This is a genomic window from Paenibacillus sp. TSA_86.1 (genome assembly GCF_052691815.1).
The window spans coordinates 1-57,671 of the sequence record NZ_JBQZGE010000007.1; the positions used below are offsets into that span (position 1 = coordinate 1).

46 protein-coding genes (1 of these 46 running past the window's edge) are annotated in these 57,671 nt (G+C 48.5%); 29 read left to right on the forward strand and 17 right to left on the reverse strand.

Annotated features, from left to right (window positions below; all coding sequences use genetic code 11):
* Positions 1–255: 255 nt before the first annotated feature.
* Together ACUTVW_RS15360 and ACUTVW_RS15365 are read right to left on the reverse strand one after the other, a co-directional pair.
* Entirely contained in the window at positions 256–1,116 is an 861-nt protein-coding gene (locus ACUTVW_RS15360) for a hypothetical protein (protein WP_445646617.1), read from the reverse strand.
* A gap of 138 nt (positions 1,117–1,254) precedes the next feature.
* On the reverse strand, positions 1,255–2,172 hold the full coding sequence (locus tag ACUTVW_RS15365) for a LysR family transcriptional regulator (protein WP_445646618.1): 918 nt from the start codon (positions 2,170–2,172) through the stop codon (positions 1,255–1,257).
* Between the two features lie 252 nt (positions 2,173–2,424).
* Between ACUTVW_RS15365 and ACUTVW_RS15370 the strand changes: the two genes are divergently transcribed.
* The 6 genes from ACUTVW_RS15370 to ACUTVW_RS15395 all read left to right on the forward strand — a co-directional run bounded on the left by ACUTVW_RS15370 (position 2,425) and on the right by ACUTVW_RS15395 (position 10,598).
* On the forward strand, positions 2,425–3,483 hold the full coding sequence (locus ACUTVW_RS15370; protein ID WP_445646619.1) for an ABC transporter ATP-binding protein: 1,059 nt from the start codon (positions 2,425–2,427) through the stop codon (positions 3,481–3,483).
* 144 nt (positions 3,484–3,627) lie between these two features.
* Positions 3,628–4,704, forward strand: coding sequence for an ABC transporter substrate-binding protein (locus ACUTVW_RS15375; protein ID WP_445646620.1), 1,077 nt, complete (start codon positions 3,628–3,630; stop codon positions 4,702–4,704).
* A 92-nt stretch (positions 4,705–4,796) separates the two neighbouring features.
* Positions 4,797–6,467, forward strand: coding sequence for an ABC transporter permease (locus ACUTVW_RS15380; protein ID WP_445646788.1), 1,671 nt, complete (start codon positions 4,797–4,799; stop codon positions 6,465–6,467).
* Positions 6,464–8,110: an MBL fold metallo-hydrolase gene (locus tag ACUTVW_RS15385; protein ID WP_445646621.1), complete on the forward strand. Its 1,647-nt coding sequence runs from the start codon at positions 6,464–6,466 to the stop codon at positions 8,108–8,110. The genes ACUTVW_RS15380 and ACUTVW_RS15385 overlap by 4 nt, the downstream gene beginning before the upstream one ends.
* A 294-nt stretch (positions 8,111–8,404) precedes the next feature.
* Entirely contained in the window at positions 8,405–9,649 is a 1,245-nt protein-coding gene (locus ACUTVW_RS15390) for an anhydro-N-acetylmuramic acid kinase (RefSeq protein ID WP_445646622.1), read from the forward strand.
* Between the two features lie 109 nt (positions 9,650–9,758).
* Positions 9,759–10,598: a MurR/RpiR family transcriptional regulator gene (locus tag ACUTVW_RS15395; protein WP_445646789.1), complete on the forward strand. Its 840-nt coding sequence runs from the start codon at positions 9,759–9,761 to the stop codon at positions 10,596–10,598.
* A gap of 311 nt (positions 10,599–10,909) precedes the next feature.
* Here the strand turns inward: ACUTVW_RS15395 and murQ are convergent, their stop codons facing one another.
* Both murQ and ACUTVW_RS15405 read right to left on the reverse strand, forming a co-directional pair.
* Positions 10,910–11,815 carry an N-acetylmuramic acid 6-phosphate etherase gene (murQ, locus tag ACUTVW_RS15400; protein ID WP_445646623.1) on the reverse strand — a complete coding sequence of 302 codons (906 nt, stop codon included), beginning with the start codon at positions 11,813–11,815 and terminating at the stop codon, positions 10,910–10,912.
* A gap of 36 nt (positions 11,816–11,851) precedes the next feature.
* Complete coding sequence (locus ACUTVW_RS15405) at positions 11,852–12,808, reverse strand: N-acetylglucosamine kinase (protein WP_445646624.1); 957 nt, start codon at positions 12,806–12,808, stop codon at positions 11,852–11,854.
* A gap of 451 nt (positions 12,809–13,259) precedes the next feature.
* Between ACUTVW_RS15405 and ACUTVW_RS15410 the strand changes: the two genes are divergently transcribed.
* From ACUTVW_RS15410 to nagZ, 7 genes are all read left to right on the forward strand, one after another.
* Positions 13,260–14,612 carry an ABC transporter substrate-binding protein gene (locus ACUTVW_RS15410; protein ID WP_445646625.1) on the forward strand — a complete coding sequence of 451 codons (1,353 nt, stop codon included), beginning with the start codon at positions 13,260–13,262 and terminating at the stop codon, positions 14,610–14,612.
* Positions 14,613–14,679: 67 nt separating this feature from the next.
* The gene (locus ACUTVW_RS15415) at positions 14,680–15,600 is read left to right on the forward strand and encodes a carbohydrate ABC transporter permease (RefSeq protein ID WP_445646626.1); all 921 of its coding nucleotides are present in this window, start codon (positions 14,680–14,682) and stop codon (positions 15,598–15,600) included.
* 67 nt (positions 15,601–15,667) lie between these two features.
* The gene (locus ACUTVW_RS15420; protein WP_445646627.1) at positions 15,668–16,501 is read left to right on the forward strand and encodes a carbohydrate ABC transporter permease; all 834 of its coding nucleotides are present in this window, start codon (positions 15,668–15,670) and stop codon (positions 16,499–16,501) included.
* A 99-nt stretch (positions 16,502–16,600) separates the two neighbouring features.
* On the forward strand, positions 16,601–17,710 hold the full coding sequence (locus tag ACUTVW_RS15425; RefSeq protein ID WP_445646628.1) for an ABC transporter ATP-binding protein: 1,110 nt from the start codon (positions 16,601–16,603) through the stop codon (positions 17,708–17,710).
* Between the two features lie 78 nt (positions 17,711–17,788).
* On the forward strand, positions 17,789–18,505 hold the full coding sequence (locus ACUTVW_RS15430; RefSeq protein WP_445646629.1) for a hypothetical protein: 717 nt from the start codon (positions 17,789–17,791) through the stop codon (positions 18,503–18,505).
* Positions 18,502–19,671 carry an exo-beta-N-acetylmuramidase NamZ family protein gene (locus ACUTVW_RS15435; protein ID WP_445646630.1) on the forward strand — a complete coding sequence of 390 codons (1,170 nt, stop codon included), beginning with the start codon at positions 18,502–18,504 and terminating at the stop codon, positions 19,669–19,671. The genes ACUTVW_RS15430 and ACUTVW_RS15435 overlap by 4 nt, the downstream gene beginning before the upstream one ends.
* A 231-nt stretch (positions 19,672–19,902) precedes the next feature.
* Positions 19,903–21,600: a beta-N-acetylhexosaminidase gene (gene nagZ / locus ACUTVW_RS15440; RefSeq protein WP_445646631.1), complete on the forward strand. Its 1,698-nt coding sequence runs from the start codon at positions 19,903–19,905 to the stop codon at positions 21,598–21,600.
* Positions 21,601–22,335: 735 nt separating this feature from the next.
* Here nagZ and ACUTVW_RS15445 read toward each other — a convergent pair.
* Positions 22,336–23,691, reverse strand: a complete 1,356-nt coding sequence (locus ACUTVW_RS15445; protein ID WP_445646632.1) for a serine hydrolase — start codon at positions 23,689–23,691, stop codon at positions 22,336–22,338.
* Between the two features lie 298 nt (positions 23,692–23,989).
* Between ACUTVW_RS15445 and ACUTVW_RS15450 the strand changes: the two genes are divergently transcribed.
* Complete coding sequence (locus ACUTVW_RS15450; protein WP_445646633.1) at positions 23,990–26,005, forward strand: methyl-accepting chemotaxis protein; 2,016 nt, start codon at positions 23,990–23,992, stop codon at positions 26,003–26,005.
* A gap of 274 nt (positions 26,006–26,279) precedes the next feature.
* On the forward strand, positions 26,280–27,539 hold the full coding sequence (locus ACUTVW_RS15455) for a DUF2087 domain-containing protein (RefSeq protein WP_445646634.1): 1,260 nt from the start codon (positions 26,280–26,282) through the stop codon (positions 27,537–27,539).
* Positions 27,540–27,811: 272 nt separating this feature from the next.
* Here ACUTVW_RS15455 and ACUTVW_RS15460 read toward each other — a convergent pair whose 3' ends face one another.
* On the reverse strand, positions 27,812–29,812 hold the full coding sequence (locus ACUTVW_RS15460; protein ID WP_445646635.1) for a methyl-accepting chemotaxis protein: 2,001 nt from the start codon (positions 29,810–29,812) through the stop codon (positions 27,812–27,814).
* Positions 29,813–30,053: 241 nt separating this feature from the next.
* Between ACUTVW_RS15460 and ACUTVW_RS15465 the strand changes: the two genes are divergently transcribed.
* From ACUTVW_RS15465 to ACUTVW_RS15495, 7 genes are all read left to right on the forward strand, one after another.
* Positions 30,054–30,728, forward strand: coding sequence for an AzlC family ABC transporter permease (locus ACUTVW_RS15465; RefSeq protein ID WP_445646790.1), 675 nt, complete (start codon positions 30,054–30,056; stop codon positions 30,726–30,728).
* Positions 30,719–31,048, forward strand: coding sequence for an AzlD domain-containing protein (locus ACUTVW_RS15470; RefSeq protein ID WP_445646636.1), 330 nt, complete (start codon positions 30,719–30,721; stop codon positions 31,046–31,048). The genes ACUTVW_RS15465 and ACUTVW_RS15470 overlap by 10 nt, the downstream gene beginning before the upstream one ends.
* 145 nt (positions 31,049–31,193) lie before the next feature.
* Positions 31,194–31,850, forward strand: a complete 657-nt coding sequence (locus tag ACUTVW_RS15475) for an SGNH/GDSL hydrolase family protein (protein WP_445646791.1) — start codon at positions 31,194–31,196, stop codon at positions 31,848–31,850.
* Positions 31,851–32,049: 199 nt separating this feature from the next.
* Positions 32,050–34,230, forward strand: a complete 2,181-nt coding sequence (locus ACUTVW_RS15480; RefSeq protein WP_445646637.1) for a heparinase II/III domain-containing protein — start codon at positions 32,050–32,052, stop codon at positions 34,228–34,230.
* Entirely contained in the window at positions 34,223–36,247 is a 2,025-nt protein-coding gene (locus ACUTVW_RS15485; protein WP_445646638.1) for a glycosyl hydrolase, read from the forward strand. Before ACUTVW_RS15480 ends, ACUTVW_RS15485 begins: the two co-directional genes overlap by 8 nt.
* 79 nt (positions 36,248–36,326) lie before the next feature.
* Positions 36,327–37,463: a glycoside hydrolase family 88 protein gene (locus ACUTVW_RS15490; RefSeq protein ID WP_445646639.1), complete on the forward strand. Its 1,137-nt coding sequence runs from the start codon at positions 36,327–36,329 to the stop codon at positions 37,461–37,463.
* Between the two features lie 21 nt (positions 37,464–37,484).
* Positions 37,485–37,670, forward strand: a complete 186-nt coding sequence (locus ACUTVW_RS15495; RefSeq protein WP_445646640.1) for an NUDIX domain-containing protein — start codon at positions 37,485–37,487, stop codon at positions 37,668–37,670.
* 425 nt (positions 37,671–38,095) lie between these two features.
* On the opposite strand, the gene ACUTVW_RS15500 is transcribed toward ACUTVW_RS15495, so the two are convergent.
* A complete protein-coding gene (locus ACUTVW_RS15500; RefSeq protein WP_445646641.1) occupies positions 38,096–38,701 on the reverse strand; it encodes a hypothetical protein in 606 nt (201 codons plus the stop codon).
* Between the two features lie 220 nt (positions 38,702–38,921).
* On the opposite strand from ACUTVW_RS15500, the gene ACUTVW_RS15505 reads away from it, so the two are divergent.
* Positions 38,922–41,294, forward strand: coding sequence for an Ig-like domain-containing protein (locus tag ACUTVW_RS15505; RefSeq protein WP_445646642.1), 2,373 nt, complete (start codon positions 38,922–38,924; stop codon positions 41,292–41,294).
* 188 nt (positions 41,295–41,482) lie between these two features.
* Here ACUTVW_RS15505 and ACUTVW_RS15510 read toward each other — a convergent pair whose 3' ends face one another.
* The 7 genes from ACUTVW_RS15510 to ACUTVW_RS15540 form a co-directional block, all read right to left on the reverse strand.
* Entirely contained in the window at positions 41,483–42,028 is a 546-nt protein-coding gene (locus ACUTVW_RS15510) for a chromate transporter (protein WP_445646643.1), read from the reverse strand.
* Position 42,029: 1 nt separating this feature from the next.
* Positions 42,030–42,617, reverse strand: coding sequence for a chromate transporter (locus tag ACUTVW_RS15515; RefSeq protein WP_445646644.1), 588 nt, complete (start codon positions 42,615–42,617; stop codon positions 42,030–42,032).
* Positions 42,618–42,629: 12 nt separating this feature from the next.
* A complete protein-coding gene (locus ACUTVW_RS15520; RefSeq protein ID WP_445646645.1) occupies positions 42,630–43,124 on the reverse strand; it encodes an Lrp/AsnC family transcriptional regulator in 495 nt (164 codons plus the stop codon).
* Between the two features lie 212 nt (positions 43,125–43,336).
* Positions 43,337–44,452 carry a PAS domain-containing sensor histidine kinase gene (locus ACUTVW_RS15525; RefSeq protein ID WP_434748366.1) on the reverse strand — a complete coding sequence of 372 codons (1,116 nt, stop codon included), beginning with the start codon at positions 44,450–44,452 and terminating at the stop codon, positions 43,337–43,339.
* On the reverse strand, positions 44,445–45,095 hold the full coding sequence (locus ACUTVW_RS15530; protein ID WP_434748365.1) for a response regulator: 651 nt from the start codon (positions 45,093–45,095) through the stop codon (positions 44,445–44,447). Before ACUTVW_RS15530 ends, ACUTVW_RS15525 begins: the two co-directional genes overlap by 8 nt.
* Positions 45,096–45,276: 181 nt before the next feature.
* Positions 45,277–45,702: a GAF domain-containing protein gene (locus ACUTVW_RS15535; protein WP_445646646.1), complete on the reverse strand. Its 426-nt coding sequence runs from the start codon at positions 45,700–45,702 to the stop codon at positions 45,277–45,279.
* A gap of 397 nt (positions 45,703–46,099) precedes the next feature.
* Positions 46,100–46,933 (reverse strand): hypothetical protein, encoded by an 834-nt coding sequence (locus tag ACUTVW_RS15540; protein ID WP_445646647.1) that lies wholly within the window; start codon positions 46,931–46,933, stop codon positions 46,100–46,102.
* 283 nt (positions 46,934–47,216) lie between these two features.
* Between ACUTVW_RS15540 and ACUTVW_RS15545 the strand changes: the two genes are divergently transcribed.
* Positions 47,217–47,996 carry a Crp/Fnr family transcriptional regulator gene (locus ACUTVW_RS15545; protein ID WP_445646648.1) on the forward strand — a complete coding sequence of 260 codons (780 nt, stop codon included), beginning with the start codon at positions 47,217–47,219 and terminating at the stop codon, positions 47,994–47,996.
* Between the two features lie 1,100 nt (positions 47,997–49,096).
* Here ACUTVW_RS15545 and ACUTVW_RS15550 read toward each other — a convergent pair.
* Positions 49,097–49,624 carry a GNAT family N-acetyltransferase gene (locus tag ACUTVW_RS15550; RefSeq protein WP_445646649.1) on the reverse strand — a complete coding sequence of 176 codons (528 nt, stop codon included), beginning with the start codon at positions 49,622–49,624 and terminating at the stop codon, positions 49,097–49,099.
* 294 nt (positions 49,625–49,918) lie between these two features.
* Entirely contained in the window at positions 49,919–50,074 is a 156-nt protein-coding gene (locus ACUTVW_RS15555) for a hypothetical protein (protein WP_434748360.1), read from the reverse strand.
* A 404-nt stretch (positions 50,075–50,478) separates the two neighbouring features.
* Between ACUTVW_RS15555 and ACUTVW_RS15560 the strand changes: the two genes are divergently transcribed.
* From ACUTVW_RS15560 to ACUTVW_RS15570, 3 genes are all read left to right on the forward strand, one after another.
* Positions 50,479–52,050 (forward strand): DUF6359 domain-containing protein, encoded by a 1,572-nt coding sequence (locus ACUTVW_RS15560; protein ID WP_445646650.1) that lies wholly within the window; start codon positions 50,479–50,481, stop codon positions 52,048–52,050.
* Positions 52,051–52,281: 231 nt separating this feature from the next.
* Positions 52,282–52,917: a sporulation-specific diadenylate cyclase CdaS gene (gene cdaS / locus ACUTVW_RS15565; RefSeq protein WP_445646651.1), complete on the forward strand. Its 636-nt coding sequence runs from the start codon at positions 52,282–52,284 to the stop codon at positions 52,915–52,917.
* Positions 52,918–53,158: 241 nt separating this feature from the next.
* The gene (locus ACUTVW_RS15570; protein ID WP_445646652.1) at positions 53,159–54,265 is read left to right on the forward strand and encodes a Glu/Leu/Phe/Val family dehydrogenase; all 1,107 of its coding nucleotides are present in this window, start codon (positions 53,159–53,161) and stop codon (positions 54,263–54,265) included.
* Positions 54,266–54,549: 284 nt separating this feature from the next.
* On the opposite strand, the gene ACUTVW_RS15575 is transcribed toward ACUTVW_RS15570, so the two are convergent.
* Positions 54,550–55,767 carry an MFS transporter gene (locus ACUTVW_RS15575; protein ID WP_445646653.1) on the reverse strand — a complete coding sequence of 406 codons (1,218 nt, stop codon included), beginning with the start codon at positions 55,765–55,767 and terminating at the stop codon, positions 54,550–54,552.
* 419 nt (positions 55,768–56,186) lie between these two features.
* On the opposite strand from ACUTVW_RS15575, the gene ACUTVW_RS15580 reads away from it, so the two are divergent.
* Entirely contained in the window at positions 56,187–56,768 is a 582-nt protein-coding gene (locus ACUTVW_RS15580) for a TetR/AcrR family transcriptional regulator (RefSeq protein ID WP_445646654.1), read from the forward strand.
* A gap of 512 nt (positions 56,769–57,280) precedes the next feature.
* On the forward strand, positions 57,281–57,671 hold the beginning of the coding sequence (locus ACUTVW_RS15585; RefSeq protein WP_445646655.1) for a helix-turn-helix domain-containing protein. The gene runs 995 nt beyond the window's last position; 391 of the gene's 1,386 nt are visible here — the first part of the coding sequence; the start codon lies at positions 57,281–57,283; its stop codon lies beyond the right edge, outside the window.

Here is a 57,671-nt window from a genome sequence, read left to right on the forward strand (position 1 = left end):
ATGATTTAGTAAAAGTAAAAAAGCCCGCAATGTGCAGGGCTTTTTTTTGTTTTGTATTTGACCTAAGTGTTAGATCAGTTTGTGTGAAAGGCTACAGCAGTGCTGAGGCTGAAGGAACAACGTGTTTGAAAACGTGTTGATTAACCTCATAAACCGTTAAGGTTAGACAAAAAAAGCTCCTTTTCTGTTTTGGCAGATAGGAGCTTTTTTATATTTAATCGACTATTTGAATACGATTTATAAATGCAACCTGTATTAATATCTTTCCAAGATCGTCTGAGTCTTCAGACCATCAACAGGGATTAGCCAATTTTTATTTTGAAGCAGTTGCAGCAGCTGGCTACGTAGACCGGAAACCGCTGCTGAATCATCTGTTTTGAACGAAACCTCGACGAGATTCTCCGTACCTGTGCCTGCCGCGTTGCGGATTGGCCATACTTCCAGGGTAAGCTCCTGACCGTTCCACGTGCCTTCATAACGTTGGAAGGAGATTGGGCCATAGGCACGGGCCTGTGTAAGCTGTTGTTTGCCCCAGTGGGAGGCAGACCAGTTTTTTAATTTACCGGGCAGCTTGTCCAATAGCAGGTTCAAAGCGTTTTTCTCCGAAGGGAGTTGGGTACCTGTCGCTGTGGTATCTACTTTTTTCGTATTGGAGAAACTCAGAGTCTGTTTGCCATATCCCCAATCGATTTCGGCCTCGTAGTTATCGTCTGATTTATCGAAGCCTTCCTGGTTGGCAAGGGTCAACGCTGCATCAATATCTCCGTTAATGACAGGATAACGCTTTTTGTAGGTTAACTCATAGTTGTTTTTGTCATCCTTTTTGCGAAAACGAACATTCCAACCCTGAGCATCTAATCCGAGAGCGTTGGTATCAAAGTACTCCACGTTGATGTTTCGTGGTGTGGCATTCAGGCCAAGACTCTGGATAACCTCACTGCGTGGTGTTCCATTAATGTTTAATACAAGCTCCGGCTTCGCCAAGAACTTCACTTCATATGCGGGAACGGCGTTGGCAGCAGCGGAAGCCTGCGGCGTGTCCAGAAATGTCAGTCCACTTCCCAGGGTGACGATGCTTAACATCAACGAGGCAGTTACCTTTTTCCACTTTTTCAAAACCAATCACTCTCCTAATCTGGATTAACGTACAGACCCCACTTTACCGTCCGAGAATGTGAGCTTGATTAACGGAGAGCACCAATTGCGTTAACCCTGCATAGATTTCATGAATGGCCAGCGATAGTTTATATAGGTTCAAGCGATAGGCTGATGCATCACAGGCGGCGTGACCATGAGCTCTCGCAGCACTTCGATGAACCGATTGACCTGAACAGAAGGGTGACGATCCCTGTTGTGCACGGTGTAGATATGACGTGGTGCCTGCTCTCCCGGAATGGGAAGCACATGAATCATATCTTGCCGCTCTTCCCACTGTACGGCCATTCGCGACATGAACGAGATATGACCGCCGAGTAGAACGAGCTGTTTGATGGCTTCCAGAGAATCCATCTCTACGGTACTTCGTAGCCGGGTATCATGCTGTGCAAGCCATTGGTTGGTCAGCCTCCGCGTACTGGACTCATCCCCGTGTAAAGCAAAAGGCACCTGCGCGATATCTTCAGGCTGCAACGATTCTTTCTGGGCCAGCACATGATGGGGGGAGCAGATGAGCACAAGATCGTCCTCACACAGCGTTTCGGCGTGCAAAACCGGGCCAACAAATGGCTCGGAAGAGATAATGCCCAGATCAAGTTGATGCCTGATTACCATCTCCCGGATGACAGGAGCGGGTTTGACGGACAACACAATTTGAATGCCAGGGAACTCTTGAGAAAACGTATGAAGCATGGCCGGTAGCAGGTATGTAGCTGGAACATAACTTGCTCCAATATGAAGCTTGCCTCGGTACAGGCTGTCGTATTCCTTGACTACACGGCGAGCCTCTTGGGTCAAGGCGTTGATTTTGATGCAATAATGAAGCAAAGCTTGTCCAGCTTCGGTCAGAAATGTTTTTCCACTACGCGATTCGAATAGACGTACGCCCATCTCTTCCTCCAGTGACTTCATATGAAAGGTAACGGTAGGCTGCTTGATGCCAAGTACCTCGGCCACACTTGTCATATGATGATGCTTGTCGATCAGCTCGACAATTTGCAATTTGATTAGGTTCAACCTCGCCACACTCCTTCGTTTCCAAAACTACCCGGTCAATCAAGATGACCTCATCCTTTGGATGTAGGATCATATCATGCCTATCTATAGATTTAATCTATGAACATCAACAGAATTCATCTAAAAAGTTAATTCTCATTTTACAAACATAACAAACAACTCACGAAGGCGGGCGTTAGACTGAGAACAGTACAAGAGAGTAGTCCAAGAGATACGTAAAAAGTTTAGTAAAGAGGACAGGCAGGGGTGCTTATGAAACTGGAGTTAACAGGAATTCAAAAATCATTTCATCAAACGCCTGCACTTTTGCCCACCGATCTGACGCTTGAACACGGAAAATTCACCACTTTGCTTGGCCCTTCGGGCTGTGGCAAAACGACTTTGCTCCGCATGATTGCCGGGCTGGAACAGCCGGATGCGGGGGAGATTCGTGCAGATGGGGAGTACTTCTACTCTACAGCAAAGCGGATCGATACACCGACACACAAGCGCAATCTGGGCATGGTGTTTCAGGATTTTGCATTATGGCCGCATATGACGGTATATGAAAATGTTGCATTTGGTCTGAAAGCCGGGAAACAGAAGTCTGATCTGCGGCAAAAGGTGAACGAAGCACTCGGCATGGTTCGCCTGCAAGGCATGGAGGATCGTTATCCTCATCAGCTGTCGGGTGGACAGCAGCAGCGGGTTGCTTTTGCCAGAGCGGTAGCTGTGAAGCCGGGTGTCATTCTGTTTGATGAGCCACTCAGTGCACTGGATGCGGTGCTCCGGGAAGAGATGCGCATTGAGATGATGTCACTGGTGCGCGATATAGGACTGACTGCCCTGTATGTGACGCATGATCAGATTGAGGCCATGTCGATGTCGGATGAGATCGTGGTAATGCAGAAGGGGCGGATTTTGCAAAAAGGTACCCCGGAAACGATCTACTCCGCGCCAAGTGACCCATATGTCGCCTCGTTTATCGGAAAGTCGAACTGGCTTACGCCGAATGAATCCATGGTTCGTCCGGAACATGTGACCTGGAACAAAACAAGCCACGATGATCTGGGATACCCCGGAATCATCCTCAGCGTTAGTTATGTGGGAGAACGTTACGAGGTGCGTGTGCAGATGGAAGGGCTTAGTGTGTGGACGGCGTATGCGAACCACAGAGTATGCGTCGGAGAGAAAGTACAGCTCTATGTATCGCCGGAAAAAATCTGCCGGATGTTTGATCATCAGCGGGAAAGTAATTCTGTGCCGGATACACACCATGTGAATCCGAAGCCGGGTGAGAAAAAACAGAGGGAAATCATCGCCGCCAACTAGAGGGTATCGCCAAAGCGAACTAAAGTGCTAGATGGTACCGTTCATGTGCAGATATAAGTGATAAGAAAGTGGAACAGAAGAAATAGAAAATAGAACAAACATTAGCAGCTTTTCTAATACGAATCTAAGGGAGATGGCATAAACATGTTCGGTATGACAACACGTAAAAAGAGTGCAACGCTTTTATTAACAGCAGTGATGAGTCTGAGTTTATTTGGATGTAGCACGGGGAACACAACAACCGGAAACGCAGCACAGCCCGCAGGGGAAGGAAATGCAGCAGCTGCAGCGGAAGCGCCGAACAAAGCAGCAGGCGGTAAATTAGTATTATACAGCGCAGGACCGCAGAAGCTGGCAGACAATATCGTAAATGGATTTACAGCCAAGACAGGCATTGAAGTGGAGATGTTCCAAGGCACGACAGGCAAAATTCTGGCTCGTATGGAGGCAGAGAAAGCGAATCCGGTTGCAGACGTGGTTATTCTGGCATCCTTGCCCTCAGCACAAGCGTTGAAAGCAGATGGACTCACCCTGCCTTACCCGGAAGCGGCTAATGCGGACAAGCTGAACAAGGATTGGTCGGATGCAGAAGGGAACTATTTTAGCAGCAGTGCATCGGCACTGGGGATCGTGTATAACAGCAAACTGGTGACTACACCGCCGAAAAGCTGGGCTGACCTGGCAACACCGGCATGGAAAGATGCCGTGAACATTCCTGATCCAACCTTGTCCGGCTCCGCACTTGATTTCATCACGGGTTACCTGAGTGCCAATGGTGAAAAGGGATGGGATCTGCTGAACGCCTATAAAGCGAATGGTGTAGCGATGTCAGGAGCGAATCAGGAAGCACTTGATCCAGTCATTACGGGCGCAAAAAGCATTGTGGCAGCAGGTGTGGACTACATGGCCTATTCCGCCAAAGCCAAAGGGGAACCATTGGATATCGTTTACCCTGAAGAAGGTACAGTGATTAGCCCGAGACCGGCAGCCATTCTGAAATCCAGTCCTAATGTGGAAAATGCCAAAGCCTTTATTGATTACCTGTTGTCGGATGAGGCACAGAAGCTGGTTACAAAAGCATACCTGATTCCGGGTCGCGAAGATATTGAAGCAACGAACCGTGCCAATGTAAAGGATATCCCACAATTGAAAGTGGATTGGACATGGATGAGCGAACATGGCTCTGAAACCGCAGCCCGTTTCTCCGAAACTTTTAAATAAGTGAACACAAGTATAGAAACGGTGGACAACAGGAGATTCTGCTGTCTTGACGTGGAAAGTCATGTGAGGTGAGCGTAGTGAAACCTGTTGTAATGGATAGCAACCGGATATTTCGGAGAGTGGGCGTGGTATTGGCCTTCTTTCTGCTAACGATTAGCATTGGGATGCCGCTTATGCTGATCTTCTGGCAAAGTCTGTACCCGAACGGGCAGTGGGACTGGATGGCTCCGATTCGTACAATTACCGGGCATCATCTATCTGGCGTGTTGCTGAATTCCGTATGGCTGGGCATCTGCGTGGTGGCGGTAACAACGCTGCTCGCACTGCCACTCGCCTGGATGATGTCCAAAACCCGGATGGGCGAGCATCGCTGGGTGGATGTCATACTAATGATTCCGTTCATGACCCCACCGTATATCGGCTCGATGGGATGGATTCTGTTTATGCAAAAAGGGGGATACCTTCAGCAATGGGTGCCCTCCTCTGCGAACTGGACAGAGCTGTTCTTCAGCTTCTGGGGTATGGTGATGATCATGAGTCTGCACCTGTTCCCATTCCTGTATTTGCTGTTACGGGATGCGTTGATTCGCATCGGCGGTAATTTGGAAGAAGCGGGAGCCGTGCACGGTGCGCGTGCAGGATATCGGTTTAGGCGCATTATTTTACCTTTGCTGCTCTCGTCTTACGGGATGGGGATTATGCTTGTTTTTGTCAAAACGATTGCGGAATTCGGCACACCAGCGACCTTTGGACGCAAGATTGGTTATTATGTCATGACCTCTGAAATTCACAAATACATCTCCAGTTGGCCCATTGATTTCGGGAAGGCGACTTCGCTGGCGTCCGTGCTACTATCCGTCTGTCTGGTGATGTGGTATATGCAGTCGGCGATCAGCCGGAAATTCACGTATCGTCTCGTTGGTGGCAAAGGGCAGCGCTCGAAGCGCTACTCCCTGCGAGGCTGGGCTGGATGGTTGTGCGGTGCATATCTGGCCATGCTGCTGATTCTGTCGATTGGTATTCCCTACTTCTCGATCATTGCAGCTTCCACGATGAAGCTGCGAGGAGCAGGGCTGGCTCTGGACAATCTGACATTGGAGCACTATCGGGAGCTTTTATCCTGGGGTTCGGTGAGCATGAAAGCCATCGGGAACAGTCTGGGATTGTCGCTGGCGGCTTCTACGGTGGCAGTCATCATAGGCACCGGGTTTGCGCTGGCAATTGGCAAGTCGTCTTCGTTCATGCAACGGGTTATCGACCTATTTAGTCTATTGCCCAACACTGTGCCAGGCATTGTTATGGTGGTCGGTCTGATTCTGTTCTGGAACTCCCCGTGGATGCCCGTGACGTTGTACAACACGTACGGTATGGTGGTACTCACCTATGTTGTGCTGTTCCTGCCGTACACGGTGCAATATGTAAAATCAAGCTTTACCCAGATCGACGGCACGTTGTTCCAGGCGGGTCAGGTGTTTGGCGGCAAGCCGTTTTACATTTTGCGGCGCATCCTTGTTCCGTTGATTCTGCCGGGCATGCTGGCCGGCTGGATGATGACGTTTACGATTGCGACGAGGGAATTGGTCGGCTCGCTCCTTATTCTTCCGCCGTCGATGCAGACGTCGGCGACGTATATTTTTGCCCAGTTTGAACAGGGTCAGGTATCGCTTGGTATGGCAATGGCTGTGGTAACCGTCGGCATGACGGTGCTGATGCTGCTGGGGATTGAGATGCTGAATTCAAAGAGAAAGTGGAATGCTTCATGATCAAACTGAACGTATGGGGCGGTGCGGGCGAGCACGGACGTTCCGCCTATTTGCTTAGCGGGAACCATAACCGACTGCTGCTGGATTGTGGTGTGAAAAAAGAGGGCAACGGCGAATATCCGCTCATCGAACCGGAGGTTGTGCCACAACTGAATGCGGTGCTGCTATCTCATGCACATGAGGATCATTCGGTTGCAATCCCGTTGCTCTATAAGCTGGGGTATACGGGTGAAGTATGGACAACACACGAGACGAAAGAGCAGTTAACAACGTATTTTCAATCATGGCGCGATAATATGGAACGTTTAGGTCAACCCCTGCCATATGATGAAGTCGATGAGCAGCGCGTTCGCTACCGATTTTTGGAGGATGAGGCCGAGCGTGAATGCTGGTTCGAATTGCTGCCCGGTGTATCGATCATTTGGGGGCGCAGTGGACATTTGGCTGGATCAGTCTGGTTTGGGCTGGAGATGGAAGGCAAGCGTATACTGTACTCTGGCGATTACACCTCGGAGTCCATGCTGCTACAGGCAGACGATGTGGCTGAAGGATTCAGGCAAGCCGATCTAATGCGTCAGAGATGGGGTGAGTTAACGTCTGTTGCATCTGTTATTGGCGGAACCAGAACTGGGAATGGAACGCAAGGTCAAGGGATGCCTTTACCTAACAAGGTGTCCATTGCGGGGAGCGCACAAGTCGTTGGGCTTGCACTACTCCAAGCAGGAATGCAGTTGATGGAGCAGGGTGAGGACAGGGACAGTAGTGAGCGTGGAGAAACGAAACAGGAACATGAAAGTAAGAGTAGCTACAAGCATAAAAAAATAGAATGGGAACGGGATAAGCTTAGGGATACACATAGGGGAAGACATAAGGATAAGGATACCCACGTTAGACTGGATCTAGCCATTGTTGACGCTGCTTATGGAACAGATCGCGACACACAGGCAGACAAAATATTGCAGCTGGAAAGTGCTATTAGGAAGGCACTTCGTCATGGTGGCAAGGTGCTCTTACCGATGCCTGCGGTTGGTAGAGGACAGGAATTGATTTTGTGGGCACAGCAACGTTTTTCAGATGTACCGCTGATTGTGGAACAGAAGCTTGTGGATGGTATGAAGCAATTGCATCGTGCATCTTTCTGGCTTAGAAAGCGGCAAGGGGAGATCACCGGAGATATGCCTGCGGCCAGGATTGCAAGATTCCTGAATGGAGAAGGATGGAATAGGGTCAGTACGGTGGAAGGGCGGACAAGGCTGCTCGAAGAACACGAAGCTTCGCTCTGGTTCATTCCGGATGGCATGATGCAGTCTTCATTAGCACGCTGGTATTACAAGATGTGGGCGCTTGAAGCTGAGAATTTAGTTTTGCTTACTGGACATACGGCTGCAGGTACATTTGCACATCAATTGCTCGAAAACCCGGAGAAGTACGGCGTATGCAAGGTGAAAAAGGTTCGTTTCAAGGTTCATCAAGGCTGGGCTGATGTGGAGCAGATGTTGAACGGGGTCCACGCCCGGCACAACGTGCTCGTGCATACGGATTTGGCAGAGACGGAACGGCTGAGACAAGGTTTGCTCGGTGGACACGTTCGACCTGGGACAGATATTGATCTGCTGGCCCCAGGGGGTGCGTTATTCTTTTGAAGAATGGATTTGAAGCTATTGGTTTAAGAAAAATGATCAAGGCGCTTAATGCGTCTTTTTTGCTTTTCTGTCATAACATCGTGAAGCTATTCTCAGCTCTAACGCCTTTGATGATGTGAGGCTGAGAGATGCAGGGCATTACCAGGGTTCGTTTGAGATAATGAGATGCTCAAGAAGTGTAATTAAATTTCATAACATAATTGACTGGTGAAATTTTATACCATATACTGATTGAAATATGTACAGGATTGGTTGGGCTCGTAAGTACCCGGTTTAGAGGAGGTTGGCAAACGTATGGATACACACAGGTATACTGGCAGTTACCCCATGTGGGAAAAGTATCGTTCCAAGCGGGAGCATCTTGTGATTGGATTGATGTCCGGAACCTCGCTGGATGGAACGGATGCAGCACTAGTGCATATACAGACAGATGAGCACGGGACGATACAACGGCTGGAACTGGTTGATTTCATCTGTACTCCGTATACAAACGAGCTTAGAGAGGTTCTGATTCGGCTGTGCTCCCCGGATACGGCACGAGTAGATGAGCTGACAACAGCACATTTTGGTGTATCGGAATGGTACGCACATAGTGTACAGGAACTGCTAGGTTCAGCTGGTGTCTCAACCGGGCAGGTGGATGTGATCAGTATGCATGGGCAGACCATCTGGCATGCCCCTATACCTTCTGCTTTTCCAAGCCCGTCTGGCAAAGGCAATCTGAATGTAAGCTCCACACTGCAGATTGGTGAATGTGCTGTAGTGAGTGAGCGAACCGGACTGCCGGTTATCGGCAATCTACGTGCCCGGGATATGGCGGCAGGCGGGGAAGGAGCACCACTGACCCCCTATGCGGATGCGTTGATGCTCCGCAGTGCTGCAGAGGGGCGTCTGGTACAGAATATCGGGGGCATCGGCAATGTGACGGTTCTTCCGGCAGGAACATCAGAGGTAGAGGTTTCAGCTTTTGACACAGGCCCGGGGAATATGGTGATGGATGCGCTGGTTCGATATGCTACGGAAGGACGACAACACTATGATCCCAATGGAAGCATGGCAGCCAAGGGAACCGTGCATCCGGAACTGGCAGAGTTTTGCCTCAAGGACGAATATTTCCGCCGACAACCTCCTAAGAGCACAGGGCGTGAAGTCTATGGTGCAGATTATACGAAGCGACTGATGGAATATGGAGTAGCGCGTTCCTTATCGCTGGAAGATATGCTGGCTACAGCAACCTGGTTTACAGCAGAAACGATTGTACGTGCCGTGGAGGATTTTGTACTGCCCAAGATGTCGATCTCGGCAATGCTTACCTGTGGCGGTGGTACTTCTAATGACACACTAATGAAGATGATTCGCCAAAGACTGCCTGAATCCATACGCTTGGAGCGTACAGCAGATTATGGTATTCCAGATGATGCCAGAGAAGCGATGGGATTTGCACTGCTTGGGCACGAGGCCTTGATGGGCAGGACGAATACCCTTCCTGGTGTTACAGGGGCGAAGCGTGCGGTAGTCTCGGGACATCTGACCCTTTAGTGGCTATCCTATGGCCATATCCGTTATTTTCTAATTAGACTCGTCAATCATTATAGGATAAAATGCTTGTACAAGATGACAGTACGGAAAGGAGGAGCGGATGGAAGGCATGAAAGGTGGACTTATACGTTTACGTGCATTGCTGGATGATCTGACTCCGTCAGAACGAAAGATTGGAGTTTACATTCTGGAACATCCCCAAGAGACGGTGCAGTCGTCCGTTGCGCAGCTGTCCGAACGAAGCGGGGGCAGTCCTGCTGCTATTATTCGCTTGTGTAAATCACTTGGTGTTACAGGGTTTCAGGAGCTGAAACTCAAAATTGCCGGGGATTTACAGACTGATGAACAGTATGAATATACGGAGATTCGACCTCAGGATTCGATGGAGAGTATTATCCAGCACGTATCTACAAACAATATTCAATCGATCAAGGACACGGTTCATATTTTGGACCCAAGGCTTGTAGAGCAGGCAGTTAATATGTTGAATGCGGCTAATCGCATTTTTTTCTACGGTGTGGGGGCGTCCAACCTGATTGCACTGGATGCTCATTACAAGTTCATGCGGATCAACCGTACCAGCTTTTCGTTTGCCGATCCACATATGCAGATTTCTTCTGCAACGACACTGCGCGAAGATGATGCCGTAGTCTGCATCTCGTATTCAGGCGAGACCTCCAATGTGATCTCCTGCTTGAAGCATGCCCGTGAAGGCGGTGCAGGGACAATCAGCATTACCAAGTGGGGTAGCAACACGCTCAGCAGTCTCGCGGATGTTCCTCTGATGATTACATCGACAGAGAGTGATATTCGTAGCGGGGCAACATCTTCACGGATTGCACAGCTTAACGTCATTGATATTTTGTATCTGGCTATTGCCAGTCGGGATTATCATCAGTCGGTGCAGTATCTAGAGAAGAGCAGACAGGCTATCCTGGAGCACAAGTGAGTGCTGAGCTAGAATGGATGGATAACAGCAGCATAAATCATAAGGAAATCCCTTGCAGTCACATGCTGCATCAGGGATTTTTTTTGATGTGAAGTGCAAGTGTACGATGGGGAAAATAAAACAAGAGAAATCCCGCCTGTCGGCACGGCTTCTCTCATGTTAAACCCTATATCGGCGCCCAGAAAGCACGCCTATAACCATCATGTGACTTGTTGATCCTGCTTCTAGAATAACAAGCACTTGCTCTTTATTGATGCTCCATCAGACAGAAGGCAGGTAGCAGGTGGCAGATGTGGTGGTACCCGTCTCGATTAACCTGAGCTGTTAATGGCATGGCGAACAAAGCCGTCTGCATGCTCCAGTCTGCGCGCGGCTTCCGTTGCGTCAACATCAGCCATTAGCATGACGATGGCTGTTTTGACATGTCCGTCGGCTGCGGTGAAGGCATGTTCGATTTCGTTTTCATTCGCCCCGGTCGCAAGCTGAATCATTCGTTTCGCACGATGCACAAGCTTTTCATTCGATGGATTGAGATCTACCATGAAATTACGGTATACCTTACCTAGACGGATCATTGCCGTGGTTGTCAGCATGTTCAAAATCATTTTCTGGGCGGTACCTGCTTTCATGCGGGTTGATCCCATCACCACTTCCGGCCCCATAACTGCTTCAATGCTTATATCCGACAGTGTGCTCATAGGTGTATCCGCGTTGTTACTCAGACCTATCACTACAGCACCGATCTGACGAGCGTATTTCATCGCCCCGAGGACATACGGCGTACGTCCACTGGCTGCAATGCCAACGATAATATCGTTCGCATGGAGTCCATGCTGCTGCAGGTCAATGCCTCCGGCTTCCTCACTGTCTTCCGCACCTTCCACCGGGTCTTTGACCGCCCGAAATCCGCCAGCGATAATGCCCTGTACCATGGAAGATGGAGTGCCATAAGTAGGCGGGCACTCCGATGCGTCCAGAATACCCAGTCGACCACTCGTGCCTGCACCTACATAAAACAATCTTCCACCAGATTGAAAACTGACGACAATACGGTCGGCTGCTTGGGCAATGACTGGAATCAACGGCTGAATAAGCTCGCCGATCTGGCGATCCTCGCGATTGATTAATTCCATGATCTCTGCTGAAGGCAGCTGATCGATATGATCTGTCTGCGGGTTAGGCTGTTCCGTCACTAAAGAGTTAAGTGTATGATTCATCCGTAAGCCCTCCTTTTTTTATTAACATCATTCTGCCTAATGGCATTTCTGTCTTGCTAGCAGTGCTGCACCCACTGCCGGAGCAGGAGTATCTTCCGGACAGACGGTCTGCTGTAATTCATACATTTCGGCAAGCTGTTGCACAAAGGTATCCCGAAATAGGGGAGAATGGCGGAATATGGACCCGGAAAGTGCCATAGGAGCAGTGTGAAAGGAAACGCGTTGCCGGATGAGTGCTTTGGCTGTTTCCGCCAGTTGGCGAGCCTCATCTATTAGAAGTACACGTGCTGCCTCATCCCCTGCCGAAGCAGCCTCTATTGTCAGGCGAGCGATGGAAGCCGTACTCGATTTGGTCCAATCGGGCTGGTAAACAAGCTGCTTCAGGCCTGGCGCATGCTTCACTTGAAGTTCTTGCTGCACAAGCGATGTCAGCATGGTTGGCGGTAGAACGCCATCGTAGCTCTGCATCACCGCTTGCAGGGCTCGCTGGCCAATTCGGTAACCACTCCCTTCATCACCGAGCAGATGTCCCCATCCCCCTGCTCGGCATACTTCCCCTTCCGGTGTAATGCCATAGACGATAGAGCCAGTTCCTGAAATAGCGAGCAGACCGTGAGGTTGCCCGAGAGAGGCCATCATTGCGATTTCTCCCTCTGTAACAACCCAGACAGCACATGCCGTACTACTGGAGTCCAACGTATCTTTCTTATTTTTCATATATTCCTGTACATGAGAAGCAATCCAATGCCGCTCTTGGTTTTCGGCAATACCTGACATTCCAAGACAGATACATTCACAATGAGATGAAAAATGTATATTGGATGAAAATAGAAGATCCAATATACGTAGTAACTCCATTACGGCTTCTTGAGGCGATACACTATGTGGGTTTGTTGCACCGCCACGGGCTGTTGCCAGAATGTCCCCGGATTCGGAAATGATTGCTGCATCAGTTTTGGTACCGCCTCCATCAATTCCTGCGTATACTCGCAACGTGCTCACCTCGGTAGGGTTTATTTTCTTTTTTTTCATAGTATAGAGGCTGAATTCAAAAAAGTAAAATTAAATTTTATAATAAAAATTATTGTTGAATTTTTATTTTACAGCTCATATAATGAATTCAATCAGCAATTTAGGAAGATTCAATACGATTCATGTTAATAAAACTAACGTATATGTTGCATTCAGTATGATCAGACTTTTTCAACAGGTCGATCTCTAAGGAGGTGCAGATTCCGGGTTGCACGCTAACTGTGAGGAAACGGTAAGGGAATGCAAGATGCAAGAAGCACCAGAAGGCACCAGAAGAGCATTGTTACGAATTACTCAGTAAGAATCGCTAGAAAACATCATCAAGACGCATCATCAAAAAGCTTCATCGGTAAGGAATCATGACAAGGGGCATGGGACGAGAGAAGACGATATGCAAAAGGGGATGAAGGATATGAAGAGGAAGGGTCTTATTTTGGCAATGGTGTTAATGATGGTCTGGATTACAGCCTGTGGCAACAGCGGCGGTGCAGCATCGAATGATCCCAACGCGAATGACACCGTAACGGTGTGGACATACCCGGTACATGGCACATATGAGGATGAATTGAAGGGCTTGATTACCGATTTTAATAAGGAACACCCCAATATCACCGTTAAAACAGAAATGCTCTCTTGGGCTGAAGGCCCCAAGAAATTTGATGTTGCATTAAACGCCGGGAATCCGCCGGATCTGTACTTCCATAGTGTGGACGGTACATATGTGAATACCGGACTGGCTCTGGAGCTGGGAAGTTACCTGACACCTGAGATCAAAGATGACTATTTGCCTGGTACGCTGGAGCTTGGTCAGATTCAAGGAAAACAGTACGGACTGCCTCTCTACCAGTTCCAGTGGGCTTGGGGTGGTAACAAACGCATTCTGGAAGAAGCCGGCATTGACTGGCAGGCGATCCAAAAAAACGGCTGGACCTGGTCAGATTTTAATGAAACGGCTGCTAAGTTAACGAAGACACTCGACAATGGAAGTAAACAGTATGCACTGGTAACCGATGGCACTTCTCTTGATTTTATCGAAATGTTATCCCGTAACAATGGCATGATTGATGTGCTGGACGAAAGCGGAAAATTCCAGTGGAACGATGCGCGCATTCTGGACACACTCTCGTTTATTAAAAATCTGATGGATCAGGGATATATGCCGAAGGAAACGGCAGCACTTGCCCCGGCGAAGCGGACAGACATGTTCTATGCGGGTGAAACGGCAATCATCTCGAAGGCGATTCCTTATTACGATGTTATGATTCAGAACCGTAACAAAGATATTGATGCAGGCAAGGTGCAGGGAGAAAAGATTGATTTTGTATTGCTGCCTGTGCCGCACAATGACAATCAGCCTGCGGCAACGACGATGGGTGGCGAAGGGTATGTGGCCTTTAAACAGAAGAAGGACAAGGGCGAGCAGCATGCCAAAAATACGTTCCTCGTGATGGAGGCACTAAGTGGTGCCAAAGCAGGTAACTCAGCTAACGAGCTGGCGCTTCCTTTTGTAAGACAGTCTCAAGCTGATCTGTTCAAAGGCAAGGAGCTAGGGCAGCAGGTCAACTTGGATGCAGCCAAAGAGATGGCGAAACACATCGCGATGCCGGTTGTGCTCAAGCTGGATATCGACAAGGCTTCACAGCAGAAACAGTTCAAGGAACAGGTGGTGAAACCTAACATTCAGGCTCTGTTCTCCGGTGAGAAAACACCCAAGCAGATTGCAGAAGACTTCAAAGGAAAAGGTCAGCAGATGTTTGGGAAATAACGGGCAATACGTTGAAACCATCTCATCATTAGGCAACAACAGATTGATTCGGAGAGGAGGATTTGCCATGCAGACCGCCCTTGCGCCGGAACCTGCACCCCGGCATTCCCGGGTTGTCCGGTTCTGGCGAGATTACGGGTGGGCGTATTTGTTTATTTTGGCGCCTGTCCTGCTGTTTCTCATCTTTACGCTGTATCCCGTATTAACGGCTCTTGTTATGAGCTTTCAGAAGTACAACATCATGAGCTCAACATGGGTGGGACTGGACAATTACGAACGTCTGGTGAAGGATGAAACCTTCTGGAAGTCGATTAAAAATACAGTCATTTTCACAGTCGGTACAGTACCAGTCAACATCCTGATAACATTTGTGCTCTCGTATTTCATCTTCCAGATGAAAAGCAAATGGCAGACGTTCTTCAAGGCCACACTTTATCTGCCTGCGGTAGCATCGGGAGTGACGATTTCGATCGTGTGGCTCGCTATTTTTGACCCGACGGAGTCTGGGCTGCTCAATCGCTTCCTCCTTTTATTTGGTCTTGACCCGGTGATCTGGCTTGGGCAGTCGGGTACCGCGCTTTTTTCCCTCATTCTGATGAACTGGCTTGGATCTCACGGTGCAGGCATCATTCTGTATCTTGCAGCTATGGGTGGCATCCCGAAATCGCTGTATGAGGCTGCCGATATCGATCATGCAAGCGGATGGACACAGTTTAGCAAAATTACGTGGCCTCTTTTGAAACCAACCACACTGTATCTGCTCGTCACGGGTGTAATTACGTCATTTCAGGTCTTTATCTCCGTATATCTGATGACTCAAGGCGGGCCGAACTTTGCGACGACAACCATTGCTTATTTAATCTATGAAACAGCCTTCAAGTTCTACGAGTTCGGACTGGCTTCGGCGCAATCTTTTGTGCTGGCGCTCATCATTATTGTCATCTCGGTTATTCAATTCAAATATTTCGCCAGTGATATCGAGTATTAAAGATGAAGTAAACGTATTACGTGTTTAAATATGGCTTTCATTAGGCATCCGGGGGTGAATGCAACGTATGAATTCAACACGAAAAAAGATGCTGCTTGTGATTGCATCTGTTCTACTGGCTGGCTGGGCGCTGGTTACCATCATTCCGATGTACTGGATGCTGGTGGGATCCGTGCAGGATACAACGATGTCGGCTTCGTTTAAACCGCAGATGATTCCGGAACAGTTGTCGATGTCGCCGTATGAACGTTTTTTTGCCAAAACAGATGCATGGCGCTGGCTTTATAACTCGCTGCTGATCTCTGTTATTTTGACAGTGACCAATGTGTTCTTTGCCTCGCTGGCGGGATATGCATTCGCTAAACTGAAATTCCCGGGCAGTCAGGCCGTATTCTGGGTGTTGCTTGGGACGATGATGATTCCTACGCAGGTAACATTGATTCCGCTCTACATTCTGATGGTCAACGTATTTGATCTCGGGGATACGTATACGGCAATTATTCTGCCAGCAGCGGTGAGTGTGGGCAATATCTTTCTGATGAAACAGTTTATGTCCACCTTGCCAACATCGCTGATCCATGCTGCCCGAATCGATGCCTGTAGTGAGTTCGGTATCTTCTGGAAGGTTATTCTGCCGATGGCCAAACCGGGGATTGCGGTGCTTGCAATTTTCACCTTTGTCGCGTCTTGGAATGAATTTTTCTGGCCTTTCCTGATCACCAATTCCAATGAAATGCGTACGATTCAGGTCGGACTGGCTTCATTTGTTTTTGCTGAATCCACTGACTTCGGTGCCATGATGGCAGGAGCTACAATAGGCGCATTGCCGATGATTATTCTGTTCTTTTCACTTCAACGTTACTTCCTGCAGGGGATTACGATTGGTGCGGTGAAGGGATAAATATGATGATTGAACGTGGACTCTGGGACTGGGTTTGCGGATCGTAAATCTGAATGCATTCCGTTCTGGGAAAGTGACAATGTAAAGGGGGATCAACCTATGGCACGCGTGGAGTTTCGCCAAGTGCGCAAAGAGTTCAAAGACGACCATAAAGGAACGTTCACGGCAGTCGCCGGTTCGGACTTTGTTATAGAGGATAAGGAATTTGTTGTGTTTGTCGGTCCTTCGGGCTGCGGTAAAACTACCTCACTGCGCATGATCGCAGGGCTTGAAAAACAAACCAGTGGGGATATCGTTATCGGGGATCGGATTGTGAATGATCTGCATCCCAAGGATCGCGATATCGCCATGGTCTTTCAGGATTATGCATTGTATCCGCACATGACTATTCGGGAGAATTTATCCTTTGGTCTGAAAAACCTCAAGAAACCGAAGTCCTATATTGACGAGCAGGTACAAAATGCTGCTACGATTTTGGGTTTGGAAGCTATGCTGGAGCGTAAGCCGCGTGAATTGTCTGGAGGACAGCGTCAGCGTGTCGCTGTAGGGCGGGCGATTGTGCGTGATCCGCAAGTGTTTCTATTCGATGAGCCACTTTCGAATCTGGATGCCAAGCTGCGTGTGCAGATGCGCGTAGAGCTGGGTGAGCTGCATAAAAGGCTAGGTGCGACCATCGTTTATGTTACGCATGATCAGGTGGAGGCCATGACACTTGGGGAGCGGATCGTCGTGATGAATCATGGGGACATTCAGCAGGTTGCCTCACCGAAAGAGTTATATGCCAGTCCGCGTAATATGTTTGTAGCCGGATTTATTGGCTCGCCTGCGATGAACTTTATTGATGCTCATATTGAAGGCACAGAAGTTAAGGTGGAAGGTGCCTCCTTTACGCTTCCTGATGATGTGCTGCAGCGGTTAAGCGTATATCAGGGTAAACGAGTCATTCTTGGACTGCGCCCGGAACATATTTTTGGCGACGATGCCGCTTTTAATATCCCGAAGGATCACACATTACAGGCACGTGTTCAGGTAGTAGAACATCTCGGGTCGGAGAATCTGCTCTACTTCCATCTGGGGAGCCGAACTGTAACGGCTAAGGTTCACCCTGAGACACACGCGTACGTAGGCATGGACAAAACTTTTGTGCTGGATATGCGCAAAGCACAATTTTTTGATCCGGAGACGGAGATAGCGATTGGTCGCGACTAAGAATCCATCGTGATAAGAAGCTTATATCATGCTCTTGATGAATAACAGCTTGTAGTAATCACAGAGGGGAGAACACCTATGCGTAAACTGAGTGAAGTGCTGGTCAAATCGGGGGTAGAAATTTACCGGGATATTATTCCAGTGGCGTTGTACAGTGCCGGGAGCTCCGTACTGCTTGTTCCGATCCTGATGTTTGCACCGATACCGGTAGCTGTGCTGCTGTTGGCTGTCATCTACATGCCAATCTTGTTTGGTGTCTGCTATGCGGTACATCATCGACTGGAGCGGAAAGAGCGTCGGAATGGACTGGCTGATCTGTGGGAAGGTACGTTGAGGGGATTGCTTCCAGGAGGCGTTACAGGGCTGCTGTTTGCACTACTCGGTTTCATCCTCTGGTCAACCTGGTGGTATTATGGCGGACGTGGCAGTATGGCGGGCATAGCGGTAGGGATGTTTCAGACGTTCTTTGTCATTCTGGCACTCATCTCACAGTTCTACACCTGGCAGCTCATTCTGCAAAAGGGAATGGGCACTTTTCGGGCAATGGGCGAGAGTGTGAAACTGTTTTTTCGTTATCCGGGTTATACGGTAGCAGCCTGTTTTCAGGCTGTATTGCTTACAGCGTTACTTGTGCTAACGGTTGTAGGGTTCGGGGCATTATTTGCAGGCATGTTTGCCATCTATCAGCATAAAGCTACACTCAATCTGATCAAGCCTGAGGAAGGATCTATCTCGTCATCCAGCGGGAACGACCATCAGCAGACAGGGTGGCTGAGCGAAGGTCATGTATCATGAGAGTGAAAACGGGAGTGGATGTGCTGGCTGGGGGAGGCACTCATCCCTGGTTATCCGGTGGTGCACGCATGGGCTTGGTGACGAATCCGACTGGGGTCACGGCTGAATTTGTGTCTACGGTCGATATATGTGCTGGTCTTCCGGATACCCGGCTTACGGTACTGTTCGCATGTGAGCATGGACTGAACGGAGAGCTGCAGGCAGGTGTCCCTTTTGCAGATTCAGTGCATCCTCGTTACGGCATACCGGTATACAGCTTGTACGGTACACAAAAAAAGCCGTTGCCTTTCATGCTGGCCGAGGTGGATACGATCCTTTTTGATATTCAGGATGTGGGTGTGCGGTATTACACGTATGCATCAACGTTATTCCGGATGATGGAGGCGTGCGGCGAAGCGGGAAAACGTCTGCTGGTGCTGGATCGGCCTAATCCGCTTGGCGGTATGGAGGTAGAGGGTGGTTTACTACAGGAGGGATATCAATCTTTCGTAGGCGCCTGGACCACACCTATCCGTACGGGAATGACCATTGGTGAGCTAGCCCTGCTCGTCAATGCCGAGTGTTCCGAACCATGTTCATTGGAAGTGATTGCAATGGAAGGGTGGCGGCGCGGGATGAATTTTGCAGAAACCGGCCTACCCTGGATGATGCCATCACCTAATATACCAACTGTGGATACCGTGCGGGCATATGCGGGGATTTGTCTGTTTGAAGGTACCAATGTATCGGAAGGGCGAGGTACGACAAGGCCATTTGAATGGATTGGTGCCCCATGGATCAACGGCGAGCAGTTGGCAGACGCGATGCAGGCACATGGATTGCATGGGGTTCATTTTCACCCGGTGTATATGACGCCAGGCTTTTCGAAACACGCAGGTGAGCTGTGCGGGGGTGTGCGAATTTTTGTTACGAATGAAACGGAATTTCGTTCGGTGGAAACGGGTTTGCTGCTTTTGCATGAGATCGCAGTGGGATATTCCGAGCAGTTTGAGTGGCTTGAACCTCCGCGTGAAGGCTCCGGATATTTTATTGATTTGCTTACCGGGGGTGCAGAGGTTCGTGATGTCATTGGTGACATTAACCGCTTATCCGGTTTAATGGCACTTTGGCGTGAGCAGGAGCAAATGTGGCGGGAACGACAGAAACCTTTTTTGATATACGAATAGAGGAAAAGGACGCTGACAAGTAGAGATGTATGAAAGTGAACAGGGATACAGGAACAGAGCAGAGATGAAAGGATAATGAAATGTATGAAATTATGGACGAGCATGTGCAGAGATTAGCATAAGAGAGCACAGGAGAGTACGGGGAGAGCATGGGAAAAGTAAAATGAGAGCATAGACAAGTATGACCCCGCTTGAGGTCAAGGATTGATGTTCATGGGAGGAGGGCGTGGTATGCAGCGCATGAAGGACAGGGTGAAGCAGAGACTTGGACAGATGAGCCTGCGTGACAAAATTGGACAGATGCTGTTATGTGGATTTCATGGAACAGAGCCGGAGGGAGCGGTAGAAACATTGCTTCAACGTTACCCGATTGGCGGCATCGTTTATTTTGCAAGAAATGTCGTTTCGCCTGAGCAGGTAGAGCGGCTATCCGGTGGTTTGCAGAACATTGCGCAAGTGAGTGGTAATGTGCCTCTTTGGATCGCCATTGATCAGGAAGGCGGCATGGTGGCCCGAATTACAGAGGGTATCGCGCTGATGCCTGGACAGATGGCCATTGCTGCGGCCGGATCGGTGCAAGATGCTTATGAGGCGGCACGTATCAGTGGAATGGAACTGCGGTCGATGGGCATTAATATGAACTTTGCCCCTGTACTTGATGTGAATAACAATGCGAACAACCCGGTTATCGGTGTGCGGTCATTTGGGGAATCCGAGGAAAAGGTAGCCGAATTCGGTGCAGCAACCATTGCGGGCTTTCAGAATGCGGGTATTGCTGCTACAGCCAAACATTTCCCTGGCCATGGCGATACGGATACCGATTCCCATCTCGATCTTCCTGTCATCACCCATGACAGGGCAAGGGTCAACCGGGTTGAACTTGCACCGTTTCGTGCAGCAATAGCGGAAGACGTGGATGCCATGATGTCTGCTCATATTTATTTTCCAGCACTGGAGCCAGAGCGTTTGCCCGTCACGTTATCCCATTCGGTATTAACCGGATTGCTGCGAAAGGAGCTTGGGTATGAAGGCATTATTGTCACCGATTGCATGGAGATGAATGCCATCGCGGTTCATTATGGCACAGTTGATGCAGCGGTGATGGCGGTGGAAGCGGGAGCGGATATTGTGCTGATCAGTCATACGGCACAGTTGCAGATGGAAGCTTTTGACGCATTGATACATGCTGTAGATAGCGGACGGATCAGTGAGCGCCGGATCAACGAGTCGGTTACACGTCTGTTGACGTTTAAAGCAAAGCGTGGGGTGCTTGAGAGGGAGAACGATGCTGCCGATGTGGAGCAGCTGCTGAATGCTATGGGTCCAGACCCCGTTACAGAGCCTACAAATGCTGTAGCGTCATCAACTGTTCCGTTTCGGCGTAATGATCCGATACATCACAAGGTGGCTCAGCGGATTAGTGAGAAGAGCATAACACGGGTCAGGGATAACCAACATATGCTGCCGCTAAAAAGAGAGCGAACACTCGTGATCACTGTTGCAGCAGAAGTGACAAGTATCGCGGATGAACAGCTGGACGGTGCAGCAACACTCGGAGCGGCTTTGTCTGCCCAAGGTCTGGAGGTCGTGGATTGGATGGTGCCAGCGGATGAAGTTGCCATATCCACAGCTCGTCTGATCCAGGCCGCAGAAGCGGAGGATATTACACAAATTGTAATTGGCACATATAACGCAGGCAGCCCTTCCGTTGATCCGCAATGTCGATTGATCGGCTGGCTTCAACAGCTTGGTAAACCTTTGGCTGTAGCCGCACTTCGCAGTCCATACGATCTGCTGAAGCTTCCCGATGTGCAGACGTATATCGCAGCTTATGAGAGCCGACCTCTTGCCATGGACAGTGTAGCGAAAGCATTGATCGGCCGGATTCCATTTGAGGGCAACCTACCCGTCTCGCTGGATGTCGATTAGTGTGAATTAGCTGAATGCTGGCGATGAGGAGAATTCGTAGTGTGGGGTAGCTTAGCCTTGAGTAGGTGGTTAAAAATAACAAAGGGACGAAGCTCTTATACTTCGTCCTTTTGCGTTATATCATACTCTCATTATTGAACGTATAGAGAGCTTGATCATGTAAACCTTATCTAATTTTAGCGCCCCCCGATGATGATATTTGATCTGTTTTGGTGGATTCTAAAATCTAACGATCTTCAGAGACGCTATTTGGGCTATTTTACATGATTTTATTTTCTAACGATCTCAGGAGAGCTTATTTTGAGAAATTGACGTGAAAATGGGCGTTGATCATGTGTTTTTAGCGAAATAAGGTTACTGGTGATCGTTACAATTCTCGAAGGCTCTTTATCGCTTAAATAAGCTCATCTGTGATCGTTAGAATAAATAAGAGGGTGGGGGACGGCTTTAAATCCAGTCTCCACTCTTAAAACCTCACCCGAACTTTAAAACCTCAACCTACCCAACTGAACCAACCCACCACACCCGAACCGAACCTCGAACCCTCACCCCACCAACCCTCACCGAACTATAAAGCTCTCGAAACCTGAAACCTCAAAACCTCACAATCTCGACACCTCAAAACCCCAAAACCCCAAAACCCCAAAACCCCACCCAACCCTCAATCCCAAATGCAAACTTTCAACCCCGAGTAAATGGGTGGCACCATTAGGATGCTTTTGCTCTAAGCGACCATCATAATTGCAAGGCTTCGGCCGTTCGTGCCTCTACATCATTCAGCAGTGAGGTCATATCCATGCCTGCATGATTACCGAGCAGGATAATGGTAATATTGTCGGACAGATTACGTGAAAATGCTGTAGAGAAGCCGCCGCCGCTTCCATTATGGAAGACAGTGTGCTTCATTCCATTTTCCTTGAGAATCCAGGCGTAGCCGTAATTTTTATTGGAGTAGGGCTCGTACATCGTGTTAATCGTTTTTTGACTTAAAATCTGGTCGGTGTATAAAGCCCGATCCCATCTCAGCAAATCATCCACGGTCGAATAAATGGTTCCTGACCCGGATTGTGAAACATAGTAAGGTGCAGGCGCCCATCCTTTACCTTGCTGCACAAAGCCGCTGTTGGTATGCACTCTGCGGGATGCCTCTCCCGAGTCTTTCATGCCGAGAGGCCCCAAAATGGTTTGTTGTACATAGTCGGCATAACTCATGCCGGATACCTGTTCCACAACATACGCCAGTAGAACGTAACCGCTGTTGCTGTATAGATAGGCACTACCAGGTTCGAACTTCAACGTTTTGTGCCGAATTTCTTCTACCGTTTCCTCAAGCGGAGTGCCTTCACCGCGGCCAAAGGCCGAAGGCAGTCCCGACGTTTGGGACAGCAACATATGCAGGGTGATCTGATCTCCCTTCGGGATACCCGAAATATAGGTGGATATCGGATCTTGAACGTTCAACTTACCCGCTTCGGCCAAACTTAAGATGGAAGCTGCTGTGAACGACTTGCTCAAGGAGGCGATCCGGGTCTTGTGATCGGGACGGTTCATTGTTTGTTCATCGGCAAGACCATACCCCTGTCTCAACAGTACTTCTCCATCTCGTGCAATTAGAGCCATACCCGGATAGTTAATCTCGCGCAGATACGTATCCACGCTAGCCACTTCAGGATTCAGCAAGCTGACCTTATCAGTTAAAATACCAACATGGATCTGGCCCGAAGGTGTTCGCTGGACCTTAATATCAGCCTTAAGAGCATTCGCCATAGCACGGACAGGAATCATTAATGTGCCGTTAATAGTGCGTGAATTCACCGGAACAGCTAGAGAAACCTGGTTGACCTTGATGGACTTACTGCCAACTTGATGCACCAGCTTGTCCCTGCCAACGGTGATGGTTGCTGTTTTGGTACGGGCATCCCATTTCAAATTCCCTTTGACAGATTGAACGACATCACGTAAAGGAACAAACGTTGTGCCTTTTAAAATAACCGGAGCATTCTGCCAGAATTGCTGTTCTCCATTAACTTCAATGTGCACAGATTGTGTGTTCTGCGCTGCAGAAACAGTAGAGTGGTTAGCCAGCCCCAATACTGGGCCTGCGCATAGTATGAGTGCTAATAGAATACGAAACATAGGTGAATAGACACAGCTAGATACAAGTTTTTGCGTGTGAAACTTGCGTAAGATTTGAACTCTCCCCTTCCAAGTGTTTCATAAAAATCCAACATATAAATATTGTAAACGATCCCAACAAAGGGGTCAAAAACAGAGTATGCCTAAGTAACAGGATCAGGTCATTTGTGATTATTTAGTATTGATACATAATGTTTCGTGATGAATTTTCCGATAAAAAGAGTTGAACTTAAGGATGGGAGATAGATAGATAATGAAAAAAGGGTTTCAAAAAAGACTTCAAACGGGACGTACAATGAAGATCAGATTCCAGTCCTGGTTTACGTTGACGGTAAAAAAACGGCTGATTGCCGCATTGCTTTTGTTCCTGATTGTTCCGAGTCTTAGTGTAGGGTGGCTGGCTTATCTTAAGGCAGCAGATCAGGTTAACCTGGAGATCACTCGTTCGGCACAGGCCAAAGCGGAAATGCTTAGCTTGCAAATCGATCAGATGCTCAGTATGGAGAAGGACAACGCTGCACAGATCGCATCGGGAATGACATCCGAAGACATTATTAACAAGTCACCTGCGATTCAAGCTCAGATGGATCGGATGTCTAAAAATCATAAAGAACTGGGTGTACTTACGGCAGGAGCAGAGGATGGAAGCTGGATGAAGTCTCCCGATCCGGGGAATCAGATCTATGATCCACGCGAACGCACGTGGTATAAAATGGCTCTATCACAATCTGAGCCCATTATCTCGGATACTTTCCAGTCCGCAACGACTGGGGAATGGGTCGTGACGGCGGCTGCCAAACTGGCAGATGGGAAAGGTGTTTTTGGTGCCAATGTAAGCCTGAATCATCTGAAGGAGACGGTTGACCAGATCCATATCGGCAAAGCAGGAAAACTGTATATGCTGGATAATGGCGGAAAATTTTTGTTCCATTACAAGATTGAAGCCGGTACACAGTCGAATCAAAGTTACATTAACGAGATGTACACTAAAGATCAGGGAACCGTGAAGTATACATATGATGGTCAAGCGATGGAGGCGGTGTTCTATACCAATGCGGCGACGGGCTGGAAAATTGTAGGTGAGATGATCCCTTCCGAAGCGGCGGAGTCCGTTCAGCCCATCATGATCCGTGCGATCACTCTTGTAGGTGTAGCAGTCATTGTGGGGATCGTGTTGATGATCTTTATTATTCGTAGCATTCACCGTCCATTGCAGCAGTTAACGCAAGCGGCATCTCAAGTAAGCGCAGGGGATCTAACGGTTCGTGTAGGCCTGCAGCGTAAAGATGAATTCGGTCAACTAGGGGAAAGCTTTGATACCATGACGACTTCGCTGCGTAATGTACTCGGAGAAGTACATGATACATCCAGCCAGTTGGCAGCATCATCCGAGGAGTTGATGGCAAGCTCCGAGCAGACCTCCAAAGCAACCGAGCAGGTAGCCGAGTTAATGCAGGATGCTGCAGCAGGAACGACAATGCAGAATGCAAGTCTTGCAGCAACGGAACAATTAGTCGGTGAAATGTCACTCGGGGTGAAGGAGATCTCTGCAAGAGCAGGAGATGCGGAGGGTATTGCGATCGAAGCATCCTCGAAATCGGAAGCGGGTATGGTCAAGATGCAGGAAGCCGTATCCTATATTCAGCAGGTGAATGATGAGAGCAAAGCTATGGAGGTTGTCATCGATGATCTGCGAGCGAAGAATGATGAAATTCTGGAGATCGTAGCGGAGATTACCGCCATCGCCAAGCAGACGAACATTCTGGCACTGAATGCTTCTATTGAGGCTTCAAGAGCAGGCGAGCAGGGGCGTGGATTTGCAGTGGTTGCAAACGAAGTGAAAATGCTTGCGAACAGTTCCGGCGCTTCGGCAGAGCGAATTAACGAGCTTATGCAGGAGATGCACGAGAAGACACATGCCGTACAGTCTACTTTTGCACGTACAGGTGAAGGCATGGTGAAGAGCTCGCAGATGATCGAAGAAGCAGGAGAAGCCTTCGAGACGATTCGTGATGCGGTCCGAACCGTTGCGGCACAGGCCGAGGAAGCCGCTGCAGCTTCCCGTCAGATTGATCAGGGAATGGGACATGTAAACAAAGCAGTAAACGAAACGATGGTTCTGTCCAACCGGATTGCTGCGGGGACTGAGGATGGCTCGGCTGCCGCCCAGGAGCAGCTTGCTACCATGGAAGAGGTTGCTGCATCATCAGCGGCCTTGTCACGTATGGCAGAGGATCTGCAGAGCATGATTGAACGATTCAAACTGTAATGAATTGAATAGGGAAATGGGTATGAAGACTGTCGGGGTGATGAACCGGCAGTCTTTTTTTTCTAGCAAAAGGTTAATAGTTGCGTTTCTTATTTCTGATCTCGATTATTTGTTTGACAATAATTAAACATAATAATAATATATCTGTAAATAAACAAACAATTAATGAATAAATGACAAAAGAAAACAAAAAATGAGATAGAAAAGTTGATACCCATTTTATTGAAAAACAATTCAAATTACATTGGAAAGATTTGGGAAAGGATGGCGACCGATGAAAGCCTCGGATTCAAGATTACAGACAGCTTCTCTCGAAGAGATCAAACGTGGATATGTGGAGGAGGGGGTGGCCTATTCATGTATCTGTTGTGGTTATACAACGGAAGCTGGAATTATTTATCCCGAAGAGGGAGTGCTGTATGACGCAGTTCGGTACATGCGTGTTCATATCGAGAAGGTGCACGGGTCCGTATTTGAATATTTGCTGGAACTGGATAAAAGCGTGACGGGGTTGTCCGATGTGCAGCGAGGTCTACTGGCTCAGTTCTATGAAGGGAAAAAGGATGCAGAAGTGCAGCAGGCTCTGGGCATCGGCAGTGCGTCTACTATTCGAAACCACCGGTTTGTTTTGAAGGAAAAGGAGAGGCAGGCCAAGATCTTTCTGGCGTTGATGGAACTGTTGAAAAATAAAGATCTTCATGCGCCGGCAGCATGGGTATCGCCAATCATAAAACAAGAACATACGATTCAGCATTCCTTTGATATATCCGAAGAGGAACGTGAACATGTATTGCATAAATATTTTCCGGAAGGTAAGAGCGGCCCGATGACCACGTTCCATATGCAGCAAAAGCATAAGTATATTGTACTCACGGAGATCATCAAACGATTTGAGCCACACCGTCACTACACCGAAAAACAGGTGAACACGCTCTTGAAGAGGGTGCATGACGACTATGTTGAGATCCGGAGGTATCTGGTGGATTACGGTCTATTGGAGCGCAAGGAAGATGGCAGCCAATATTGGCTGGGTAGTTCGGTAGAGAAAACACGTGACGACAGAGGGCAGGGAAGGCAACCGGGTGAACAAACCGAGCAATTATCCGGAACATCATCACAAGTTGAGGAACAGCAAGGTCGTGAAGGAACAGCAGATAAGGGAGAGAAGCGCATGAATCGGCGTAAAGAGTTACAGGAGCAAGCGAAAGAGGTCAAAACAGAAGCAGGCGTGTACCAGATCCGGAATGAACGAAATGGCAAAGTGTACATCGACAGCACACCGAATCTGAAGACGATTAACGGACAGCAATTTATGCTGCAAATGGGAAGCCATTTAAACCGACGTTTGCAGACAGAGTGGAATGAATACGGTGAGAGTGCCTTCGTGATTGAGGTGTTGGAAGTGTTGAAAAAGGATGATAATCCCTACGCTGATTCGAAGGACGCACTGGCTAAATGTCTGGAACGATGGTTTGAGAAACTTGAACCTTACGGAGAGCGTGGTTACCACGGGGAGACCCGACCATCTAATTAATAAACAAATAGGGTTCACTCCCCGTATTAGCATTATCGATTTAACATCTCAATATTGGACAATAGCTAGTCCATTCTCAGCCTGACACATATTATAACGGAACTGCTATTCTATCAATCTTAGATGAGCTTAATTTGGCGATACTGGGTTTAGCAAGAATGGCTATCCAAATAAAAAAGACCCTTTGCTGTAGAATCAGCAAAGGGTCTTTTTTTGCGGTGATATGCTCTAATGAGCTCACCAGATGGCGATAACTTGACGATGATCATCAGTTATAGCTTAAATTGCTCCACCAGCTTCTGCAGCTTACTAGCCAGATGTGCAAGTGAATCGGCTGAGGAAGATATTTCCTGCATGGAAGCCACTTGCTCTTCTGTCGCAGCAGAGATATTCTCTGTGCCATCTGCATTCGTTTCCGATATGGTATGAATGTTGTCGATGGACTGCACTACTTCTGCAGTGCTTGCCGACATCTCCTCTGATGCAGCTGCGATATTCTCAAGCTGCTGATTGACAATTCCCACAGCCTCGCTGATCTGCACAAACGCATCATCGGCAAATTGTACTGCTCGAATGCCGCTCTCCACGTCTTTTTGACCCAGATTGACATTCTTATTCGCTTGGGAGATTTCTTGCTGAATGGAGCTAACCATCTCAACAATCTTCTGACCGGATACGCTGGATTGCTCCGCAAGTTTGCGAACTTCACTTGCTACAACGGAGAAGCCGCGTCCATGCTCGCCTGCACGGGCTGCTTCAATGGAAGCATTCAACGCAAGCAGATTGGTTTGGGCTGCAATATCCGTAATGACAGACACCATCTCACCAATTGAAGTGGAATGCTGATCCAGCCGTAAGGCCGTCTCTGCGATACCTTGCACGAAGTTCTGGATGGAGCCCATCTCTGATACGGCAGTTTTGATGGTCGAGTTCCCTTGTTGTGCAAGTTCACTTGCTTGCATGGCAGCTTCGGATACTTGCTGTGTACTGTTGGTTACTTGTCCGACCCCTCCGGCAAGCTCATTCATCTGTTGCGCGGTATGTTTCAGGCTGTTCGCCTGCTTTTCAATACCAGCTGCAGACTGCTCCGTAATGAGAGCTACTTGCTCCGTGGCTTTGGTTGTCTCAGACGAGTTAATGGCAAGCTGTGCGGAAGAGGCTGTAAGCTCGTCAGCCGTATGACGCACATCCTGAATAACGTTACGGAGAGATTGACTCATTTTGTTAAAGCTGTTGCTGAGTTTACCGAATTCATCCTGTCCTTTTACAGCAACCTCAATGGTCAGATTGCCATCGCTGATCTCGTTGGAGGCTTTGACAAGTCGATTGAGCGGTCTCGTAATGGCTTGTACAATCCAGTAAATAATGATGGAACTGACTACAATCGCAATCGCGATAACAATAAGTGTAGTATACAGGATGGGACGAACCGTTTCCGTGACCTCATCATTGTCTATAACACCGACAACCGTCCAGCCAGTTGTTTCATTGGTAACGAAGAAGGCATGTTCATTTTTGCCATTAAGCGTGTATTGGAGGTCGCCATTCTTTTGATCAAAAATTTGTTTATACGGTTCCATCGTGCCTTCGGTACCTGGTTTCTCGGTTGGATGTACGATGATTTTATTCGCATTATCAATAATGTAGATATATCCTCTTTTCCCGATTTTGGTATTGTTAACCGTCTGGGAAAGAGCTTCAAGGGATAGACTTACCGAAACGACTCCGTGACCGTCACCAGTCGTCTGAGCAACCGAAGCAACAACATTACCTGTATTGCTTGAGATGTAAGGTGTAATTACGGTAGGCACGTCTTTGTTCTCGGAAGCAGCTTTAAACCAAGGACGTTCACGGGGATCATATCCCGGCTTGTTCACGGCGGTCACCGGGGAGTTGATATAGACACCCTTATCTGTTCCGACGGAAGCGAGTTCCACATCGCTATGGGTATCCTTGTATGCATCAAGTAAGGTACGAATGGTTTTGGTTTCGTCCCCCTGAACAGCTCCGACATTACCAGCATCGAGCTGACTTGCCAGGAAATCCACATTTTTGCGTGTAGCTCCAATGATCTGATCAATGGTCTGATTAAGCACGCTTACACTGCTATTGGCATTCTCAAACATTTTTTCTTCGACCTTGGCATCTGCTGTCTTAAATGAAATGATGCCTAAACTAATGGTCGGGATCAGCAGCACGATGGCGAATGAAAGTATCAGTTTCTCTCTCATCTGCATCGTTCGTTTCCCCTTTGGCTGCGTCACTTTCTTCATAGTACATTCTCCCCCTGTCAACTCTCCCGAAATGACATAAAATGTGGTATATTTCTAAGTTAATGTGCGAACCGATTCTGCATTCATGATTCGAATTCTCTGACCCAGAATGGTATGTATCGATATATATCGGTTGCACATGATTAAAATTAGAGAGGAGTTGTACTTGATTTTGGAACAAAATGCACTAAGGTCAACCGGATATGAGAACGATGTAGAAGTTCGGGATGATGCGACATTTATGCAGGGGGTTCGTGATTGTGTGCCTACACTGCTTGGATATTTAAGTATTGGTTTTGCGGCAGGGGTTATCGAGATGACTGCAGGGCTGAGTTTTGCCGAAACCGCATTGTTAAGTCTAATTCTGTATGCAGGTTCTGCCCAGTTCATTGCAGCAGGTATGCTGGCTTCAAATGGATCAGCATTAGCCATCATCTTCACCATATTTTTTGTGAACCTGCGGCATTTGCTGCTCAGCGCAGCTGTATCTCCGTATTTCAGACATCTGACACCGCTTAAAAATATGTGGATCGGCTCACTGCTTACGGATGAATCATTCGGTGTGGCGATGACAAGAGCCATTGGTCGGAAAACGCTCAGTGAACGCTGGATGCATGGCCTGAATATCACGGCGTATTTGAACTGGTTTGCTGCGAATATGGCTGGAGCATATTTTGGACGCTGGATCACAAACCCGGATCGGTTAGGACTTGATTATGCATTGCCAGCTATGTTTATCGGGCTAATTGTGCTTCAACTGGTACATCGCAAAAGCAAAAAAATACATATTAATGTAGCGATCATTGCAATTGTGTGTGTCATCTTAGCAAGTATGGCTTCACTAGGGAGTCTGAGCATTATCATAGCAGCAGTTGTTGCCGCAACGATGGGAGTGTTTATGGAACGATGGAAGTAAGATGGGATGTGTTCTGGATTATTATGGGCTCGGCACTGCTTACGTTTATCCCCCGGGTATTGCCACTTATGCTCTTCAGTAAAATACAGATTCCGGTATGGCTGATGCGCTGGCTTGAATACGTGCCTGTTGCTGTTATGGCCTCACTCATTGGTCAGGAACTGTTTATGTCAGGCAGCCGCCTTGTGCCAATTACAGAGAATGCAGCCTTGTGGGCAGCACTGCCTACAGTTGCTGTTGCCATCTGGACACGCAGCCTGCTCGGCACGGTGCTTGTGGGTATTGTCTCGATGATGATATTACGTTACTTCATGGGATAGGAAGATGTGATCGTGATGAAAACGCTATTTTCTAATGAAGCTAAAAGGGATAAGATGGAGAAAGAGGCATGGAATAGTCCATTTTAGTGGTAGATAAGCAGTAGGATATCATCATAGGTTTAGAGAGAAGGGAACGGTGTCTAAGATGAAACCAAGTCCATCCACGATCTTGTTTCAAGGGGATTCCATTACAGACGGAGGAAGATCACGTGATGAGGACCTGAATCATGTTCTTGGTCACGGGTATGCGTATCTGATCTCAAGCCGACTGGGCTTGGAGCTGGCGAGTAAGCAAAAAATGTTCTATAACCGAGGGATTAGCGGAAATCGGGCATCCGATCTGTATGCACGTTGGAATGAAGACACGTATAGTCTGAAGCCGGATCTGATCAGTATCCTGATTGGGGTTAACGATGCCTGGCGCTTCATGAATGAAGAACCAAGGGGGTACACGGATCGTTTTGCCCGGGCATATCGTCACTTGCTGGAGGAAACACGGGAGGTTATACCGGATACCGGGCTTATTCTGATGGAACCTTTCATTCTGAAGACGGGAGCAACGTTGGAGAAATGGGAGGGCTGGGAGAAGCTTATGGCAGAATACCAGCAGCAAGTTCATGAAATGGCTGAGCAGATCGGGGCGGTATGGGTTCCGTTGCAGCAAACGTTCAATGCAGCTCTGGAACAGGCTGATGCTTCCTACTGGCTGTGGGATGGCGTCCATCCTACTGCGGCGGGGCATGAGTTAATTGCACGCCAGTGGTTGTCCGTTGTACAGCAATCACCACTTGCTATTGTGTAGCGAGTAGCAGAAATCTCTGTATTTCAGCACATTGATTTTCGTATGATATTTTTAATGGATAATGGAATCTCTATAGTCTTTCGTAAATTTATCGTATTACATTTTGTTGACTTGTAACTCTTATCTTACATTCCATTAGCGAAACGTGGTGAATGCTGTGCAAGGCTCTGATCACGATACTGGCAATGAACATATGCATATGCGTACAAGTGATGATGTAGATGAAGCTGGGAAGATCGACTGGCCAGATGAACAACGGATTCAACAGGTGTTTAATCACGTTAAAAAGCGAGGTTACCGTCAAGGAAATAGGGAATTTATGGCGGGTAAACTCCGGGAGAGATTGTCTAGGCCGGCATTAACTGAGCTGCTCAAAGATTTGCAGACAGATGGAGAGCGGGCATTAAATGAATCTTTGCCTCTCCTGACATTTCAATTGTTTCGACAGTTTGGCACGACGGGAGATCGCCAGGCTTACGAGCATGTTTATTTCGACCGACGAGGTAGATTAGCAGCCGTTTCCTTGCTTGCGCTCGATTCGAATGCCCCCGATATGATCCATGCTCTTGAAGAAATACTATGGGCGGTATGTGATGAATATACGTGGTGTCTTCCGGCACATCTGGGAACGGGAGAAGCGGAGCAGGTGGAGGGTAATATTGACCTCTTTGCCGCAGAAACGGTACATATGCTTGCTGAAATTGTGGAGATTCATCGTCATCATCTCGACCCTCTGGTGGTTACACGGATCAGCCTAGAGGCGGAGCGGCGTATCTTTACGCCGTTATACAGGGAAAAGCGGGCGTATCACTGGCAGACGGCAGATCACAACTGGTCTGCTGTCTGCGGAGGGTGCTGCGGTATGGCTGCCATGTTGCTGCTAGAGGATACAATGATGCTCTTGGAGTCCACCCGGCAGGCGCTTAGCTGTATGAAAGCGTTCCTGAACGGATATGGCGAGGACGGTGGCTGTGCCGAAGGGATTGGATACTGGGTCTACGGGTTCGGTTATTTTGTCTATTATGCCGAGATGTTGTTGGACTACAGTGAAGGAGCGTTGAATCTGCTCACAGGTTCCAAAATAGCAGCTATAGCAGCATTCCCGCTGCGAATTCATCTGTCAGGTGGCATATTCGTCAATTATTCGGATAGCTCGGAGCATGAAGAGATTCCATCGGGGCTGCTGTCCCGCTTAGCTGCACGATTCGGGATGCAGGTGGATCTGCCGATACACATCCCGCAGCTGACAGACGATCCTTGTCGTCGCTGGGCCCATCTGCTGCGGAACGTGATGTGGAGCGATCCGGCAGTGTATGAACGTGTGCATGAAGAAGAGGCTGTACAGGCGAACGGCGGATTTATTTTTCAACAGCTGGAATGGATGGTTGCGAAGGGTGTCTTGCATGTACCAAATGCACGCGAAGAAGAGGGCAGACAGCGTTCAGGCAAGGAGTGGATTCAGACAGCGTGTTCGTTCAAAGGCGGGCATAATGATGAACCTCACAATCATAATGATCTGGGACAAGTGATTATCCATTGCGGCGGTGAAAATATGTTGTGTGACCCTGGAGCAGGGGTGTACACTCAGGCGTATTTTGCTCCAGGGCGTGAGCGGTTATTTCATATTTCGTCTGCCGGGCATAACGTGCCTATGATTCAAGGTTGTGAGCAGAGCTCTGGCAGACGGGCCGAAGCCAAACTGCTGGAGTTCAAGCTTGAGCCGGATGGACATGGAATGCAGGCCGGTCTGGATCTGACTCGTGCATATCCTGAGGTGAAATCGTTGCAGAAGTTCACACGCCATGTGTGCTGGAGGATCGAAAAAGATGGGGCCGTGGCAAGCTTACGAGTTATAGATCGGTTTCAATGGAGGGCTAGCGCAGAGGATGACTCTGTGGAATTCTCAGTAGAGCAGCCATATGCCAGATTGCGGGTTGTTGAACGTTGGATAAGCCGGATATGTCCGGTGATGGAAAAGGATGGCCAGCTTAAGTGGCAGGCTTCACGCGCTAATATGTACATGATATATGATGCCATTCAGTGGCAGGCCGAGACGGAAGCGGTACACACCGTGGATCATGATCAGGTACCTGTTACATTTTATCGTACATCCCTTGTGTGGAAAGGGAACGAAGTAACAGCGACAAAGGGCAAGGAAGAAAGAGTCGGAGATGCGTTAATGTCGACGGGAGTTTCGGAAACCCAAGACTTCTTAGGAACTCTGGAGGTCTTGGAAAGTACGGATGGTGGAGATACGCCAGGTGTTGCAGGGGAGCAGGCGCACGGGATAGCTAATCTAGATATGCCGGGGATTGTATGTCAGGTTGATTTTATTATTGAACCCCATAAAGGAGAAACCGAGGTGAGTCCACGTGAGTAGTTATACAGCCACATCGACATATCCATGGCAAAAGGAGCTTGAACAGTATCGGACTTTGGCAGCAGAGGCAGGCCCCGCACCGGCAGATGGCTGGAATCGGGAGCGCAAGCTGGCACTCGTTCAACAAATTGTCAACGCTTACACGAAGGTTCAAGATATGAATGGAGCTATTATTGATCCATACTCAGGCACAGAACGCTATTATTCCACGCCAGCTTATGCTATGGCGGCAGCTGTACTAGTGGATGCAGGGCATATGGAGCTTCTGGATTCTGCATCGGCAGCCCTGTCACAGAGCATTGATGCAGTAGTGAACGGCAGTGCACCGGACAATCATCCGGATTTTTTCCCAGTGCTCATGATGCGAGCTTATATGTTACTGGCACCTCATCAACCTGAACAGGCAGCCATCTGGGCTGAGGCACTGCAAACCATTCATCCTGAGAGTGACTACGTGTTTACAATGAGCAAGATGAACAATGCCAATCGCATGATTAACTGGAATGCCATCATGATCTCGGGCGAATATTTGCGGTGGAGTGAGCAGCTTGCAAGTGAGGATACGGCATGGATGGATCGTTATCTGGAAGCGTACCATCTGCCACGGTTTACCGGGCTTGGATTGTACCAGGATGGGCCGCTGGATCGGCCCAATTGTCCGTTTTCCTATGATATCGCTACCCGTTATCATCTTGAAGTGATGCTGGATGCCGGGTATGAAGGAAAAGTAGCAGATGCATTGCGAGAGAAGATGCGTCACGGTGCGTTTAGCTCACTGTTGATGTTGTCTCCGCTAGGAGAAATACCACCTCGTGGTCGTAGTTCCCAGCACCAATGGAATGAAGCTGCCGCTGCTTATGTATGCTCGGTGCATGCCAAGCTGGCGTTGCAAGCGGGGGATTCTGTGATAGCCGGGGCGTTTGCACGAGCGGCCAATCGTTGTTTTGAAGCCGTAGAGCGCTGGCTGATGCCAGATGGACGGCTGAAAATCGTACGCAACGAATATGTACCCGAGAAGCGACACGGATATGAAATTTACACGAATCACACTTGTTACAATCTGTGGACGGCAGCCGCGCTGGCGCATGCTTGTCTATGTGATCCAGAGGAGGATATGACGCCCTCTTATCTTCCCTCCGAGATTGGAAACCGGGTACTACGGGCGGATGGCTGGTTTGAAACGATACTGTCCTCTGTGCCAGGTCAGCAGATCGTTCTGCACACCGCACTGAATGATCCGTATACGATTCCCGGACTGGTGCGAATACAGCAGGCTGGCCTACCAGGTTTAATCGGCCCGTCTGCGGCTAGCCATATGCAGGCAGGATTCACGGAATTTGCAGAAGGGGTTGTTCGTCCTTTGAGTTATTGCCCTGCCTGGAAAACTAACGACGGGGTCTGGCATAGTCTGGCCGAAGGCATCCCGTCTGGTAGCGACTATGACCGTGATGCGGGAATCCATCCGGCTAGCGGCGGTGGTTCGATAGTGTATAAGCTAGAGCTTCATGGGGCTGAACGGGTTGAAATGCAGGCAGATCATACACTGCATGAAACGGTGACGGTAGCAGATGTGAATTCAAGCGCTGGGGAGAACATCTTTGAGCAAGCTATGAGAGAAAATGCTGAGCATGCCCGGATAAACACTGCGGGAAATGCTTTTGAGATCACCTGGACGGGGCCTTTACCTGGAATACAGTCTATAAGCACCCGTTATGTGCAACGAGCCGATGAACTGACGGTGACGTATGAATTCGAAGGTGAGATTGAGGCGGTGGGGGCCTTGATTCCGCTGATGTTCTGCGATGGCGAGGAGCAGGCTGTGATTACCCAGACGGAGAAAAGCGTGCGTACAGTGTACCGGGGAGCGTACGTTGAATCCACGGTACAGGATGCCGGGGCTGTGATTCAGCTGGATCAACAGGAAGTGGCGTCACGCAACGGTCTGTTGAAGCAGGCCCGAATGGAAGTTTACGGTGCACAGCAACTGACTTTTACCGTTCGATTGGGACAGAACTAAAGAATAACGGAAGCAGTCAAGCTATTCATCTATGTATGCATGCGATGCGATCTCGCATAGAAACTGGAGGAACAAGATCATGGACACTTCAACATCGGCAACATGGCTGGAGGAAGCATGGCGACAAGGAGCAGTCAAGACGATTCGGAATGCGAAACGAATCAAGGATACCTTTCCTCATATTTCAACCAATGGTGTGTACGACAGGAATGATCCGGAATGGTGGACAGCCGGTTTTTGGCCTGGGCTGTTATGGCTAGTATACCGAGATGATCCGGGTCACGAAGCTGCGGCGGAGCTTCTGCGCATCACCGATAGCTGTGAGCGGCAGCTCGAAGGTTGTCTGCGTGATCCGGATGCTGTGGATCACGACTTGGGTTTCATCTGGCTGCTTAGTGGCGTAGCGAGCTACCGCCAGATGGGCAGCGAGGAGGGGCGACGCCGCGGCCTGCTGGCCGCGAATCTGCTCGCTGCGCGCTTTCATGTGCGCGGTGAGTTCATCCGCGCATGGAACTTCGGTTCGTCAATGATGGACACGCGCGGCGTTGCCATCATTGACAGCATGATGAACCTGCCGCTGCTCTACTGGGCATCCGAGCAGAGCGGCGATCCTCGCTTCCGCTGGCTGGCGGAAGCACATGCGGACACCGTGGCGCGCGAATTCGTCCGCGCAGACGGGTCCATCTGCCACGTGGTGGAGTTTGATCCACACACGGGGCAGAAGCTGCGGGAGCATGGCGGCCAAGGCCATGCTCCCGGATCCGCCTGGGCGCGGGGCACCGCCTGGGCGTTGCACGGGTTTGCGCTGTCTTTCCGGTATACGGGCGAAGCCCGATATCTGGAGACAGCGGAGCGAGCGGCCGATTTCTTCCTCGCCATGCTTGGCGAAGATATCGTGCCGGTGTGGGATTTCCGCGCGCCTGCGGAGCATCGGGCGGCGTGGGACTCGTCCGCTGCGGCGATTGCCGCGAGCGGCCTGTTCGAGCTCGCGAAGCTGTCGCCGCGCGGGCCAATCTACGCTGCAGCGGGAGAGCGCATCGTCCGCGGCTTGTATGAGCACTACAGCTCCGGCGAATCGGCAGCGGAGGAAGGGCTGATCATGCAGGGGACGGTGCACTACCCGGAGGGGCGTGGCATTAATGTGCCGATCATTTACGGCGATTATTTCTATATGGAGGCGCTGGCGAAGCTGCGCGGTAGTAAGGGTTTATTTTAACTTGAAGCAGGAGGTTCCTAATTGTCATTCCCGACACATATCGTATCAGCAGGTGGAATTGTAGAAGATGGACAGGGGAATATCCTGTTGGTCAAAACCCATGATGATGGATGGGTGTATCCTGGCGGAATAACTGAAGTTGGAGAGAACCTGATGGATGGCGTCATTCGTGAAATCCAGGAGGAAGTGGAATCATCGCAACAATAATCCATTTAATAAGTGTTGTTTCTAATACAGCTATTCATAAGTGGTATGACGGTGTAACGGATGTTCCTACAAAAGTCATGTTTGATTTTGTGTGCAGAGCAGAAGGTGGGGAGTTAACGACTTCTGAGGAAACAAGTGAGTGCAGGTGGGTTCCAAAGGAGAATGTTCTGGACATGATCACCTTTACCCGCCATTCGTATGCGTTATGAGGCTTATTTAAACTTCAACGGTTCTGTAAGCTATCTGGAGTATGGAACTGCGACATCGGTAGAACTACATGTCAAACTCCAAAGGCATATTTAGATGTATGTAAAATAGTATCTTAAACAGTATCGTTAAACGTCTACCTGGTTGAACAGAAGCAAGAAATAGAACCGCCCTTTACAGGGCGGTTCTATTTTCGCCATTTTCTTCAAAAGCAGATTTTACTTCACAGGTGAACGTTTCAGAATGACAAAGTCGGCAGAGGACTGCTCGGGATATCGCTGGCGAATGATCTCATGTACTTTGAATTCGGGATAGTCAAACAGATAATGGAACACATTCCGATCTTGTATGGTTTGCACACCGGAATTCCCTTTCTCCTTCAGCCTTGTATAGAGAACGACCCATTGGGTTGAGGTATGGAGAACATCGTTAAGAGTAGCCCGGAAGTCTGTCTCATCCGTAATATGATACAACACATCCAGACACACCGTTAGATCGGCTTGGAGAAAACCGCGGTTGACCCATAGGCCGGGTGTGTAGACCATGAAGCTTTTGGATGGGTCGCTGGCATATAACGACACACAGTGTTTTACGGATGAAGCTGCCACATCCATACCCAGATACTCGCCATAGTTCATATATTTCAACTGGTTCCCATCTCCGCAGCCAAATTCGATAACCCGATGAATGCCCTCACGCTGGATTAACGCGTTAACAACCTCGGCTTTGAATTCGGCCAACACGCCATAGGAACCTCTGCCGGATGTTTCACCCGAAGAATAAGTTTGCTCCCAGTAGTTGATGTAATCAAATGACTGATTCACACAGATTTCCTCCGATTCTGAAAAATGATGTTGTACCTGAATATATCCTTATATTCAGGTTATGCGCCGTTCGTATCATTATGAATTGGACTCCGCTAAATGAAACAGTAGTATGAATTTCCATATAATCACCTGAAATTTTCCTGAAAGTCTAAACATCTGGAAAGTTCCTGCCGACAATATATAGTAGGAAAAAATTGACGATTATCGGAGGGAAATGATGTTAAAGCCAAGATTGACCAAGTACATGGTGATGATGCTGGTGTTGATGCTGAGTATTTCCAACGTAGGCTTGGCTGCTGCGGCAGAGAAAGAACTGTCTAAAATTGTGGTTTCCAAGAATGAAATGTCGCTCGAAGTTGGCGAATCAGGATCAGTGACTATAACGGGGGTATACTCAGATAATACCTCGGCAAACGTTACAATAAGCTCTTCCTGGAGTAGCAGTAATACTTCAATAGCAACTGCATATAACGGTTCAATTACGGCGAAGCAAGAAGGTACAGCAACGCTGACGGCAACGTACAAAGGGCTCACTCAGGACATTCAGGTTAAAGTAACGAAGAAGGTCAAAGCCCTTACGAAAAATGTACAAAGCTTGGATTTACGCAAAGGAGAAGCGAAGGACATTGCCTTGACCGCTACCTATAGCGACAACTCCACCAACGCAGAAGCAGCAGACACGGCTGTATGGACAACCAGTGATGAGAAGGTTGCTACCGTAGTAAACGGTAAAGTAACAGGTCAAAGCGCAGGTACGGCATTGATCACGGCGAAACTGGGTAGCCAGAGTATTACGGTAGATGTGAATGTTGAAGTTGTTAAACGTGTGGATGTGGACAAGAGTCAGGTTACTCTGCTTCTTAAACAGAAGGAAAGTGTGAAATTAACAGCCACTTATCCCGATGGAACGACCAAAGATGTAACCGATCTTGCAGAGTGGACGTCGAGTAACGAAAAGATTGCAGATGTGCTGAAAGGCAGTATTACAGGTTATTCGGCAGGTTCTGCCAAAATTACAGGTAAATACGGCACGAAGTCGGTATCTGTAGACGTTGATGTGGATCTCACCAGCAAGCTTAGCGTGGGGAAACAGAGTATTTTCTTCCGTTTAAGTGAGACCAATAAAACGGCTACTGTTGAAGTTACGGCTTCGTATCCTAACAGCAGTGATGTGAATGTAACGGATCAGGCGACATGGACGTCAAGCAATGATAAAGTTGCAACAGTGTTCAAAGGCCAAATTACAGCAGTAAGTGCAGGATCAACAACGATCAAGGCCGCGTATAGTGGCAAAACGGTAGAGATCGCCGTGGATGTGGATACAGCAAGATATCTGGATATCAAAGATGTGAACGATAAACTGGCTATGAGTGTTACCGGTAACAACAGAACGAAAAAGCTGACAGCAAACGCCGAATATATTGATGCAAGCAAGGAAGATGTAACGTCCAAAGCAACGTGGACTTCCAGCAATGCAGATATTGTATATGTATCTGGCGGTGAACTGATCGCTTACAAATCGGGTACAGCTACCATTACCGCAGCCTATGGCGGTAAAACGGTTAAATTCACGGTGAACGTAGATGTTCCGGACAAGTATGAGATGGACAAAAAGAAAGCAACCGTTGCTGTTGGCGGAACCACGTCTGCCAAAGTGCTTGCGGTGTATGGCGAAACGTCCAAGGACGTATCCGACAATGCAACATGGAGCAGCAGCAGCGAGAAAATCGCTGAGATTGATAGCAAAGGGATTATTACGGGGGTAGCGATAGGTAAAGCGACCATTACAGCCAAGATCGAAGGCAAAACGCTGACACTCCCTGTAGAAGTCGGTATGGCGAGCGGCCTGGAGGCGGATGTGAACTTTGTCGTGCTGTCGGCAAAAGAAACACAATCCATTATCCTGACAGGCACGGATGGGGAAGGTAATACCAAGGACGTCACAGCTGATGCAACTTGGAAATCCAGCAATGCCCGTGTAGCTGATGTGAAAAAAGGCGTAATCACAGGAAATAGCAGTGGTAAAGTGAATATCACAGCCGAATACGGCTCGCAGAAAATCACGATTCAGGTTGAAGTTGATGTGATTTCACGGATTGAAGCATCCGAACCGGATCTTTCCCTGAAATCAGGAGAAACGGTTGATCTGAAGGTAACAGCTATCTTGAGTGATGGTAGTGAGCGGGATGTTACGGACAAAGCCGAATGGAAATCAAATAGTTACAAAGTGGCTCAAGTGACCAAAGGCAAAGTGAAAGCACTCAGCTCAGGTAAAGCAAGAATCACAGCAAAATACGGCAGCAAAACAGTTACGATTGCTCTGGATGTCGATACACTGAAGTACTTACAGACAGATAAAGTGACCTTGACTATGAAAGCGGGAGATAAGGCAACCGTTGTAGCTACGGCAACCTATTTGGATGGCAGTGAGGCGAATGTATCCAAACCGGCTCTCTGGACATCGTCCCGTATTGCAACAGCTTCCGTAAAAGATGGTATCATTCAGGCGAATGGTAAAGGTAAAGCAACCATCACGGTCTCCTATGCAGGAGTAAGAACCAAGGTTACCGTAGTCGTTGAAGCGAAGTAATCCTGTCTTTTGAAGCCGGGACTATGAATCAAAAATAGTACATGTCAAAAAGGTGATGTCAGCATTCAAGCTGATATCACCTTTTTAAGTTATATCCTGATGTAATCGTATATCGCTTCCATAGAAGTGATCGCATATCGCTTTCATATTCAAGTAAGCCAGTAGGTCGAGTAAGCGAACTCATCCCGTCACATCGTATGTGACAGTACCAATGCACCATAGGCAAAAGCAATAAGGATCAGAATAGCTGGGTGCAGCTTGGTTTTGGTCATGACCCAGAGGGAGATCCCCGCAATGACGAGCGTCTGCCAGATTCCGATCGAGCCCGTGGATACTTGACCGAATTCCCAAGTGAGCAGAATCATAAGTACAGCGATTACCGGCTGCACAAGCAGGGTCATGCCTTTGACTTTAGGTGAAGTCCGGTGTTTGTTCAATAAACGAATTAACAGAATGAGTGCAGTTGCCGACGGTACAATAGTAGCCACACTGGCGATTAACGCACCAAACCAACCGGCGACGTGATATCCGACAAATGCAGCAATTTTGGTGGCAATCGGGCCCGGGAGCGCATTGCCTATTGCCAGGACGTCACCAAACTGTTCGGTAGTCATCCAGTGGTAGTGATTCACAATCTCTTCCTGCATCAATGGAATGGAAGCGGGGCCGCCTCCATATCCCAAGATATTCGCTACGAAAAATCCCCAAAATAATTCCCACCATGTCTGAAGCATCCTACGATACCTCCTTGTCGGAGTTACCTTTGGATTTTAAACGCTGTACGAGACCAAAATGGAAGAAGCCATAGACCAGGAACACTGTAATCACCAGCCCCGGATGAATGTTTAACAGCTGCAATGCCGCAAAGGCAATCACACCGAATAACATGGCAAACCACTTACCCAGCCCTTTCCAGGCTTTCATTGCAAATTCATAGGCCATCATGCCAAGCATTACAAAAATGACAGGCCGCACGGCAGCTACCATGCCTGCAACTATTTTGGATTCACGCAGGGCGTACATCGAACCGAGCAGAGCAATAATGGCAATGCTTGTCGGCAAAATATGAGCGATTACGGACACAATAGCGCCCAGCACACCTTTCGTTTTATACCCGAGATAAGCAGCCATCTTGGTTGCAATGGGCCCCGGCAGAGCGTTGGCAATCGCCAGAATCTCGCCAAATTCATCATCACTGACCCACTTGTAACGGGTGACAGCCTCATAACGGATTAGCGGAATAACCGAAGGGCCGCCGCCATATCCCAAAATTCCGGTTCGTACCATACCGACCACGAGACCGTTGTAATCTTTCCAACTCATGCTGATATCCTCCTAGAGTCTCATGCCCATACGGCTTTTATAACGTTTCAAGAGCAATTGTGATTCTACCTTGACGATGCCTGGCATCTTGTAGAGCTTCTCCAGCAGAAATTGCTCCATCTCTTCCATATCTGCAAAAATGCCGTGCATATGCAGGGTACTTGGGCCGGTCATATGATAAAGGCTGGTCACGGCTGGCTCTTCGTCCAGCATCTCCGCAACTTCGTCCAGAAAGCGCGGCTCGACATCGACATTAAAAAAGGCAGAGACCTGTAGCCCAACCTTGCCGGGGTTAATGACAACGGTAAAACGTTCGATGATTCCTTTTTCCGATAATGCATTGATGCGAGCCTGGACGGCTACGCGTGATAATCCGATCTGTGTTCCGAGGTCTGTATAAGAAATTCGACTGTTCTCATGCAAGGCAGCGATGATTTTGCGATCCATCTCGTCCAGATTGTACATTTGTGGAATCTCTCCGCCTTTGGAGGAACGTTTCTGTGACATGTTTGAACCATCCTTTACGTTTTCCTGTATGCAGTATCATTGCAGCATTCATAGTTTAATGACGAAACGTAACCACAGTCAACTGATTTTATTGTAATTGTTGAAAATATATGATGGGATGCCTTCATTTTGTCGGATTGATGAGAAAAAAACTGCTCGCTATCTGCGGGCAGTCGGCAATTCATCTTTGGCATAAGTATGTCATGAATCTGTTAGAGATTCACTGTCTTAGGTAACAGAAGCGTAACGGTTGTTCCTTCGCCGGGTTCCGATGATACACGTAACGTACCCCCTGCACCGCGTGCGCGTTCCTCCATGCTGAACAATCCAACACCATTCCCAGCAGTACCTTCATTAAATCCAGTACCGTGGTCTTCGATAACCACGAGCGTGAGCTCTTCCGTATCTTCTACGGTTACTCGTGCCTCGGCAACGTCAGCGTATTTGGCCACATTGGTTAAGGCTTCCTGGATAATTCGATAGATGGCGATTTCCCGGTTCATCTCCAGCCGTTTGCGCAAATTGCACTCCAGAGTAACTTCAATGCCGTAATGACGGTTATAGTTCTCGATATAGGTTCGAATCGCAGGAACGACGCCCAGATCATCCAACACAGAAGGACGCAGTTCCCAAGCCATGCCCCGTACATCCTCCATAATACCGGTAACTTGTTTCCGTAGTTCCTCCACACCGGGGTTCGCTTGATCTGCGAGCAGACGATCCATCTGAATCACAAGAGAGAACAGGCTTTGTCCAATCCCGTCATGGAGTTCACGAGAGATGCGGCGACGTTCTTCTTCCTGAATGTTCATCACTTGCGACATCATCTGCTGTAGCTCGCCTTCAACTCGTTTCAGCTTGGTAACCTCACTGCGCACAGCCAAATACTGATAAGGCTCTCCGTCATTATCCAAAAACGGAACGATGGTGGTGTTCACCCAGTAATGACTGCCATCTTTCGCACGATTCCGTATCTCGCCATTCCATACTTTGCCTGAAGAAATCGTGTCCCATAACGTCTTCATAAAGGCTTTGCCATGATACCCTGAATTGATAATCCGGTGATCCTGATCAATCAGCTCTTCGCGACTATACTGTGAAATCTCGCAAAATTTATCGTTCACGTATTGGATCTTACCCAAGCGATTCGTCAGCGCTACGATGGAGGATTCATCAAGGGCAAACTTCAGATCGCTGAGTTGATGCAGTGAACCCTTCAGTTTGCTTCGGAACTCGTTGTCGGAGATGTGCTGGTCAATCTCGCTGAGCAGTAGCTGAACCGGTTGATCGGCCAATCCGCTGAGTCTGTTTTTGCGTGGCTTACTCAAAGTTCAACAACCCCTTTTTCATCGCGAACTTCACCAGTTCCGGTCTGGTACGCAGTCCAAGCTTCTCCATCAGATTGCTTTTGTGGGACTCCACGGTTTTTACACTGATGACCAGATGCTCGGCAATTTCCTTATTGGCATATCCCTTGGCAATCCAGGACAATATCTCTTTCTCCCGTTCCGAAAGGGTGTCATACGGCCCGGCATTTTCTTGTTTGGCTTTGTCCAGGTATTCGCTCATTAATCGTTTGGTTGCACTTGGATAGAGGTAGGCACTCCCGTCTGCTACAGAACGAATAGCGGCTAGCAATTCTTCATGTGGTGCACTCTTGAGGATGTACCCTGAAGCTCCCGCATGGATTGCACGGAACAGATATTCCTCATCATCATGCATCGTTAGAATTAAAATGGTGATATCCGGCATTAACTTTTTCAACTCCGCTGTAGCGGTCAGTCCATCCTTGCCCGGTGGCATGCTGAAATCCATCAGAACGACATCCGGTTTCAGCTCCTGTGCTTTGGCGATAGCCTCGTCGCCGTCCGCTGCATCTCCAACAATATGTATATCGTTCTTTCCTTCAAGCAAGGCAATGAGCCCCGAGCGCACAACCACATGGTCGTCCACAACTAATAGTCGAATCACTTTCGTTTCCCCCTGTCCGTTTCCTTCATCTATCTCTATCATACCAAAAAAGAGACTTCTCAGAGTGTAATATCCGAAAAGTCTCCTATTCCTTGTAAAGATCATTGAAGGTACATAGACGATAAAAGGGAGATGGAGCATGGCTTACGAGGTGCAGACATGCTCCGCGCTCTGATCCTGCTCATGCATATTGTTCCAATTGTCTGGCTGTTTGTTCGGTTTGCATCACCATCTCGGGGGAAAACGTGCGCGGGGTTCTGCTCCCCACAAGCAATACACCGCTTGGCAGACTGCCTTCGCTGAACATCGGTACAGCTATAGCACATACAAGTCGTTCAGCGAGCATAAGCGGGCAGCGCTCCGGGGTGTATTCTCCACGGGACTGCGCATCCAGCATGACCGTGCGTCCGGTTCTGAGCGCTGTGCCTACCAGATCTTGTCCAGGGCGCATAGTCATCCGTTTCACACGTTCATTGGTTGCCCCGGAGGTATATTTCCAGCGCAGCATCGATTCAGACACACAGGCCATTCCGCAAAAATCGCCGGCGGTGCTCTGACACAGGCCGCTCATCATCTCCTGAACGGCAGATGAGATTTCATCATGCATGAGGGACACTTCCTTTTTCTCGAATCATATAGACGATTAACTCGTCACTCATTACGTTTCCTTATTATCATGGTCATTCTTTGTTGTCACAACATATGGGTAACCTTGAACTCAAGGCTCGTTGGATGGAAAAAGAGATTACAATCAGGTTATTACGATGTTAGTTCTATTGTAGACTGTTTCGAGGGCCTTGTAATTCAGGGAAAACCCCTATTTCACTTCTGGAAAATGCTGAACGTGGGTGCTGGATCGCTCGGGGAATGCAATATACGAAAGAAACAGCCGGCAACATTAGCCGACTGTCATGATTGAATGTGTGTTTTTGAATGAGTTTTTGAATGAGTTTATATTAGGATGACTCTCCTACAGATCAGAAAATGTACACGTTTCTACTTTTCTACATTGTAAATGTGCTTAGTAACGCCGGCCATACAGCGATATGCTCACGGCAAGAGGGACATGTTGTTTTCCCAGCCAGATAAGGCAGATGTGCCGTAAGTTTCTGCTCTCCAATCCTTGCTGCCCGTTCTGCTAAAGTTTGTGTTTCCTCATCTGTTAATGAAGGAGCGGGAATGATAGCCTGAGCCTGCTGATCAGGTTGAAAAACAGGATCTTGTTCATAGGCATGAAGGGGAACGTTATGGTGTTCATCAGGCCATATATACACTTCACTTTTACAGTCTGGGCACTCGGCTACATACTCATCCCCTTCCGTAAATGTCATCAGCATATTCGCAACGATATAGGATTCGCGGAATGCGGCATCGGCAATGAGGATGTATCGTTTCTCCATATCATCTGTGGTTGCCTCAGCAGCATCAGTCAGTACTTGCTCCGTCAGAGATCTGAGCTGATCAATAGCTTCTACATAATCATTGTACATCTGTGTACAGAATGAACTGCCTACGGCATCAGCCAATTCAACCCAGGATGGTGGATAGGGCGTCTGGTGCTGCTCCTCGCGGTTTGCTTCTATCACACCGCAGTTGATAAACAGTTCCTTGCGCACTGCTGCATCGGATGTCATGCATGCGAGACGTGACAGAAAAGGCATGACGGCGTACGTAGCCGTATAGATCGTATTTTGATGAAACAGATATTCCTGAAACAGTTCGTCAAAAACCTCTTGGCTGAATTGCTGCTGTAGTTGTTGCAATAAGCGGGGTGCATTTTCTGCTGACCCGTAGGGACCTGATAGTTTTACCCAAAGATTACTATCCAGCGATAACATATGTATTCCTCCTGTTCTGGAGATGCATAAGATTGAAGATTTATAAAATGGAATATTCACAATATTGAAGACTCATTGGTGTTTAACTGTATGCTAGCACTAACGTAAAAGATTGACAATTTAAGATCGGATCACTCGCAAACGAGGCCTTTATTGGGGATGTGTGACTTTTCTCACAGCGAATTGGGGGAGTTTCCCGCCAAAGATCAGGTAATCCCCTGATAACCTTTCTGACCCTTTCACGATATGATGTAATCATAAGGAATTACCGAGGGGGACGAAAATGATGGGTACAGTATTTGTGGAAAGAATCACCCAAAAAGTAGAGCGGACACAGACGGAGGCGGGCAAAATGACACAGAGAACGGGTGGTATTCTGTCGTTTGTCACACCGGATCAATGGAGTCTGATTGAAGAGAAAATGCAGCCTAAAAAGGTGAAGGCGGGATACAGTCTCTTTTTGGAAGGTGATGAAGCCGGATATCTGTACTACATTCGCTCGGGACGTGTGAAGCTGACCAAATCGACGGAGGATGGCAAAGAGATTATTCTGTCGATTCAGCAAAGAGGGGACTTGATCGGTGAGTTTGGCGGCATTGGCGGATTGAATCACAGTTACAGTGCAGAGATGGCGGAAAAAGGGGAACTGGCTATCATCTCGCTGACAGATCTCGAAAGTGTGATCAGCAAAAACGGGGAACTTGCGCTTAAATTTCTGCAATGGATGGCACTTGCACAGCGGATTACCCAGTCGAGATTCCGAGACTTGTTGTTATACGGCAAAGCAGGCGCACTTGCTTCGACACTGATCCGTGCCAGCAACACGTATGGCAAGATTGTTCCAGATGGTATCGTGCTGGAGATGAAGCTGAATCACACCGAACTCGCTGAGATGATTGGCGCGACTCGGGAAAGTGTTACCCGTATGCTTGGAGCATGGAAAGAACAAGGTACACTGGACATGATGGACGGTAAATTAATGATCCGGGACATGGCCGCGCTCCGCTGCATGTGTGGATGCCCTTCGTTCCCGAGTTGCCCGAAAGAGCTGTGCCGTCTGTAGGAGATGTTGCAGCAGACTTTAAATAGCGAATCAAGCAATAATATGAGCTGTAAAGCATTAATGTGAGCGTTAAAGCATGAATATCGATTATTGTGGCATACCACTTACACCATAAACAGGATGTTGTGTCATTTACACTGGCGATTGGGGTCGTAAACGGGAGATGGCGAAGTGGTGAGTATAGTGGGCGAGATAGCCAAAGTAGTGAAGAGCTAGAGAAATAAATACAGACTGCACATGAGGGAATTGGGGAGAACCGAGAGAAACTTGAGAGTGAAGCAAGAGAAACCTGGAGTATCGAGGGGAACCCGTGGAGTAATAGAGCGTGCGGAAAATCATGGGGTGGAGAACGTAATGAGTCACGTGAACGGTGTACGGAGTAGGTAGAGCGAGACGGATAACTAGAGAGAACGTACGGTGGGGAGAACTACGATCGGAACGGGATGAAATGGAATTGAACGGAACAGTAAAAAGGACGAAGCAGCACCGGCTGTTTCGTCTTTTTGCTGTGACCACAACCAACCAACCAACCAACCAACCACTTTACTCGTCTGGTCACGGCTAACGATCTCAGATGACCCTATTTTATGTATTTTAGCCCATTAGAAAATCTAACGATCAGGAGAGACGCTATTTCTCGAAATTCACTGGTAAATGCAGCTTTATTGCGGTTTTTTGGTGAAATAGCGTCGCTGGAGATCGTTAGAATTCTAAACGGCTGAAAAACACCTAAATAAGGCTTCTGGTGATCGTTAGAAATTTTGGCTACTGCTTGCGTACCTTGTTCGGCCCACTAACATGTCAATCCAACATACCTAAATATGCAACGGCACATCATCATCCCCACGCACCCGATCGCATCGCAGTAGCTAACAGCGCATCATCCCCACGCACCCGATCGCATCGCAGTAGATTACAGCACGTCATCCCCACGCACCATCGCATCGCACTTCATCAGCACATCATCACGAAACCAATCGCCCGCTGTGCATTACAACACACCACCACATAACCGAGCTTGTCGCATCACTCCTCATGTCATCGCATCACAAGGTGTGTAGTCCCGACACGCAGTACCCCGTTTCCCCTACAAAAGTTATTTACTCTAACTCCCGATCCAACATGGAGTAGAGTGCCGAGTCATGATAAGCCCCTTTATAGAACCAGTGCTCCCGCAGCAGACCTTCACGCTGCATCCCGATTTGCTGCATGACACGCTCAGACGCAAGGTTTTCTGGTCGGCAGTTGGCATAGATCCGATGAATGCCAAGTTCCCTGAATCCAAAATGAAGCAGTGCGCGGCAGGCTTCGGTTACATATCCATTTCCCTGATAGGCGGGATGCAGGACGTAGCCGATCTCAGCATTGGTCTGATCCACAAGGTGCAGCCCTGCGCCGCCGATGAGCAGGGCTTCTCTTTTCAAAACAATCGCAAGTTCATATCCTTCTCTCGGCTCAGCCAGCTGCATACCAATCACATCCTGTACATAGGCCTGGGTATCTTCTTCCGTGTTTGGCCCCCATGCGGTATGTTCCGTGATTTCGGGCATCGAAGTATACGTATGGATATGCGGCCAGTCACTTTCTACAATCTCACGGATAAGTAATCTTTCGGTTTCAAGCTGCATGTGTATACGCTCCTTTGCTCGCTTTCAGGTTCTTCATCCTACTCAGAGTGCGTCACTCATCTCCTACTGAATGAATACTGCATATTATTGCATCCTATTGTACCGCACCGTATACACGCAAAAAAACCCACGACCGAATTCAAAAGTATGAATTCCTCGCAGGCAGTTATGTGTCCAACTGTAACTTGTATGTTATTTCAGTTCGTAAATAGCAACTTTGCAGATTACTCTTGCAGATTACTCTTGCCGATCATTGCAGAAGTAAACTTGAAGATGACCGTGTTAACAACTGTGTTACTGTGGCTGCTTGCATGTCGTTGCAGGATAGGTGTAGGCCAGCTTGCGGATGATTTCCTTTTGCCATCTCATGTCACCCAGGTTAATCGCCAGGTTCAGAAGATCCAAATAATCGTCAAGCTGCAGGACAGCCTTTTGCAGAGTTGTGTTCATTCGATGTTCGTTCCCCTTTATCTATATAGTCGTAAGCGTTGATTGCCGTAGTTAGATCAGATCGGACATGTAACAAGTTCAATAATGATAATCATTATCACATATACTCACATTATGCATCGAACGCGGGTAAAATGCAATCCCTAACCGTGTTGAAACGCAACTTATTCACCGAATTCCCGGTGTATTTCATCATAAGGCTATAACAAATAGCCCGAGAATAGCTCGAATACAAATTCGAATTCAGAAATATTTTTCAAAAATTTTACAAAAACAAAGAGGAATTCATCATGTGAAGCTTTAAATTAAAAAAGGGACAAGCTTGATTGAAGCAAACAAACAAGCCACCTGAAGGAAACACAGGTGAACAGACAGCAAACGATATGAAGGAGGAGAAAGGGTATATGAAAAAGGCGTTAAGGCAGCACTGGATCGGGGCATTCCTGGTCTTTATCATGATGGCAGCAACGTTACTCGCACCGGGGGTTCAGGCTCCGGTTCAAGCAGCAGCACCACTTACCGTATCACAAGCCATTGCTGCCCAGAGCAGTGGAGGCACGGCAACCGTTGAAGGTTATGTTGTGGGACATGCGACCGGGTCACTGACGGCCAAGTTCACCTCCCCGTATGCCAATGATTTTAATGTGCTGATCGCAGATTCGGCATCCGAGCGCTCGAACGCCAAACTGCTGGATGTGCAGGTATCTTCTTCATTTCGTACGCAATACGGACTGGCTTCGAACCCTGGTCTGGTAGGTAAAAAAATTATCGTAACGGGAACACTTGGCGCGTATAACAGCTATGCCGGTGTCAAAAATCCAACATCAATCACCCTCTCTACAGGTACCACGAATCCTGACCCAGAGCCAAACCCGAATCCGGGCACACCTCTTCCGGGCGGTAACGGCAAAAAAGTGCTGTTTGATAACACGCATGCTCAGACCGCAGGTGCGGCTGACTGGATTATCGATGGAGCATTTTCAGACTTTGCGAATGGTTTGCGAAACGCAGGCTTTACCGTGGATCAGCTGGAACGCAGCATCCCGTATACATTTGGTGAACAAGCGTACACCTATAACAGATTGAAAGACTATGACGTGTTTGTCATTGGCGAAGCCAACGTGCCATTCAAGGCTACGGAGCAGGCTGCGCTCCTGCAATACGTGCAAAATGGCGGAAGTATCTTCTTCATCTCCGATCACTATAATGCAGACCGAAACAAAAACCGCTGGGATTCCTCCGAAGTATTCAACGGCTACCGCCGCGGTGCTTTCCTGAATCCAGCCAAAGGTATGTCCTCCGCCGAAGCGGAATCCCCGGCGATGCAGGGTGTGATCAGCTCGGACTGGCTCGGAAGCAACTTCGGTGTTCGTTTCCGCTATAACGCGCTGGGTGATGTGAACGCCACAGATATCGTAGCACCGTCACAGGCTTTTGGTATCACGACAGGTGTACAAGCTGTAGCGATGCACGCCGGATCAACGATTGCCATTATGGACCCGAACAAAGCCAAAGGCTTGGTTTATGTTCCAGCGGGCGTGTCCAAATGGAATAACGCCGTCGATCAAGGCGTATACAATGGCGGTGGACGAGCAGAAGGTGCGTACGCCGCGATTGCCAAAGTGGGCGCAGGGAAGGCCGCATTCATCGGGGATTCTTCTCCAGTCGAAGATGCAACGCCGAAATATTTGCGTGAAGAAAACGGCGCAACCAAAAAGACCTACGATGGTTTCAAAGAAGCGGACGATGCTACATTCCTCGTGAATACGGTGAAATGGCTGGCGGTCAAAGAGAGTTATACCAGCCTGTCCCAAGTGCCGGGTCTGACACTCGATACAGCAACAAGTTTGTTGCCGATGGAGACACCAGCGAACTCTACCGAGCCAAAGGTCGAGCCATGGGCTGCTCCGGCTACAGGATATAAGTGGTATGATCCAACGACATTTAAAGCTGGTTCGTACGGCAAGGCTCAATAAAAGTAAGCTAGATGATCAATCGTCGATATGTTGGAGAATTGTCGCAGAGAAGCCGGGCCGTATTCCCGGCTTCTTTGTGTTTCTCGTTGATTAAGTCTGCATAAATCTTCCCTTTTGTGGGTAAGGTATGGGTACTAATCATGGAGTTGTAGCCTGAGAGCGGATGATTCAAAAAGCAGTCAAGTTTGGACGCAGACGAGTATGAATTCAAGAAGAGGGAGGCGGCACAAGATGAATCAGCATAGAGGACAAGCAGACTGCGACAGTTCCCTGATGCGGCAAAAGTTAAAGGCTGACCTGTATCGCGTAGCCGAGCGAATGAACCTGACATTATCGCGTTTTGACCATGACAGTGTCTGCTTGCTGGGGCAGTTTGCGGAGATTCGTGCCGAGATCAAACACATTGAAGTGCTGGCCTCTTCTTTTTATCTCGACTGTTATCTGTCTCCATTTACCGAGAAGTTTGCAGAACTGACGTCCAGCGTGCAGCATCTGTCCGACCGCAGATATGGAGCGCTGATTGTGATTGAACGGGAGGTACCGCTGGAGCCGATGATTCATTCCGGTGTAGCAGTGGATGCCAAAGTAACCCATGCGTTGCTCGAATCACTCTTCATACCGGGTGCGCCCCTGCATGATGGAGCGGTTCTCATTCGTGGCAACCAGATTGTATCAGCTGGCAATGTGCTGCCTTTATCCCAAGCCGAAGCGCATGAGCGAAAGTTGGGTACACGCCACCGGGCCGCGCTCGGATTAAGCGAGCTGACCGATGCGGTAGTACTGGTTGTCTCGGAAGAGACAGGACAGGCTTCTTTTGCGGTGGACGGGGCTTTGCATCCGATTAATGTGGTCGAAACGCTATCCTAGAATAGTGGGTAGAGCGAGGTGGGTATGAGCGCACGGGCACATGAATTGATCTGACCATGTATCGATATCTAGTTGTTGGAGGGGCTAGCCCGTCACAAGGTGACAGGCGGAGTCTCTTTTTGCTATGGTGAGGGATGTCCCTTTTGCACAAACTGGGTAGATATGGGTACAATAGAGGGTGGAGCGTTCATAGGAAGTCTGCGGTTTATCGCAAAAATGGTTTAGAGGAGACGGTTAGCACATGAGTTGGTTTGAAGCAATGAAGCAGCATGATTATGAGGAATTGGTTCTGTGCCAGGATCGAAGTTCAGGTTTGAAGGCCATTATCGCCATACACGATACAACACTTGGGCCTGCGCTAGGCGGTACACGGATGTGGACATACGCTTCAGAGGAAGCTGCCATTGAAGATGCACTGCGTCTCGCTCGGGGCATGACATATAAAAATGCAGTATCCGGCCTTAATCTGGGCGGAGGCAAAACGGTAATTATCGGAGATCCGCGCCGTGACAAAAATGAAGCGATGTTCCGCGCCTTCGGTCGTTACATTCAAGGGTTAAACGGCCGTTACATCACCGCCGAGGATGTGGGAACGACAGAAGAAGACATGAATCTGATCTATCAGGAGACCGATTATGTCACAGGCATCTCAGCAAGCTATGGCTCATCCGGCAACCCTTCGCCTGCAACCGCTTGGGGTGTGTATCGCGGTATCAAGGCTGCTGCGAAGGAAGCATTCGGCACTGATTTGCTGGAAGGGAAAATAATTGCCGTTCAAGGTGTAGGCAACGTAGCGATGCATCTGTGCAAGTATCTGTACGAGGAAGGCGCACAGCTTATCGTAACGGATATCCACAAGGATTCCGTGAAGCTAGCGGTGGAACGTTTTGGCGCCAAGGCGGTTGATCCGGCGGACATTACCCGTGTCGAATGTGATATCTATGCGCCATGTGCACTCGGCGGCACGATTAATGATGATACACTCAAGACACTCAAAGCCAAAGTGATCGCGGGTTGTGCCAACAATCAGCTGCTAGAGCCACGGCATGGGGATGAGCTGTATCAGCGAGGCATCGTGTACGCACCGGATTATGTCATTAATGCAGGCGGTGTGATCAACATTGCCGATGAGCTGAACGGATATCATGCGGAGCGGGCTTGGGCGAAGATCGGCGAGATTTACACTACGCTGGAGAAAATTTTCGAAAGCTCCCGCACCGAAGACATCGCTACCTATGTGGCGGCAGACCGTCTTGCCGAGCAGCGGATCGAGATGATGAAGAACACGCGCAGCAGCTTTTTGCAGAACGGTCATCATGCTTTAAGTGCACGCAGATTACGTAAATAATTGCTGTTAGCCAAGCATCCGAAAGCTGGATTCATGTAAGGCGAACTGTAGGACGACGAAATGTAAAATCGAAGTGTAAGCTAAAGCAAGGGCAGAAGCTATCCTAGGGATGGCCCCTGCCCTTGCTTTGTATAGGTGGATTTTTTTTAGAGGGATGCTCTGTCTATGGTGGTGGAGATGTAGATGGGATGGAGGAGCAGCGGCGGCATGGAAAGGTAAAGATAGAAGTATAGATAAAGTATAGACTGGTACGGACAAGGAAAAGACAAAGGTGCCGGTACAGGTTATGTGCTGACAGCTGTAATCTTTTTCTCCGTGAAGTAGTATAGCAGCGCGAGCAGTGGCATGATCAGACCAATGAGTGTCGTGAGGCTCCAGCCGCCATGGACATAAGACCAGCTACCAAGTGAAGAACCGATGGCACCACCGATGAAAAAGATCGACATAAACAAGCCGTTCACACGTCCTCTTGCTTCGTTCCCAAGGGAGTAGATGATGCGTTGACCCAGCACCAGATTACCGGAAACAGCCATATCCAGCGTAATGGCGACCACGACCAGCAGGATCAAGGCCGCTGTAGAATGGCTCTGGAACAGATAGGCCAGACCAAAGGAGGCTGCGGCAATGACCATAGCGGCTCCGGTGAGCACTCGGGTAAAACCGCGGTCTGCCCATCTTCCGGCAATCGGAGCGGCAATGGCGCCGCCTACCCCTGCGAGGGCAAACCAGGCGATGCCTTGCTGCGACAAGCCAAAATCATTTGCCAGCCGGAGAGGCACCGTCGTCCAGAACAGGCTGAATGCGCCGAACAAGCTGGCCTGATAGAACGCGCGACGCCGTAACATCGGCAAGGTGCGAAGCAGTGTACCGAGAGAGATAATCAATTGTCCATAAGTAAGGTTGGGATCAGGCTGACGGGCTGGAAGTGCCCGGGACAGAAGCAGCATGAGCAACGCGATTACCACGGCCGAGAATGCAAAGACCGCTTGCCAGCCGAACATGCTGGTGATAAAGCTGGCGACAGGACGTGCGAGCATAATGCCGAGCAGCAGACCGCTCATCACATTGCCGACCACCTGTCCGCGTTGCTCTTCGGAAGTCAGATAAGTCGCATACGGCACCAGAATCTGCGCAACGACAGAACCAATACCGATGAGCAGTGACGCCGTCAGAAAGAGGAAAGCACTGGTGGAGAAGGTGGCGGTAATCAGCGCTAGTACAAGTACAATGAGAAACAGTACCATTAAACGGCGATTCTCGATAATGTCGCTGAGCGGTACGATGAACAGCAGACCAATGACATATCCGATTTGTGTCAGCGTCACGATTAATCCGGCTGCGGCAGACGAGAGACCTGTAGTGCTGCTGATCGGCCCAAGAACGGTCTGAGCATAATACAGGTTGGCTACGATCAGACCGCAGGAAGCAGCGAGCAGGAAAATAATCCAGGCAGGCACGGTCGTCTGAGTCTGGTTGGTGCTTGGTTTCTGTTTGGTATCCATAAGATCAACCTCCAATAAAAGTGTATGATGGTCATTCAATTGCCATTTTCACTGAGAATGATGTGTAGGTTTAATTGATGAACGTTGCGTTTACTAATTGCATCTAAATAATATACGATACGTTCAGTATTGTAAATAGGCAGTTTCAGAACAAAGTGATTTACATAAAGATGACGGAAACACAATGACATTGCTGGGAGCTTAAAAATGTATATTGACGCTGTATTTTAGTATAATGAACGTATCGTTTTGTTAATTTAATTTGTAGCTATACTAGCTCAACTATTTTTACACAGATAACGGAGAGGACAGAAAAAAACCTGGGGATAACAGCGAATGGAAGGTTATTTTGTCATTGAAGTGGTTGTATAAATGCTTTAGTTGAGCTTACATACATGATGACAATGGAGGGGTCAGCAATGACTGCAAAAAGAGGACGTCCGCGCAACATGGAAACCCAGAATGCCATTCTTGCCGCGGCGTATGAACTGCTGCTGGAAGATGGGTTCGCCGCGGTGACAATTGAAAAGATTGCCGAACGCGCACAGGTAAGCAAAGCCACCATCTACAAATGGTGGCCGAGTAAAGGTGCTGTCATGCTGGACGGGTACATGTCGGCGTTAACGGCCAGATTGCCTGTGCCGGATACGGGGTCTGTATATGAGGATTTGCGTGCTCATGCAGGGAACCTGGTTCAATTTTTGACAAGTGCCGAAGGGAAAGTCATTACACAGATTATTGGAGAAGGGCAGTCTGATCCTGTCCTTGCGGAAGAATACCGCAGCAGATATATTCAGCCTCGCCGGCGTGAAGCATGGGGCATTCTGGAGAAAGGCGTGGAACGTGGCGAATTGAAGCAGGGTCTGGACATTGGGATGTATATCGACATGATCTATGGGCCTGTATTTTACCGGATGCTGGTCACGGGCGAGCCGATGGATGATACGTTTGTGGAATTACTGCTAAGTACCGTATTTAAAGGCATTGGGTTTAAGGCATAGCAATAAGTGATAGCAGCATGTGATAGGTGAAGGAAGAGAAGAAGAGGAAAGGAAAAGGAAAAGGAAAAGGGCAATTCAGAGAAAGACCGAATTACCCGGGGATACGGTTACTGCGTAGCCAAACGAAGTCTATACCTGAAAGGTCGGGGAGATGGCAGTGGGCCATGTGTCCGTCGTTTTGGGGATGAAGGAATTTTCGTGCTCGTTTAAAACGGGGGGATCATTCCACACTGAACTTGGCAGTTCGTGTCTGTCCGTGTTGTATAATCCTATGGAAATAGTAGGATATTGAAGTTGGAATAACTGTATCATGTTCCTGTCCATCCTTCTAATGGATTTTTTCTATAAGCAATTCGGGGCGAAGGCAAGCTGGAGATGTAGAAGTTCTTGTGCTTGCATAAAAATGTAAATTTATTGCCACGATTGTTATTGACCACTGTAAAATTTAGGATTAAAATTGGTCTAATCATATAAATTCAAATTTCTGGATTTTAATTGTGGAGGTGGGATACATGGAACCTGCAACTACGATACGCTCAACGATTGAGGATTACATCAGGAAACAGGGATATACCCTTCAATATTTTGCAGATATATCGGGAGTGAACGCTGGAACGCTTAGCGCCATTATTAAGGGAACACGCCCCATCGCCATGGCGCAGCTTGATCTGATTACCCAGGGCATGAATCTGGAGGAAGGCTATTTCTACGAGACGTATGGTGGGGAGTGCTTCGTAGAGTCGGCTCCACACTGGCGAAGGCTTGAGCCTTTCCTGCAACGCTGTGCAGAATTGGACAAGCTGGACTGCATCCAGCGGGTGATTCAACAAGTAACGGACGATCGTTCCTATATCTCCGAACTGTTCGAGATGGCCGAAGGTATGCTGGAGCGCGGTCAGCAAC

Excerpts from the sequence above, each read along its gene's own strand:
- ACUTVW_RS15370 (WP_445646619.1), top strand. The coding sequence starts at position 2,425 with ATGAAACTGGAGTTAACAGGAATTCAAAAATCATTTCATCAAACGCCT.
- ACUTVW_RS15375 (WP_445646620.1), top strand. The coding sequence starts at position 3,628 with ATGTTCGGTATGACAACACGTAAAAAGAGTGCAACGCTTTTATTAACA.
- ACUTVW_RS15380 (WP_445646788.1), top strand. The coding sequence starts at position 4,797 with ATGGATAGCAACCGGATATTTCGGAGAGTGGGCGTGGTATTGGCCTTC.
- ACUTVW_RS15385 (WP_445646621.1), top strand. The coding sequence starts at position 6,464 with ATGATCAAACTGAACGTATGGGGCGGTGCGGGCGAGCACGGACGTTCC.
- ACUTVW_RS15390 (WP_445646622.1), top strand. The coding sequence starts at position 8,405 with ATGGATACACACAGGTATACTGGCAGTTACCCCATGTGGGAAAAGTAT.
- ACUTVW_RS15395 (WP_445646789.1), top strand. The coding sequence starts at position 9,759 with ATGAAAGGTGGACTTATACGTTTACGTGCATTGCTGGATGATCTGACT.
- murQ (WP_445646623.1), bottom strand. The coding sequence starts at position 11,815 with ATGAATCATACACTTAACTCTTTAGTGACGGAACAGCCTAACCCGCAG.
- ACUTVW_RS15410 (WP_445646625.1), top strand. The coding sequence starts at position 13,260 with ATGAAGAGGAAGGGTCTTATTTTGGCAATGGTGTTAATGATGGTCTGG.
- ACUTVW_RS15415 (WP_445646626.1), top strand. The coding sequence starts at position 14,680 with ATGCAGACCGCCCTTGCGCCGGAACCTGCACCCCGGCATTCCCGGGTT.
- ACUTVW_RS15420 (WP_445646627.1), top strand. The coding sequence starts at position 15,668 with ATGAATTCAACACGAAAAAAGATGCTGCTTGTGATTGCATCTGTTCTA.
- ACUTVW_RS15425 (WP_445646628.1), top strand. The coding sequence starts at position 16,601 with ATGGCACGCGTGGAGTTTCGCCAAGTGCGCAAAGAGTTCAAAGACGAC.
- ACUTVW_RS15430 (WP_445646629.1), top strand. The coding sequence starts at position 17,789 with ATGCGTAAACTGAGTGAAGTGCTGGTCAAATCGGGGGTAGAAATTTAC.
- ACUTVW_RS15435 (WP_445646630.1), top strand. The coding sequence starts at position 18,502 with ATGAGAGTGAAAACGGGAGTGGATGTGCTGGCTGGGGGAGGCACTCAT.
- nagZ (WP_445646631.1), top strand. The coding sequence starts at position 19,903 with ATGCAGCGCATGAAGGACAGGGTGAAGCAGAGACTTGGACAGATGAGC.
- ACUTVW_RS15450 (WP_445646633.1), top strand. The coding sequence starts at position 23,990 with ATGAAAAAAGGGTTTCAAAAAAGACTTCAAACGGGACGTACAATGAAG.
- ACUTVW_RS15455 (WP_445646634.1), top strand. The coding sequence starts at position 26,280 with ATGAAAGCCTCGGATTCAAGATTACAGACAGCTTCTCTCGAAGAGATC.
- ACUTVW_RS15460 (WP_445646635.1), bottom strand. The coding sequence starts at position 29,812 with ATGAAGAAAGTGACGCAGCCAAAGGGGAAACGAACGATGCAGATGAGA.
- ACUTVW_RS15465 (WP_445646790.1), top strand. The coding sequence starts at position 30,054 with ATGCAGGGGGTTCGTGATTGTGTGCCTACACTGCTTGGATATTTAAGT.
- ACUTVW_RS15470 (WP_445646636.1), top strand. The coding sequence starts at position 30,719 with ATGGAAGTAAGATGGGATGTGTTCTGGATTATTATGGGCTCGGCACTG.
- ACUTVW_RS15475 (WP_445646791.1), top strand. The coding sequence starts at position 31,194 with ATGAAACCAAGTCCATCCACGATCTTGTTTCAAGGGGATTCCATTACA.
- ACUTVW_RS15480 (WP_445646637.1), top strand. The coding sequence starts at position 32,050 with ATGCGTACAAGTGATGATGTAGATGAAGCTGGGAAGATCGACTGGCCA.
- ACUTVW_RS15490 (WP_445646639.1), top strand. The coding sequence starts at position 36,327 with ATGGACACTTCAACATCGGCAACATGGCTGGAGGAAGCATGGCGACAA.
- ACUTVW_RS15505 (WP_445646642.1), top strand. The coding sequence starts at position 38,922 with ATGTTAAAGCCAAGATTGACCAAGTACATGGTGATGATGCTGGTGTTG.
- ACUTVW_RS15510 (WP_445646643.1), bottom strand. The coding sequence starts at position 42,028 with ATGCTTCAGACATGGTGGGAATTATTTTGGGGATTTTTCGTAGCGAAT.
- ACUTVW_RS15515 (WP_445646644.1), bottom strand. The coding sequence starts at position 42,617 with ATGAGTTGGAAAGATTACAACGGTCTCGTGGTCGGTATGGTACGAACC.
- ACUTVW_RS15520 (WP_445646645.1), bottom strand. The coding sequence starts at position 43,124 with ATGTCACAGAAACGTTCCTCCAAAGGCGGAGAGATTCCACAAATGTAC.
- ACUTVW_RS15535 (WP_445646646.1), bottom strand. The coding sequence starts at position 45,702 with ATGCATGATGAAATCTCATCTGCCGTTCAGGAGATGATGAGCGGCCTG.
- ACUTVW_RS15540 (WP_445646647.1), bottom strand. The coding sequence starts at position 46,933 with ATGTTATCGCTGGATAGTAATCTTTGGGTAAAACTATCAGGTCCCTAC.
- ACUTVW_RS15545 (WP_445646648.1), top strand. The coding sequence starts at position 47,217 with ATGATGGGTACAGTATTTGTGGAAAGAATCACCCAAAAAGTAGAGCGG.
- ACUTVW_RS15550 (WP_445646649.1), bottom strand. The coding sequence starts at position 49,624 with ATGCAGCTTGAAACCGAAAGATTACTTATCCGTGAGATTGTAGAAAGT.
- ACUTVW_RS15555 (WP_434748360.1), bottom strand. The coding sequence starts at position 50,074 with ATGAACACAACTCTGCAAAAGGCTGTCCTGCAGCTTGACGATTATTTG.
- ACUTVW_RS15560 (WP_445646650.1), top strand. The coding sequence starts at position 50,479 with ATGAAAAAGGCGTTAAGGCAGCACTGGATCGGGGCATTCCTGGTCTTT.
- cdaS (WP_445646651.1), top strand. The coding sequence starts at position 52,282 with ATGAATCAGCATAGAGGACAAGCAGACTGCGACAGTTCCCTGATGCGG.
- ACUTVW_RS15570 (WP_445646652.1), top strand. The coding sequence starts at position 53,159 with ATGAGTTGGTTTGAAGCAATGAAGCAGCATGATTATGAGGAATTGGTT.
- ACUTVW_RS15575 (WP_445646653.1), bottom strand. The coding sequence starts at position 55,767 with ATGGATACCAAACAGAAACCAAGCACCAACCAGACTCAGACGACCGTG.
- ACUTVW_RS15580 (WP_445646654.1), top strand. The coding sequence starts at position 56,187 with ATGACTGCAAAAAGAGGACGTCCGCGCAACATGGAAACCCAGAATGCC.